Here is a 45,532-nt window from a genome sequence, read left to right as displayed (position 1 = left end):
TGGCCTGGGGTGTGGGAATCCCCGGCGGGAAAAATCGTGGTGGGGCGCTTGTGCAAGCTCTATCATATTTCGTTTTTGATCTTATAGTGGGGTGGGCCGGCCGCCAAGTCTCGGCGGCCGGCCAACAATGGTGCAATTTTGAGGTTACTTGTAGCCCTTGGCTACTGCAGCTTCGGTGTCGGCGACGACGGCTGCGTGAACCGCCGGGGTCAACGGGTTGCGCGGCGGACGGCAAATGCCGCCATTGAGTCCGACGACGTCCATCGAGAGCTTGATTGACTGGACGAACTCGGTCTTGGTGTCCCAGCGCAGCAGCGAGTGCAGGTCGCGGTAGATTTCGCGGGCACGCTCCATGTCGGCAAGGTTGCCGGAGGTGGCCAGGCGGTACAGCTCCACGGTTGCATGCGGGATGGCGTTCGGGTAACCGGCAACCCATCCAACAGCGCCGGCAAGGCCCATTTCCAGCACAGTGTCATCCGTGCCGATGAGGATGTCCATGCCCGGCGCCAATTCCTTGATTTCGTAGGCACGGCGCGGGTCCCCGGTGAATTCCTTGATACCGACGATCAGGCCTTCGTTGTACAGGCGGGCGATCAGCGCCGGAGTCAGGTCGACCTTCGTATCGATCGGGTTGTTGTAGGCAACAACCGGCAGGCCAGCGGAGGCTGCAAGACGGAAGTGCTCCACAACCTCGTCGTCGGAGGCACGGTAGGTGTTCGGCGGCAGGCACATGATGGCGTGCGCGCCGGCATCCTTGGCCTGCTGTGCCCACTTCTGCGTCTGCAGTCCACCATATGCGCCAACGCCGGCCATAACGGTGAATCCCTCGGGGGCTGCGGCCACTGCGGTCTCGATGACCTTGGCACGCTCTTCATCGGAAAGGGTCTGGTACTCACCGAGCGAACCGTTCGGCGCGATGCCGTCGCAGCCACTGCTGGCCAGGAAGCGCACGTGATCGGCAAATGCTTCGTAATCAACCGAGTAGTCTTCCTTGAACTGCAATGCAGATGCAACGAGGACTCCGTGCCAAGGCTTCTTAGTGGTGCTCATTTCGTGTTCCTTTCGTAGGGGGACAATCGTTGTTTTCAAAGTTATAGGTGACACTTTCGACTCCATGTCGTACATCACACTCAAATAGTACCATGTGACATTGTACCGATGGAAGTTCTGAAGAAAACTTCTTATTTTCTGGACCGTTCCGCGGCCAAAATTGCCTGCTTTTCGGCGATTGCCTGGGCTTCCTCGACCCAGAAATCGGCTCCCTTAATACCCAACGCCAGCGGATTGAAGATGGGGTCAAGCCCGTTTTTACGCTGCTTTTCATAGTCGCGGATGACCTTGTAAACCACCGAGGAGAGCGCCAGCAGGCAGAGCATATTGATCCAACCCAAGGTTCCGTATCCGATGTCGCCGATGGCCCACATCGCGTCGGCGCTGATGATGGCGCCGAAGAAGGTGATGACAAGCATCCCAATCTTCAAAGTCCAGTCCATGACCGGGTTGTCATCGCGTCCGCTCAGGTAGACCAGGTTGGTCTTGGCGATGTAGAAGAATGCGACAAGCGTGGTGAAGGCGAAAAAGAAGAGCGCCACGGCGACGAAGCCCGGGCCCACGCCGGGCAAAACCGTACTGATGGCCTGCTGGGTATACGCGGCACCGGCCTTGAGGCCGGGTACGCCCTCAACAAGAACAGCGCCGTCGGGCGCCGTCACGTTGTAGGAACCAGTCATAATGATCATCAGGCCGGTGGCGAAGCAAACAACCACGGTGTCGATGTAAATGGAGAAGGCCTGGACGAGACCCTGCTTCGCGGGGTGGGACACGGATGCCGCAGCGGCGCCATAGGTCCCCTCCCCCACGCCAGCGACGTTGGAAAACACTGCGCGTCGAACACCCCAAGCGACCGCGGCGCCCACGATGCCGCCGAAGACCTGGTGGGTGCCGAAAGCGGAGGACAGGATCATGCTCAGCGTCGGGATGATCTGTTCGTAGTTCACGGCAACGATCGCCAGCGCGGCAATGATGTAGCCCACGGCCATGACGGGGACCATCAGCTGGGCAGCACCGACAATGCGTTTGGTTCCGCCCACAATGACAAACGACATGAGTGCGGTGATGCCAATAGCACTCACCAACGGCGGCACATTGAACGCGGTCTCAACGCTGGAGGCGATGTTGTTTGACTGCACGCCCGGGAACACGAAACCGTAGCCGACCATGGCAATTAGCGAAACCACCACAGCCAGCCACTTGAGCTTCAGCCCATATTCGATGTAGAACGGCATGCCACCGCGGTGCTCGCCGTTGATACGGCGCTTGAACACCTGTGCCAAGGTGGACTCAGCAAAGGAGCTTGCGGAGCCAAGCAGGGCACAAAGCACCATCCAGAACAGAGCGCCGGGGCCGCCGGCAGCGATTGCAGTGGCCACCCCGGCGATGTTTCCCACACCCACGCGGCTGGCGAGCGTCAACAGCAGCGCCTGGATCGGAGAGATGCCGTCCGAGCTGTTCTTCTTGCTCAGGATCTGCCGGATCATATCCGGGAATCGGCGGAACTGGACCCATCCGGTCAGTACCGTGAAAAATAATCCTACAGCCAGGGCGAAATACGCCATGGGGTTCCAGATCGCGTCGTTGATGGCGCCAAGCATGTCCATAAACTTTCCTTACGTCTTTTCGGATATGAAGCCAACGCCCCACGCAGGGAAACAAAATTCCCCTGCGGCGACCTGGTCAGGCATTCCGGCAGTTACCGAGTTCAGCAGAATCGATCGCACCCACATCGCTGCGCCCATCCCTCGTGCACCAATTCAGGAACCTTTCCAGGCGCCCCAACCGGCCTTTGAGCCATCCAGCAGAAGAACCAGCTGTGCTCTACGTCACCAGACTGTACAATGGTACATGTCACATTTTCATTGAGCAACCATTCACTGATATTGATGTAAGCCTCCGTGACGAGACCAATTCCCTGCTCCAATCCCCCTGCCAGAAACGGATTTTGAAGTAAAACCGGGCACTCTGGGAACCACGTAAACACGCAGCGTCCTGTCCGTGGAGGTCTTTCCACACGCCAGACTCCCACCTCCCACCGGGGAGGTCATACTCTCGAAGCAACACGTTGGTTGACAAGAGGAGTTGCTGGCGGGGCATAGGCGATTGTCGTTTTCGGATCGGGCAGATATCTCTGTGGGAATCCGCGCTGGCAAGACGAATCGGTAGATCCTGGCTGAACTCGCCCGGAACCACACGATCATTTGGCGTGAGTGTGGACAGAACTCGCTGAAGGCCCACGGGTATCGACCGGTGAGTGCTGACTGTGCTGCTGAGCGTCGGCGCAGACGTCCACAAACCCGGAAGATGGAGATATATACGATCCTTGCTGCACCGGTGAAGACCGATCTGGCGCGGTCCAGGACACCACGGCAGATCGTAAGATCGTGTGCGTTTGGAAGCGACGGACCCCGGTGTTGAGACCATGACCAAATCACCCGACGCCCAGGGCCGGACCGTACCCACGAGTCCATCTACCGTTGAATCACGCCTTGCGCAACGGCGAGTTGGCGAAGGCCTGGATCCTGCTGCAGTCCAAGCGCACGAAGCGTAAATCGGTGATGAGCGCAACGGCGGCCAGATCCTCGGGATGGTCAGCATCGATGCCCGGCCCCAGGAAACAGCAGATCGACGTGTTCCTGGCGCGTGCAAAGGGGATTTGGTGGTCGGTAAGGGCGGCAAGAGCGCTATCGCGACCCTGGTCGAAAGGAACCGTGGGTTCTTGGAGCACGCTGGGCCTGACAGAAGGCAAGAAAGCTGCCGGACTCGTCGATGTCCTCATCGATCGGGTCAATGACCTGACGGCACTGATGCATGGCTCCCTGACGTGGGATCAGGGCACGGGGAAAGTCCGTAGCCACCCCCAACTGACCGTGGCTACGGACCTGCCTATGTACTTCGCGCACCTTCACTCACCATGGGAAAGAGCATCGAACGAGAACACGAACGGGCTAATCCGTGAGTACCTCCTCAGGGCGTCGAGCTCACCAGTCACCAACTCTATTGAGACTCCATCGCCGAGGAACTCAACGACCGCCCCGCGCCTTCCTGGGATTCCTCACACCAAGAGGAGTATTCACCCAGATACTCAACGACAATGGTGCTAAGGCGGCTTGACACCGCCCTTCTGTATGGGACTTGGAATTACTTCAACAGTGCACTGTCATATTGCATAATATTAATTTATTCCGGTACGGGCGGCGGATTCGGCATCAACCTCACGCAGGGACTTGCCCCGCGTTTCCTTCGTCAAGCTGACTGCCACGATGGAAATCACCGATGCCGCCACCAGGTACAAGGCGATCGGGACGGAGGAGTTGAAGTTCTTCAAGAGAGTCAAAGCGATCAGCGGTGCCAGCGAACCGGCCAGCAGGGGCGCAAATTGGTAGCACAGAGACAAGGCCGTATACCGCACACGTGTGGGGAACATTTCGGCCATGAGTGCCGAATACGGTGCGTAGGTCATGGACTCGATAGCGAGGCCCAGGGCAATGGCTGTCATGATGATCCAGTCATTGCCGGTGTCCATCATGGGGAAGCCCACAAATCCCCAAAACGCCGTCAGTACGGCCCCCACCAGATAGACGGGCTTACGTCCCACAATGTCGGAGAGGTAGCCCATGAGTGGAATCATGAAGAAATGTAGGGCGTGTGCACCGAACATCAGCAGCAGAATGCGGCTGGTGTCGACCTCCACAACCAACTTCAAGTAAGTGATGGAGAACGTGACGACGATGTAATATAGGATATTCTCGGCGAAACGGGCGCCAATGCCCACCAACACCGAACGCCAGTGGTGACGCAATACTTCGATGACACCAAGCTGAGTCTTCTCGTCGCTGGCCTGGGCAGCCTGTGCTTCCTTGAAGATGGGAGCGTCGTCAACTTTGGTGCGAATCCAGTAACCAATCAAGACCACGACGGCGGAGAACCAGAACGCAACACGCCAACCCCACGCGAGGAATTCCGATTCCGGCAACATGTTGGACAGTGCAAGCAACACCAGCGTGGCCACAAGATTTCCTGCAGGCACGCCAGCTTGGGGCCAGCTGGCCCAGAAACCGCGGCGGTTGTCCGGGCTGTGTTCGCTGACCAAAATGATGGCCCCTCCCCACTCCCCGCCAAAGGCAAAGCCCTGGACCAGTCGCAGGAAAACCAGCATCCCCGGCGCCCAGTAGCCAACCTGGTCAAAGGTGGGCAAGCACCCCATCAAGAAGGTGGTGATACCAACGGCCACCAAGCTCAGCTGGAGCAGTTGCTTGCGACCCAGCTTGTCGCCAAAGTGTCCAAATACGAGCCCGCCCAACGGGCGTGCGGCAAATCCAACAGCATACAGCGCGAAGGCGGCAATGATGCCATCCACCGGGTTGCCCGTCTGCTTGAAAAAGAGTGTTCCAAATACCAGGGCTGAGGCCGTTCCATACAAAAAGAACTCGTACCATTCGGCAACGGTGCCAGCCATGGCAGCGGCAACAACACGCTTGAGTCCTGCGGGTGTCCCCCCAGGCGCCGGTGACGACCTGGGGGTGGTTTCATTTTTGAGGGACATGCAATTCAACTCCAATACGAACAACAGAAGGGACAATTTTTTCATCATGTGATGCGTGACACAAATAGTATCATGTGACATTGCACCGCGTCTCTCCCGGTACCGGGTCCGTTCGACCTGGTGTCACTGCGCAATTACTCACAAGTCACAGTGGGTGTTAGTCGCCTGCGTTGGAACCAGGCCTCGTTCTGACACAAATGAAGTCTCGCGTTTTGTGGAGTTTGGCGTTCCCACAAAGGGACACTCCGACACTGTGCAGACGGGTACTGAAATTTGTGGAGCCGAAAATGACATACGCGTGGCCGGTTCTTCATTGCTTTTAATTGTCATAACTCAACTTCGTTATCTACTGGTAGTGTTGCGGTATGGAGAACTGTCAAAACTTTCGGGCCCTCCGTTTTTGGTGGGTGGAAGGAGAACCATGAACTTGGTGGGTTACGCGAGGGTGAGCACGACGGCGCAGTCTCTTGATGTGCAGACGGATGCCCTGGAGAAAGCGGGGGCGATCAAGGTTTTTAGTGACCATGCTTCGGGCGCCACGATGGAACGGCCCGGCTGGGTGGACTGCTTGGAGTACTTGCAGTCTGGGACCGTCTTGTTGGTCAATGACTTGAGCCGGCTTGGTCGTAGCTCAGGGGACCTCGCCGCCATCGTGGCCCTGCTCGCGGAGCAGGGAGTGGGGTTGCGTTCCTTGAACGAGCCGTTCTTGGATACGTCCGCCTCTCACGGGGTGGTGATTTTCCAGATTTTCTCGGCCCTGACTGAGTACGAAAGAAACAGGTTGCGGGAGCGGACCCTGGTGGGGTTGCAAGCGGGGAAGGCGAGGGGCCGTGTGGGTGGCCGGCCAACGAAGATGACCCTTGATAAGGCAGCCACAGCACACGATATGAGAGCCAAGAAGCGCAGCATTAAGGACATCGCCGCGACCATTGGTCTCAGTGAGTCAACGGTGGTGCGCGAGCTTGCCCGCGAACGCAAACCACTGCGTGAGGAAGGCTTAAAGAAGAAGGAATAATACCCAATGCGGGGGCACGCTATTACGGTGGTACGAGAGTATCCAGCGAATAGGGGAACCTAGCGTGGCGAAGAAGTCGAAGTATGTAATGGATGGCCAGATGAGCTTGGACTCGTTGTGGTCGGAGCCGGAGGAGCAGCGCAATGAACACGCACGGGCAACACGCCATGGAAACTATGAAGAACCACGACCCGGAGACATTCAGCCAGATCCCGAATCCCGAGGACTACTTTTCGACCTTGGGCAAACAGATACAGGAACAGATCGAAGAGTTGATGCCTCAGTTGCTTCCTCCCCGGACTTCGGACCAGGACACACTGGAAGTTTTGGGAGGGATCAACATGGCACGGTTCAGGGCACGGGAGATGGTGTATCAAGAGATGATTTACAGCTCGATTCCCCCAGAGCCGGAGATCATGGAGGACAACCCACAGCCGGACCCGGACGAGTACGAGGACTAGAGCCAGAACCGGCACCAGCAGCTGCACAGCAGCCCTCGCAGAGCAGATCGCCACTTGTTCAGGCTCCACAGGAACTAGGGCCGTCATTCCGCCCATCGAGCCAAGATGATCTGGCCCCATCGGGCCAGAAGTCCCGGTTCGCGGCGAACTATGAGGCCATCCGCATTGTCCGCCTGCTTGAAGCAGAGCAACGGCCCGCCACGACGGCAGAGCAGCGCAGCTTGGCGAAGTGGTCAAGCTGGGGAGCTGTGCCACAGCTTTTCGACAAAGCTGACTGGGCCACTGAGCGCGCCAAGCTTCAAGAAGTCCTGACAGAGAAGGAATACAACGCAGCCTCACGCACCACCATCAATGCCCACTACACGGACGCCGCCATCGTCCAGCAAATGTGGCGGGCGATAGAGGACTTGGGCTTCACCAGCGGAGACGTGCTGGAGCCCGGGTCGGGATCAGGAACATTCATCGGCATGGCCCCGGCAGGGGCGTCCATGACCGGTGTGGAACTAGACCCGCTGACGGCCTCCATCTCCCAGGCACTGTATCCACACGCAACGATCCGCAACGAGTCGTTCGCGGACACGCCCATCCAGCGCAACAGCTTCGATCTGGCCGTGGGCAACGTCCCCTTCGGCACGACGTCACTTCACGACCCGTCCTTTAATGCTGGCAAGCACTCGATGCACAACCACTTCATCATCAAGTCCCTTGAAGCGGTCAAGCCCGGAGGCTACGTCGCCGTGCTGTCTTCGAGCTTCACCTTGGATGCGGCGAACCCCTCAGCCCGACGCGAGATGAGCGCCCTGGCTGACCTCGTGGGAGCAGTAAGACTCCCCACGGCAGCCCACCGCCGAGCAGCCGGAACCGACGCCCTCACTGACGTTCTGCTGTTTCGCAAGCGCGAATCAGGGCGGGAACCGGCCAACACGGAATGGGAAACCGTGGGGCCAAAGATCGTTGATGGAACAAACATCAAGATCAACAACTACTACGACACCCACCCGCAAAACGTTCTCGGTACGATCACCGTGGGCACAGGCATGTATGGCCCAGGAACAGTGACCGTCAAAGCCGAGGGCGAACTATCGGAAGTCCCCACACTCTTAGGGACACGGCTGCAAAACATCACCCAAGACGCTCTGGAACAAGACAGGGCATTTGAGCCCATCCAACAAGCCCTGGCTGTCCAGCCTGCCGCGTTGCTCAGCACAGGCAACGCCGTGTGGGATGGCACGATTCGCGCTGAACGTGATGGCACGTTCACCATTGCCGAGAACAACAGCTACGTGCCTTTCGACTTCCCGAAGAAGCACGCTCCGGAACTGCGTCAACTACTGGGACTGCGTGACGGTGCACGTGCTCTGATTGAGATGGAAGCAGCCGATCAGGAAGACACTCCTGCCCTGGCGGAAAAGCGCAAGGCACTAGGAAAAGCCTATGCCGTCTACGTTGACAAGTACGGGCCAGTCAACCGCTACACGCTCAGAGAGAGAAGCAATAAAGACACTGGGGAACCAACCTTTTCCAGATCTACTCCTACAGCGGTGCAGAAACTTCAAGCCAACGATCCATTTGGTGGGCTTCCCGCTGCGTTGGAGCGCTTCCAAGACGAAACACAACAGGCTTCACCCGGTGGGCTCCTGCAGGAACGGCAGGTACTGGTCCGCAAACCCGTCCGTGGCGCGGAGACCATTGATGAAGCCTTGGCCATTTGCCTAGACACCTATGGTGCCCCGGACCTGGACACCATTGCCGATCTTGTCGGCAGCACCCCGGAAGAAGCCCGAACGCAGCTGGGCACACTCGTCTTCGACGATCCCAGCAGCAACACGCTCCTGACAGCGCCTGAGTATCTTTCCGGCAACGTGCGTATCAAGTTGGAGGAAGCACGCGAAGCCGCGAGCAAGGATCCGCGCTGGAACACCAACGTGGAGTCACTGGAAAGGGTGCAACCCACCCCGGTCGGCATGGACGATGTTGAAGCCCGTCTGGGGGCGGTGTGGGTCAGCCCCGACCATCACCAAGCATTCGTGCGGGAAATCCTCAATGACCCCTCCGCCACAGTGACGGGTGTGGGCAGCGGCATCTGGAGAGTCAAGGCCAACAGGGGAACACTGAAGGCGACTAGCGAGTGGGGCACCAGCCGACGGCCGGCCCCTGACTTACTGCAAGCCATTCTGGAACAAAAGACGATCCAGGTCGAAGACAAAGACGACGATGGCAAGCTTGTGGCCAACATGGAGGAAACCGAAGCGGCCGTTGAGGCAGCAAGCCAGCTTCAGGAGCGTTTTGCCGAGTGGGTGTGGGAGGACCCCGCCCGCGCCAACGAGCTTATTGCCGAGTACAACAAACGGTTTAACTCCATTGCTCTGCGCGATTACACCAATGAAGGACAGCGGTTGACCCTGCCGGGGCTGGCCGTCTCCTTCGAACCGCACCAGCACCAGCGCACCGCTGTGGCCCGCATCATCTCCGAACCGGCAGTGGGCCTCTTCCACGAAGTAGGGGCAGGCAAGACCGCCGAAATGGTCATGGGAGCTACGGAACTCAAACGTCTGGGCATGGTGAACAAACCACTCATCGTCGTTCCTGGGCACATGCTCGAACAATTCACCCGTGAATGGCTAGAGCTCTACCCGCAAGCTGTTCTGCTCTCGGCGGCCACTGATGACCTCAGCACCAAGGCGAACAACGTCAACCGCAGGCAACAATTCGTTGCCCGGGCGGCAATGAATGACTGGGATGGCATCATCATGACCCAGACAGCCTTCCAAAGCATCGGTGTCCGCCCGGAAACCATTGAGGCATATCAGGACACGCTCATCAGTGATGTGCGGCAAACGATCACCAATGCCTTGGAAGCCGGCGAGGACCGGACGACAGTGAAGAAGCTGGAAACAAAACTGCAGGCCGAAGAAGAGCGCATGAAGAAGCTGATGGGCGCAGCCCCGGACCCGGGACTGTGCTTTGAGGACATGGGCGTGGACTACCTCTTCGTGGACGAAGCCCACGACTTCAAGAACCTACGCACCGTCACCAATATCAAAGGCGCAGCAATTGATGGTTCTGAACGAGCCACCGATATGCACCTGAAGTTGGAATACTTGCGCTCCACCCATGGTGAACGAGTCGGCACCATGGCCACCGGAACGCCGATTGCCAACTCCCTCACCGAAGCACACGTAGTGCAAAGATTCCTGCGCCCCGATCTGCTCCAAGCAGCCGGGGTGGAGAACTTCGACGTCTGGGGGGCAACTTTCGGTGAAACCGTGACCGCCATCGAAATGGACGCCGGGGGCCGGCTAAAGAACAAGGCACGGTTCGCCAAGTTCAAGAACGTCCCGGAAATGCTGCGCACCTTCCACGTCTTTGCCGATGTGAAACTGGCCGAAGACCTCGACCTCGACACCCCGGCCCTGGCACCACGTGAGGGCGACGGGGCACGACAGCCCGAACTGGTGCTGCTCCCCCGTCCTGCCGAGCTGGGCAAGTACATGGAAGTGTTGGGGGAACGGCTCGACAGCCTCAGCGGCTGGTCCCAAAAAGGTGAAGACAATGCACTGACCATTTACGGTGACGGGCGCAAAGCAGCTCTGGATATGCGCATGGTCGGCATCGAACCGACCTCGACGACCAAGCTTGACCTGGTGACGGACAAGATCCTCAAAGTATGGGAGGCCAACCGGGAAAACCAGTACACAATCAACGACAAGTCCGAGGTCATCTCCGAGCGGCGCGGAGCACTGCAATTGGTGTTCTGCGACGAAGGAACACCCTCGGATAAAAAGGGCCCGGACGGCAAACCCGTCTGGACGCCCTACCAACAAATCAAAGACCAACTCGTTACAGGCGGCATCCAGCCCGAGCAAGTCCAGTTCGTCCACGACTACCCCAATGCCGCCCAAAAAGCGGCACTGTTCGAAAAATGCCGCAACGGTGAAGTAGCCGTCGTGCTTGGATCCACGAAGAAGATGGGCACCGGCACCAACATCCAGCTGCGCGCCAAGGCGCTGCACCACGTCACCTGCCCCTGGCGGCCAGCCGACCTGACCCAGCGCGACGGGCGGATCATCCGTCAAGGCAACGGGAACGCCGAGATCAACATCTACCAGTACGCCACCGTCGGCAGCCAAGACAGTGCCGCATGGGACGGCATTCAGCGCAAAGCCACCATGATCAACCAAGTCCTGCGCGGAAGCCTGGACGTGCGCGAGATTGAAGACGTCGGGGACCAGGCGCTGAACGCGGCACAGATCAAAGCACTCACCAGCGGGAACCCCCTGCTGATCGAGAAGATTGAAGCCGACGCCGCCCGCACCAGATTTGAACGACTCAAACGCAGCCACGAACGAACCCACACCAACGTTCGATGGGCCAAGTCGAACGCTTTGACATCCATTGAGACGGCCCAGCGGAAGCTGCCCGCCGTGATGGCAGCCATCCCTGCCGTAACCCCCACCAGTGGGGACGCCTTCACGATGCGCTTTGACAGCGGCGCCATGGACAAGCGCACCGAGGCCCTGGCAGCGATAGTCCAATGGACGAAAGAGCACACCCCCGACTACGGCAACTATGGCTTCACACCCAAGGACTACGGCACCATGGCCACCCTTGGCGGCCATGAACTCCTCGTGTCCAACGCTTACCACCAATCACGACTGGGTCAATACCAAGACCTACTCATCGAAGTCAAAGGAGTACCTGACACAGGCCTTGTCCTGGCCCGCAGGGAAATCATGGAAGGAGGAGCCGGGATCATCACCCGGTTGGAAAACCGGGTCGCCTCCATCCCCGACATTGCCCAGAAACTCCAAGCCACGATAGCCAACCAGCAACTGGCCCTGATCGAGGCCGAGGAACAACTCACCCGGCCTTTCAAATACGAGAACGAGCTGGCACAAGCCCGAGAAACCAGTAAAGACCTCGACGCGAAACTCAAAGCCTCACTCGAACCAAAGAAAGAGCCCAAAGAGGCCCCGGAGGCCGGCCCTCAACAGCCCCCAACAGACGAGGAACGAATGCTGGCTAAAGCGATGGAAGCAAAAGCCTTCGCCCAGAGTCAATACGGTTCACCACGCCCGCAGCCGGCCACAGCCGGACAGCGAGACCGCACACCACCATCCACCACCAAGACCAACGGCCCGACCAAAGCACCGCAACGTCCAGCACCAGAACGTGGCACTTGGTAACCCTAAACAAGAGGCTAAGGCTCTGGACGCCGAACAGGTGCAAGGCACAGCACGCAACGCCGTAAGCGTAGTGGTGGCCCACTTGGACGCAGCACGGCAAGTGCTGGCACTGCTGGAGACGGGGGACTAACGGCAGAAACAGCAATGGCCGGTGAACCATCCGCGCTTAAGAGGGAGGGTTACCGGCCACGCTGTTAGGGCTACTTGCCGAGGATCAGGGTGGAAGCAACCATCCAACCGAGGATGATCACCTGCACCCAAAAGCCCCACTTGTCCCAACGAATCGTCGGCTCCATAGTGAGCTCCCTTCCATGAGGGAGCCAGCCACAAAACACTGATGAAATAAGTCCGCGAACATGGAAACCCACAGAGGTAAAAATGTGGGAACCCGCGAACATGGAAACCCACAAACCAAAAAATTAGCGTGTGGGAACTTTTTTCAACTAAACTGTTGTCATGACACAACAGGGTTAGTCTCGTGACTAGCTCATATTTGACTGTAAGTAGTGCAGAAGGACCGGCTGGCACCGGTCCTTCTTGCTGTAACAAACAGGTACTACCGACCCTGTTTTCCGAAGCTCAGCACATCGCGGAGCATGTCTTCATACGGGGTCAAAATAGTTACCGCTCCAGTCTACCGAATCTTTATCGGGAACTGCATAAAATAGACGCGAGAGATCCGGCTCAGGTTTGGCTCGAACGTCAGGGTTTATTGCCTATAACTTCCGCCCAAAGAGGCGTCTGAACAGCGGGATGGGCTTAGACCCGTCCCTTGGTGTGACCGGGGAAATCTGGTCGATGACCTCCCCAAGTTCAGGTGTGTTCACTGCTGGCCCAGGTTCAACAATAGCCAGCGGCTGTTTGGGGCGTCCAACATACGCAAAGCTATTTCCTGCACATGGATGATCCGCTCACGCTCAGCCGCAAAACGCGGCCCCTGACTTCTTCGGCAGGGGCCGCGTTTTGTTATCTCGCTAAGCCAGGTTGTTGGCGTTGATGCTGGACCGGTGCGTTGCTGCGTGCCCTGGTGTCAGTTTTGCCTTTGCCCGCTGCTGCGTGGGCTGCCGGGAACTGCTGCTGTGTGGACGCGAAGGATGCTGCTTGCATGGCTTTTTGGAAAGATTTGTCGGTTCCGTACTGTTCTTTCAGCTTCAACGAAGCCACGACCGAATCAAAGTAGTCCTGGTTGGTTCCCTGTTCCAAGGAATTGAGTGGCTGCTCACCGACACCCTCCACCACCACCGCGAAGAGGAGCTCCACACTGTTGAGAAGGTCCTGCGGCAGTGCTGGATCGTAAACAACCTCTGAGAGGTTCCCTGCGTGCTTGATGACTGAGAGCAAGGGAAAGGGTGGGATCTGCTCGTCAAGGCCGTCCCGCACCAAATCAGCGTGGACTGTTTGGGCGTTTTCCAACCTCCGGGCGTTGTCTGCTTTGCTGTGCCCCTCCACACCAAAGTGCATCTCCTTGCCCAGATCTGCTGCTTTCACTGCCCCACGGGCCACTGACGCTGCCCTTTCCTGAGCAAGAGCTTCCGCCTCTATAGAAACCCGTGTATGCACAAAAGAAAGGATTTCAGCCATCGAGACAGTGGGGTGACCTTCCTCGTCGAAGACACCAATATCTTCCCGCTGCACCAACTCCAAAATAGCCTCTCGATAGCGTGGATCCGCAACAGTGGCTTTTAGGTCGCCTTCGTGCTCATAAACGAGTCTGTGGATCTTAATCGTATATTCATCAGGAGACACCCATGGATACGTCTCGCTCCGCTCCTCTAGCTTCTTAAAATCGAGATGTGCCTTCTCTGCCTGAACTGTGCGGAGACGGTTCGCTTCCTTGGTCTGACCCTGAACTTCCGAGTACAGCGCCTCGAGCACGGGACCACAGGCCTGTTCAACCTCCAATTCATGTTGAGTGGCCAGAACAGGGTGACCCTGGGAAGGTTCTTGAGTGTTCATTTCTGACATGTCGAACTCCTTAACTCGTTGCTAGACGATTTGTGTGGTGCGGACGACCGAGAGAGTTTCGCACTGTTGAGGGCTTGGACGTCGGCGGTGACAGTAATCGCACGCCAGTACTGCTTGCTGTTTCGAGGGCTCATTGTGGGGTCCCGATGTTTGGGTCGTCTTTAGCTTCGTCGTGCAGCCTGAGGGCGTCCGGGGCTGCAATGGTCCGGTACTCGTCGAGGTCGTCAGTGTGGCCGGACTTGCATTTGCGAAAGGGCCCGTCTTCGGCCATGATCCGGTCGTAGTGCCGGTCAGCGTGTTCGAGTATCCATGAGGACATGGCCCCGCCACCGGCAGCGAAGGCGTCTTCCCACGCGTACCAGGAGGCGACCAAGCGGGCGACGACGGAGCGGTGGACCCACCACTGGTCACACCAGGAAGTCAGTGGCTTCTCCCGGTTTAGTGCGCTGATGCGGGCATCTGCCAGCTCGTAATAGGGGCTATAGGTTCGTTCAAAGAACTCGTACACATCCCTGTGCTTGGGCTCAGCGGCTTGGACTGCCGCAGCTTCCTCTGCGGCTGGGGTATCAGGTAGGTAAGACTCGATCCACCTGTCCAGGGCGGCCTGCGACCACTTATCAATCCCGCGCCCCTTATCGGCCACAGCCGGCGCGTCGCCGGACATAACCAAACGCCTGAACCGGGCAACACTGAACTTTTCGTTGAGTTCCTCGCCCAAAAGGTCGGCAGCCTCGTATGCGGTGAGGAGAAAATCCTGTTCTGTGAACGCCTGTGCCTCAAGCTTTTCCCCGGTCCCTTCATCGAACGCTTCACTCATGCCGGAACCCCTGCCACGGCATCGGGATCACGACGCATCGCCTCGATGGATTCCTTGGCTTCCCTGATGGTGTCCTCTGCCTGCGGGTCGTACTTGGTCAAGGATGCCCGGATGCCCTCTTGATGCTTGGTCACCATCCACGGAACAGTGCGCAACAGCGCGGCCCGGTTCCCGGAGGACAGCAACACTGCCCGGCCCTTGGGCAGCGCGGAGAGTTCTGCCGGATCAAAGACCCTGTCTTTTTGTTCCTGACGCGGCCCGCGCGGCATCCCTGGGGAGCCGGGAGAGCCGGGGGTGGAGTAGTAGTAATCACCAATGGCGTCAGAGAACAGGGTCAGTAGGTGTCCGGGTTTGTTCCCGCCTGCGTAGGCGACCCAGTTCGCCGCTTCTAGCAGGGCATCCATGCCGGCCTTGCCCCACACGCCCTCACCTTGCGGGTAGGACTGGAGAATCGTGTCGATGAGGATCCCGCGTGAACCGTAGTGCGAGTACAACTTGGGGAGCTTGGGCCACCGGCACACGTTCGCGGCCTCATCCAGAACCACGACCATGGGTGTTTTCAGCCGGCCCCCGGGGAGGGTGGAGGCTTTGAACTCACCGGCATCACACACGGCCACGGTTAGGGCCGTGACCAATGCTTTGGCGGAGCCTGAGCCGTCCTTGGATAGGCTGTAGAGCGTGTTGGAGCCTTCTAGGAATTTCACCGGGTCAAAGAGCATCCGGCCCTTGCCGTTTTCTTCACCTGGAGAAGGATTCACCCACCCGGCAATCTGCCGGTTCGACAGGGACTTGGTCATGACTTGGGCGGTGGAGAACACGCCGGAACGCTCCTGCGGTGCGGCGTTGTAAATACCGATCAGCTCGTTCAGCACTTCCTTGTACATGGTGCCGTCCAGCAGCTCGACGGCGACCGGTGATTCTGCTTCGGGAGCGGCGATCCATTCCTGAACATCACGGAGCCAATACTTCGGCCCCGCCTCCCCTGCCTTATGTGGCAGTGCTTGGCCTTGGCTCACTGCCGCTGCCAGGAACAGGCCGCGCAGCAACGTCGTGGCGCGTTCTTCAAAGAACCCACCATTCGCAGAGGAGGACACCGCCTCCATTTCTGCCTTGGCGAACAGTTCAGCCAGGTCATAGGCCTTGGATTCATCCGTGACCGGAGCCAGCGGGTTGAACCACCAATCCGGTGACTGGCCCACAATTGCCTGCGGGTCAAAGACAAAGACCTTGCCCACACCCTCACGGACTCCCCGGGTGTGGTCATGAAGTCCGCGCTTGTTCTCCGTGACCAGCACCGGCCCGGTCGCGTCCAGGATGTGGGGAATGGCAAAGCAGGAAGACTTGCCGGTACGCGGGCCGGCAAACAGCAGCCCCACATCTTCCAACGAGGTGTACAACATTTTTCCGGTCGGCAACAACGAGCCCAGAGGAAGACCCACGAAACCATCACAGCCGCTGCCCAAACGCTTGGCCGTGGACTGGGCCGACTTGTGCGTCAACGACTTCACTTCTGAGACCGCCGCCATGTGGGGTGCAGCTGAATCCACCCACGCCGACCGGTTCCCCAGCTTCCGCCATCCGAACAACCCGCCCACAACCAGCAGCACCACGGCCAGTGCGGCAACGCCCATACCGATCAGGTACAGCGGCGTCCAGGGAGCCCCGTCCTTGATGAAGGCGCGAATGACGGCAGCCGGGGAAGCCCACACACCAGTGTGGAACCACTGCCCCAACGACAAGCCCGTCACCACTGAAAGAACAACACCGGCGGCGACACCGATCAGCATCGTTGTCGCACGGTCCCGGCGACGTAGGTAGCGTGTACGTGTTGGGGCACCCATTAGGACACCAAGCTTTCGCCGATAGTAGTCACACGGCTGCGAGCATCCGTGACGTGCTTTGCGTTTTCAATCGGGGTCAGGGACATTTGCACGGCAATACCGACCCGGCCCGGAACTTTCAGCAGAATCTTCCCCGCCCCGGGAGGTGCCATCGGGCTGCCATCGGTGGTGGGTTGTTGCGCCCACGAAGGGGGAACGTTGAAACCGGCGACCGTGGATATTTCCTTCGCGTTCAAGGGCTGGACCGCGCTCAGAGCGTCCAAATCATCCAGCGTCAGGGCCATCAGCCCGAGCATCCCGCAGCGTTGGGCGAAACCCTTGGCTGTTTCCCGATCCTTGGCGTTGGGCAGAGACAGGAAGTCTTTGGGGCTGTGGGTAATTTTCAACTCGCTCACCCCTACGCCACGGTTGGTCCGTCCTACCCGGTCGGCGCGGTCAATGATCCCTTCACAGGCCCGCATCGGGTACCAAAACTCGTCCTGAATGGCGAAGTAGGAACCCCACCGCACCTTGGGTTCGTAAAAGTCCCCGGCAGCGGCCGCCTCGAGGGCCTTCAACCGCTCAAACTCGGCCAGTTCCCAGTGGGCATCCATGGCAGAGAAACCAATGTTCCAGGTCCCCAACATTGCCGCTGAGAGCAGCTTCGAGTTGGATTCCGGGATGGAGGAGGTATCGAAGCAGAATCCGCCCGGATTCCCCAAAGGAATCACCACACTCTTGCGCCCACCCAACAAAGCACCCATCCGGCCCCTGACCAGGGCTTGAAGGGACTGGCGCAGCACCCTGAACTCCAACCGGAACGCAACAGCAGTGGCGCAGCCGGAAATTTCCAGCACGTCCTGGGGCAGATGGTCAAAGGCTTCCAACAAATCCGGCAGCCAAGGCTCCTTGACGGTGCGGATCACGACCTTGACCAGCTCTTCCAAAATGGTTTCTTCAATATCGGATAAAGGCATTCCTGAGCCGCGGTTGATCTGGGTAAACAGCACCACCGCGTCCACGGCCTTATCAATGGCCAGGGAATAGAGCTGATCCCCAATGTCGCCGCCAATTTCTGCCGCAGCATCACCGAGGGAGCCCAGATCAAGGGGGTTGATGCGGTCTGGCTGGCCGGGACCAAAACGGAAACGGTTGCCACCCATCGCCTCGATCGCGTCCCCATACTCATTCTTGATCGGGTCAAAAGCGGCCGGGATAATCCCACGCGCGGCCATGGCATACATAAACCTCAACGCCGCCGTGGACTTACCGTTGCCGTTGAGACCAAAAAGCATCATCGACGGAGAGGAAATCAGGCCCGCGTCATACCAGGTCTTCATGTCCCCACACACGGCCGTGTTCACATTCATATCCCTACCCAAGGGGGTGCCCACGTTCGGACGAGACGTGCCAGCGGAGAAAGGATAGATCCCACACAACTGCGTGGAGGAGGAATACCACTGGGGAGGCTGGGGAACTTTGCCCCACCGGCCACCACCGAGGCCTGTCAACCCACGCGAGGTTTTATGATGCTTGAGAATGTTCTTGAACAAACCCATCAGAGGACCCCTTCCATCCACAACGGCTTGGAACTGTACTTCCACGGCAACACACCAAAGGGAAGCGTGGTGTGGAACGCGGCCGAGCCAGCGTGCTCGACAAAGCGGTACGGCATAAGCAACGAATTCATCAACGACTTCACCTGATTCAAAGCCTCCCGATAGGACCTCTCATCAGGGTCAAACGTCACAGTGACCATGATGGAAAACATCGCCAACCGGGCACCATGCGCCAACTCTTCTTCGGTTTTCTGGGCAACAGCCTTCCGAGCCACATCAAAGGACGTTGGCCGGCCCTTGCGGGTACTCATCCGCCAATCAGCGGTTTTCACCAACCGGTCCACAGTCTTGTTTGCCACGCCACCGTCGACGGGGCGGTAGGTGATAGCAACGCGCTTGCGCAGAAACTTGGGGTTCGGTCCGAACAACCGATCAAAAGACTTCGCCGTGATGTGAGCCCCCGGAGGGACAGTCATCATCAACGTCATGGACGCCACACCATCATGGAAGACCACCCGACCGCGGGAATCATCGAAGAATCCCGGCCCAGCATGCGCCCACTTCTTCTCCGACCGACGGCCCGCCAGCGCATCCAACGCCAATTCCTGATCCCGCCCTGGCTGATACGCCAACTGGGCAATATGGGACAGTTCAGCCTCTACCAACGGCTTAGGAGCACCGGCCCCGGCAGCGTCCAAAAGCTGCGTGTGCCCCGGCAGCCGCGACGCTATCTCAGCCACCGGGGAAGAAATATCATCACCCCTGCCACCAAGCGCTTCCACGTCCCACACCATCGTGGAATACACATTCAACACCGAGGTACGAGCAGGCAATGTGCCCACTGCCGCGTCAAGAACCTCTCGGGCGAACGCCGGAGCCGTCGGAGAAACCGCGTCCCGGATAGCCGCGCACGTCCCGGCAGAGGACTCCGAGGCCGAATCAACCACAATCGTTGCCCCACTCAAACCATCCTCAACACTCAAAGAGGACACCCACGCCCCGAAGTGCGCGACCTGGGCATTCACCACCCCTTGTTCCTGCATAGCCGAACCGTCAGGGGAACAACCAAACACAGCCGCAATCTGGTGCACCGACTTGTGGTGCAGCAACGAATAAGGACGGCCCAAACCATCCCGGCCCGAGACGGTATCAACGTTCACCAACGCACCGGGCAACCGCTCCACATCCTCCTGCGGCAACGTGGACAAAGCCCCCGTCACATAAAACGTTTCACCGTTGGCCCGACGCAACACCAAAGACGCCTTATCGCTCACGCGGGAGGCGATCGTGGCACCGAACCACTTCACCAACCCGAACAACACCACCACCGCAGTGATGAGGAGGATGACCAGGGCGGGGAGGAACAGGCTTTTCATCAAGCACAGCAACGTAAAGACCAACCCAATGCCCGCAACAACCAGCGCACCAAGACTCAGCCCAAACATTCCCGGGGAAGCCGGTTCAAGCCAGTTACCAAATTTTTCCTGGCCCACGTTCTCACTCATTCGCCGATCACATCCGTTCCATCAGAATCTTTTCCACCCTCAGCGACAGTGCCGCCAAGTGATTGCACCCCGGCCTGCAGGCCAGCCCCACCGCGGGAAGACCCACCAGCAGAACTCCCGCCAGAGGGAGAGGGGCCACCATTTGCCCCTGCCTGAGCCTGCGAGCCAGACGGGCCCGAGCCGCCGATCATCGCGGCAGCATCATTCCCACGTGATCCTTGGGCCCCGCTATCGCCAGGTGCACCGGGGGCCCCGGATTCACCAGATGCACCAGGGGAAGCAGAAGCCCCGCCAGAGACTCCCGACTCGCCGCCACCTGTCATGGAACCAGCACCGCTGCCACCACCTGTCATGGACGCAGCCCCGCCGCCACCAGCGGTAGCAGCAGTGCCACCGCCACCGGCCATGGCAGCACTGCCACCACCGGCAGATGCGCCGGCACTGGTGCCTGCGGTGGCCACAGCGGCACCGACAGCCACACCTGCGCTGACGACTGCGGCACCGGCGGCCATGGCCATGCCGCCACCAGCGGCCCCACCCAGAGCAGAGGTACCTGGGGAAACAAGCTTCATCAGGGCAGGAAGCGCAGCAACGGCCAACACCAGCAGCAACATGCCACTAATGACACCGCCGACACCGTCTTCGCCGGACTTCATCTTCCAAGCGAAGGCATAAATAATGGCAGCCACCGGCTTGTAGAGCAGGAAAGCGACCAGCCACTTAGTGACCTTAGAAAAGGTTTCCTCCCCGCCTGCAACCATGGAAGCCGCGGCCGAGAGCGGCCAGACAGCCACCAGTAGCGGCAGCACCACGGCACGAACCATCATGATGCCCCACTGGAAAAGTGTTGCAATAACACCGAAAATCCCGGCAATAATTGCCAAGCCTGGACCCACCGCAACAGCGAGCCCGCCTACTTCCTTATAGCCGGCCGCTGAAACACTGGCACTGTCCAGAACCCACTGGGAGAACGAATCCCCGCCAGCGAGCACCACCTGAATAAGAACCGTTCCCAGTGTGGTTACCAGAAACACCCGAAACAGGGACTTACTGACCTGGATAGCCTTATCCCCCCGTGCGTGAACCATCGTCCAGATACAAGCGATCATGACCCCAACGACAGCAAAAAAGACACTGAACGTGTGCAGTTGTTCCGTCAGCCACGGCACCGAACCGGCATCGAGCCTGACCAGCAACCCCACGTCCAGCCACGAAGTAAGAAACGACTTCATCAACGAATCCCACGCCGCCATCATGACCTCACCAAGATTTTCAGCACCGGACTGAACCGCATTCCCCACGGCACCGACAACGACTTCTTTTCCTTTGCAAACAAGGTCAATCGCTCCGCAATCAGCCACGGGAACCACTCCATGCAACAAACTGGCCAGAAACCGGTGCGGTAGGGGTGCCAGCGTAGGGTGAGCCATCGTCGAGAAGCTTGATCTTCCAGTCCCCGTCAACCCAGCGCAAGGTGCAGGGGAATCCCACGTATCCCGTCGAGGTCCCTGCTACAGCCAAGACAAGCGTTATCTGTGCTTCCTCAGGGGTGAATGAATCGGTACTAAACCCGGCAAACCCTACCGGGACGTCGCGACCTGAATCACCCGATGAAGTCTTTGTGGACTCAAGGGCTACTTTTTTCCCTGCCGTGGCCATGGCATAGATTTCCAAGGCCTTCTTCGGGTCCTGCGTATTCGTCCGCCCAGAGAAGGTGGCCATGGCCAGTGCTGCCCCGAGGGGGGAACGGGCGAAGCAGACCCCGTAGCCGTCTTTGTCTTGTGTGGGGCCGTAGGTGTCTGAGACGGGCCAGGTAATGCCTTTCGCGGCTTCCCAGCGAAGGTCCTTTGGCATGGCTGGCTTGGAGGACGTGTCACCCTTCGGGACGTTGCACCCACCCACGGCTTGCGCAGTGGCGCTGGTGGTGGGGTCAGCTACGGGTGCAGGAGTCTTCGTGGCGGGTTTGATGAAAATGATGACGGCCAGGATCACCACCACCACCACGATCCCGAGGGAAATCCACCATCCCTTGTTCAGTGTCTTAGAGGTTTTCATTGATTCGCTCATCGAAGGGTCACTACTTTCTTACATGTAAAGGAAGACGGGGGCGATCACAGCGGCAAGGCCGAAGCCCATGGCTCCGACGAGCCACCAGCCGGCCTTTCCCATGAATTCTTGCCCATGGCCGTGCTTGTGGGCGAAGAACAGACCGATAAAGAGCATCATGAGGCCGATGACAGCGATGGAGCCGCCGATGATCTGCACCCAGTTCCTGATGGTGTCCAGACCGTCAGTTACTGGCTGCGGGAGGGGCTTGGCTTCGGCGCTCAGGTTGCCTGCAAGAACGGTGGCGCGGGTGATGATGCTCATGGTGTTTCTCCTTCAATGGTGACGCCGACCTGTGACAGGGACGCGGTGATCTTGTGCAGTTCTTTGGGCGAAATATCGGTGGGGGTCAGCTGCGCGGCTCGACGCATCAGCAGGCCCGGAGTCCACGGGGTATCTATGACGGTGATGGCCCCGGAAAGGACCTTCACCTCATTAGCAATCAGGCGCGGCATTCTGGTCGGGGATGAGGGCACCAGAAGCACGCAGGCGAACCGGTCATAGCCATGAATGGCAATGGCGGACTTGGCCGCATCAATGCCGTCGAGACTGGCCCTGGCCACCAAGACCAGTTCTGCGCCGGGTGCAGGTGCTTCTTGGTTCAGGCCGGTGACCAGTCCCCCATCGACGCCGCCAAGGATATGCGCCCAGCTGGTGGCTCCTGCCCCGCCGTGAGCGGCCAGGAACACTGGGACCTCACGCGGTGCAACCGGGGCTGGAGCCTGAGGTGCTGGGGCGGGAGTAAGGTTCTGAGCAGCCTTCACCCAAGGGTTGGTGCTCTGCTGGGTCATGTTCATAGTCCACTCGCCACCGCAGCACCGACAGCCAGCCACGCCCTGCGGGTCGCTGGCTTCAAAGCCCCATGGCGGATCTGGCCCGATTTCAAGGCCGGATCGAAAGGAACAACTTTCACAGCCCTCACGTAGGGGCGGAACTTTGCGGCCGTCTCCCGCGAGAGACGCCCTTCTCCGCTTTGTCGTTCCGAGACGACCACGACGGCGTTGGACGCCAACACCGCTGACCGCTCACACCGAAGATCGAGGCCTTGGAGCGTCAATAACGCGGCCTCCACCCGGTCCTCTTCGTTGGTGGTGGGGACCACTAACTGATCGGCGTGATCAATCATGCGGTTCCACTCGGCGCTGCGGTGATTGTTGCCCGAGTCCATCAGCACCAGCCGGTAATACTTCGTCAGGACCCGGTGCAAAACATCCACTTCTTCGGCGCTGACCTCATGCGTACCGGCCACGTCCGCATCCGAGCGCAGCACGTCGTACTTGTCCGTGTTTTGGTGGTGAACGTAGGCGTTAATGTCCGCGGACTGGGCGGTGGGAGAAAGCAGGTCTTCGGCGTGGGCGATCACGTCTAGGGCGCTTCGGCTGTGATCTGACTGTTGTGTCCGCCAGCCCAGTGTTCCGGTGGTGGGGTTGTTGTCCCAGCCAATGACGCTGGCCCCGTTGCGTCCGAACACGGCCGCAAGGTTCGCCACGGTCGGTGTCTTGTTCGACCCGCCCTTTTGGTTCACCACAGCCACTACGCGGGTCCCGGCGAAGTGCTTGGAAACCAACGCCGTGTCCTGACGCTCGCCCAGTTCCGGCGCTGAGGCAGCCAGGGAGAACCCCAACGTGTTCACCAGGCCCCGAAAACCCTTCACCGCCGGTTCACGCGTGGCCGCAGTGGCCAGAAACGAACCGGCCTCACGCAAGGCACGCCGCGACGTCGGCACTTGAGGCGCTGGTGCCGCTGCTGCTGGTGTGCTGGGGTGCTGGAGTTGAACGGTGACCGGGACCGCAGGAGTGTCGGGGAGGTCCTGAGTATCCCGGAGCGGAATCTCTACCGGGTGTGCGTCTTCTGCCGGGGATTCATCTTCCACTTCAACCTCACCGGTCGGGGAACACAGCAGGGTCGAGAGGCCCGCTTCATCCATCGTGCTCACCCGCACCGGACGGCCATGCTTGGCCGCTTCTACAAAGACCCTGCCCATGAGGGACTGGCGCAGCTCACTGGCAGTGGCCCCGGTGTGGGCTTCTTCGGCCGAGTCGATGCTCAACACTCCGGTGTCGTCACTGTTGATAATGGCGCTGATGACCGGGACGGGCTGGATGAGTGATTTATCAATGGCCATGATGATCCTTTTCTTTCGTTGAAGGGGTTTTAGTGGAAGCCGTCAGGCATATTGATGTACTGGATTTTCCACTCACGATTGCCGCCCTGACGCCGCAGCTCGAAGTCGAAAACACCGACAGTCGTTGCGAATTGCGCGTTGGCGGCGAAACCGTTCGCTGGATCAATGACCAGTTTCGGTGGCCCCATGGTTGTGAAGGCCGGGAGGTTCGCAGGGTCAACGCCCTGATACTTAGCGCCGGCGTCGTCAGTCATATATTGGGCCAGATCATAAATCCATCTCTTACCGTCCACGGCGGGGCGGTTGTACAGGACCATGGCCTTCGATGCCACCTCCAGGGCATCGGCCTTGGCCCTCTTATCCCAGCCCGGATCACTGACCCCTGTGTGGTCTGCCTGCGGCAACCCATCACAGGAACCGCACGCGGTCGCGGTCGCTGTGAGGGTCGCTGCCAGGGGTTGCGCTGCCGGGGCCGGTGCGGGCTGGGCGCAACCGACCAGCACGGTGACAGCGACTCCCGCCGTCGTCACGAGTGAGAAGAACCTATTTTTCATCAAAGACTCCTTATTCATCCTCAGAACGCTTTCGCGTACTGATCCTGAGTCGGAATGAGCAAGTAACCAGAAGGTGAGTTCGCGGCGATAGTGCGCGTGTAGTACCCGCCCAAATGATCCGGTCCCATGTTGTAGCCCTCTTCAATCACCGTGCCGTCAGCGGTAATCGCCTTCACCACAGCCACATGGCCGTAGATGGGATCGCCGCCAGGATTGCCCGGGCCATACCAAATGATCGCCCCGACCTTGGGTGTCATGGTCACCGGCCAACCCTCCCGGTGCCACGTCGGCCCCCACGTGATCGCATTGCCCGGGCCCAGCGGGCGGGCGTCCATCTGGGACGCAGAAGTAATGCCGAGTTGTTGCATCATGCGCCACCACGCGAAGTCCGTGCAGTTCTTATACGCAAACCCGGTCACCGGGTTATTGCCGTTGTAGGGGCCGTCCTTGAACCCATAATCGTCGCCCTTGCCCGACTCCCCCGGCGTCCCAGCATCCCCTTCGCAGGACGCTTCCGTGGCGGAGATACCGCCCAGAGCGGCCATAACCTCACTGGCAGGCTGGGCGAACCTTGCGTAGTGATTCGGGTCCGCATTGCCCTGAACCAAATGTGCAGCCTGGGTCGGCGTCATCGACTCCCACCCAGAAACCTTCAAAAGACGTTTGAAGAAGTTCGTCGCGCTGATCGTGGGGTCCATCCGGTCCTCGTAGCTGCCCCATGCCCCGTTATCGCGCTGCTGGAACAGACCACGGGAGTCAGGTCCCGCAACGTCTCCATGGTCCAGCACTTCCAGACTCGATTCACCGATGGCGACCATGATTCCCACGGTCTGACCCCGGGTGGAGAGACTGAGTTTCTGGCCGGCATTGATAATCAACGCCGCATTCTTCAGCTGAACACCCTGAAAACCAGCGACGCCGGTTGTGGGCAACTTGCCCGCGTCAACAGAAACCCCGGGCAAGCACGCCGCCGCTGCCGACGAGCTATTACCCATACCCACAACAATCAACACCACCAGCAACACTGGGACCAGGAACGCCGCAGCGACTAAGGCAATAGCCCCCGATCCCGACTCCTCATTCACAGCCCCACCATGCCCGACGTGCTGCCAGAACCCACGGCCACATCGACCCAGCTAGCCGGAACCTCAACCAACGTACTCACGAAATACCCTCCATAGTGTCACATTCATTTAGACACTTCTTTTTCAGAGTATCGTATTGAGTTAGACAGTGGAAGTCATTCAGGTGCCGATACGACAGAATGAAGGGGTGACCCAATATGTCCGCCCCACGACCGCGATCCCAGAACGCGCAGAAGCCGTGATCGGGATTCTTGGTGTCAACCCACTGAGAGCCGAAATACTCCGTTACCTGTGGCAACATCCCGACGGGGGAACGTCCGGGGACATCGGTCGTAGCATCGGGACCGGCTATAAAACTGTTTTGTGGCATCTCAAGCAACTGGAGTCCACGGGGGCCGTCGACACCAACGCGAGGGAGAACAGGATCGGCCAGCGAGTCATTTACAGCATCAATCAAAATGCCTTCAATGACGCGACGGACGACTTCCTCAAATACGTCAAAGGTCATTAAGAGCCAAGAGGCGCCATCGGCCTCACTCCCCCTTCCGCCTAGTACAGGTGGAAAGCTGGCGACTTAGTCGTCTGTCCTGGGTCAATCGTGACACCAGGCAGGTGGGCGAGTTGGTCAACTTTTCGCAGCCCAGGCTAGAATTTTTGGTTTCATCAAGCCTCCAGCCTCTTACTGAAACAGTTGTTTCAGTAAGAGGCTACCTTAACAAAAGGTCTCACTGAAACATATGTTTCAGTGAGACCTTTTGTTACTTTCAGGGAGTTGATCTGCTTAAGCGTTACTCCGAGGCGTGGCGAAGTTGATTGATCGCTGCCGCTATCTCGTTGAGAGCGTCGGGCGAAAGGTTCCCAACTGTTCGGGCTGTAACGTCATTGGCGCCTATGAGCTTAAGCGATTGGAGGAGGTTTAATTCTGCTTCAACACGAGCGGAAACTTGGCCGTCTCGGTGGAGTAGGTAATTGGCGTCAACATCGAAGTAGTCAGCCAGAGCCCGGAGGAGGTCGGGGGTTGGTCGTCCGTCCGGCGAGCCTTTGCGGATTCTGAACCACTTTGTTCGCGATATTTGAACGCCTCGCTTGCTCAGCTCTCTTTGAATTTCCGAGAAGCTGGCTGGCTCGTGGCCTCGGGCGCGCATAACGTCAATGAGTAGCTCAATTTTCTGCGCGACAACCTCACGGTCAGTCAGGGCAGGATCATAGTGAGCATTTTCAGCCGCCATTGTTCCCCTTGTGCAATCCTGTTTGTGTCCGAGCTGGTGTGGGTCGAGTGAGAGACCGTTCTCCCGCCTTAAGAATTAGCGTCGTGATCGGACCTAGACGAACTCCCTCTCGGGCCTCAATGTCCTTGAGGGCGATTACATTCCTGTAGATAGTACTTCGCGGATCGCTAGACCGCTCATCGTGATGAACATAGGTGCTCTCCAAGCTGGATTGCTTCCGGTTATACCGGGCCACAGTCATTCTTAGCATGGCGGCTACGGTTCGCTGGACCAGTTGAACGTGTTTGATCGCCAGCATTGCCAGGCTGAGAATGATCAGGGCCACTCCCAAATAGATGATGTTGAATGCTTTGAAGGTTATCGCTAGGAATACGGGGTGCTCAAATGAAGTCCAGACCGCTGTTGCATAGATGATTTCATCAAGGCTGGCTATGGCGGCTGTAATGGCTCCAATCCGCATTACGCCAAGCCAGCCTTGACACCTACCTCGGAGTAACCATACACAATCGAGGCACACCAGTCCGACAAAAAGCATATATATCGAAGCGTAGAGGAACACCCCAAGCTGTGTGCCTTCTGCCGTGACGAACGAGCCGCTGCTTGACCCCATTGTGTCTGCCAGCATAAATGGCAGTGTTATAGCGCCCAAGGCCATACACAGGGTGAGCGGGTGATACTTCCAACCACGGTTCTTGTCCGGCCCTGTTCCGGTGGCCTGGATGATAGATGAACGAAGAAACCAGATCGCGGAACTTAGCAGCAGACTTCTCGCCAAGTGGGCCAAGTTCATACCACCTAGCCACTGGTCAACCTCGTAGTAGGGAACAAAAGTGTTCGTGATTAGTAGTCCGAAACCGCCCAGCCCCGTCGCAGCCCAAGAAACCCGAGCCCGAGGGTTGCGAATAGCTGAAGGAGTCCGAAAAATGAAAATGAGGCAGAGCAACGAGGCAAGGACAAGTTTCATAGACCGAAGACTTCATCAATCGAGGAATCGCTGTATGGAGGATGCAGCTTTTCTGCAAGTTTGAAAGCGAGGGTTTCCGCTTCGATTTCCTGAATATTTCTATCGTTTCCTCGGGCCAAAAGCGATGCCACCCCCTTTTTCCTCCCTATGCTTTGGAACAGATTTTTGGCAGATTTCTCATTGAGTACGGTGCAGCCCGTATGCCGAAGAAGGATGTGTCCGAGCTCATGACAGATGCTGTGTTGCTGGTAGATCACCGGATCACAGGTGCGATAGAGAATAAAGCCGACTTCGACGGTATCCACCCATAGCCCGGTTGTCTTGCCCCACCCCTTGCCGCTTACTGGAGTGAGTTGCAGTTTCTTCCCGTAGGCTGCTTCTACCCGCGCTATGAGTGAATGCATATCAATTGCATCTGGTAGCTGTAGCGACAAGATCACGCTGTCAACGTTGGCTAGATCGCTCACAACCCGCTCCTCGATTGGTCGGCGCTGCCCTCGAGGCGGGGCTCCTCAAGACATCCAGAATTCAACCAGTCCTCAACCGTGGATTCCCACAGGGTGGGGTTTGAGTTCCATTCAAGGCCGTGTTGTGCCTGCGGAAAACTAAAAAATGTAACCGGGCCTACAAGTGCTTGGATAGTTTCTCGTGCGTGATCCAAGGGGACCGTTAGGTCTGCGTCGCCGTGGGTTACGAGCATAGGGAGAGGAGCAACAGTGCTGAGGAAGTGGTTCTCTTCCTCCCAAGCGGCCTTAGGAGTCCCCCACCGTGGGATGACGCCATTGAAACGCGCCATAATCAAGCGAACGATGAGGTCAGGAAGGCCAGCCCGACTCATTGCCCTTGGAATGAGTCTGTGCCAGTTCAACGCTGGAGATATGAGCACAAGTCCCTTGACCAGAGGTGAGTGTCTTTCATGGCGAACACGAAGGGCTAGCAGAGCCCCAAAAGACCATCCAACATACACAATCTGGGTGGCGCCCTGGCGTACCGCATAGTCTTCGGCTTCAGCGATGGCTCTCCATTCACGAAAGCCCAGAGTCGACTGCTTTCGACGAGATCTCAGGTCGAGGGAAACGTCATAGGTAGGCACCAAGGAACGGTATCCGTTGCGTGCGAATACGGGCAGCCCGCGCAGAACTTGGTTACGGGCGCCACCCAGTCCGTGAATGTGGATGGCCCACCGCTCAGCGCTTCTACTTGTGACAGCTGAACGAACTTCCCAGGCGGGGAAGGCATTTGGTCCTACGCTCACTTCTTCGTATGTCAGTCCTATGTCTGCCGGGGTTTGACCTATATGGCCGTAGAGAAACCCTTGCTTCCAAGTGTGGAGATCTATTGGCTTCTCTGACAGAAGCCCGCGATGAATCCTGGCCACCCCATCTGGCGCAGATTCAGGCGACCCGAGCAGAACTGAATGCTTCCTTTGTTGGTCCCAAAGAAGGAGTTGCCCAGGATGATTGGAAAGTCTTGACGGACTGATCACAACTGACACGCCGTGCCTGGACTCGACTACGTTGCACAGACGTACAGGGACGCCGCCCAACTTGGCGCCTAGGGCTTTTCTACGAAGTAGCAAGGCGAAAACGTCCACAAGCAAAGCAACTGCCGTCACCGTCACACTGATGCGGACAAACATCGTTCCCAACGACAACAGATCCTCCCTAGACTCGTATCCAACGCCTGGAATTAGTTTCCTATGCAGGATAGCCGTAGGTAGCGGCTTAACTGAAACATATGTTTCACTTATCTCGTGAACAGTTTTCAAATTCGCGACACGCGAACCCCTACTGCCAGACTTAACGGTACTGGTACGAGTAACATCTGTCTTATGACCAGACCCATTCACAGACGCGAACGTGGAACAGGGCTAGGCAACGTCACCCTTAAGGTTGACGTTGATCCTGAGGCCAAAGATCTCGTCAATCGCGTTGCCGATCATATGGGCCTGTCCAAGGGGCAAGCAACTGAAAGACTCCTCCACAGCATTGCACTGGATGAACGCGGGTTGCCGAGATGGTCTGACATCGATGATTCTAAGGACAAGTACCAGGAGGCTTTGCCTATCGCGAAGGCTTCTTAAACGGCAAAAGGCCCGCAGTTTGCGGGCCTTGCCTGACACTCAATCGGTAGCTAAAAACCTGCATCCGCCAAGATTCTCGGTTTGTATCTACTTCGACAACAGCGGCTTTGTCATGCCCGCTCTTGCTTAGGAATGTTTCCATCATACACGCACACAATTTTTTGGACACAAGCAGCTCAGCTGACACGCTTGATGTGTCAGGAACCACATCTGTCCATGCGCAGGCGTGGGCCGCTTTAGCGCCACTGATAGCAGGCTCCCCGGTCATGCGGTTTGCCACCCGTGGGGGTAAGTACCCACGTCCGCGTTCCAACCCTCCCCGCATCACTCGGGCGTTGCCGGGGCGTGCTGTTGCTGTCATGGTCCACGGTGCAGACGGTTCGGTACCGACCTTGTGTCTGGACCTGGATACTTCCAAAGCCTTGCAAGCGGTGGTGGATGCTGATGCTGAGGCGATCACAGCCTTGCTGGCTTCGTGTGGGTTGCGTTTTGTTGCTGATCACTCCCCCAGCGGCGGGCGTCACATCTATATCCCTGTTGCAGGGCGTCTTGGAGCCGAAGAGGCCCGCGAGCTCGTGGAAGCTCTTGCTACGCGCTTTCCCAGCCTTGACCCCGGTCCCCACCAAAACGTCACTGATGGTTGCATCCGCCCCCCCGGGTCTTTGCATAAATCCGGCACCGGCCACCAAGTCCTGGACACCCCCTTGGCCGAGGCCTATGACGTGCTGCGTCGAAGGAACCCTCCTGAAGGTGTTGCGAACCTGCGGAGGTTCTTGGCTGCCTCCATCCGACAAGTTCGTGTCCGCAAGGCCACCAAGTCGCCGTTTGCCCCATACCCTGCTGCGGGTTCACCAGCCATGGCAGACGAGCCCCAGGTTTTGGCAGGGTCGGTGTTGCGCCGGGTTGCCCGGACGGGGATCTATGACACCCACCGGTACAAGAGCGCTTCCGAGGCCCGCATGGCGGTGCTGAACCATCTGTGCGCCTGGCAGGTGAGCCTGGTCGAGATCCAAGCCCGCCTGGACACCGACTTCGCCGGCCTGGCCGCCCTCTACGGCAGTGCCGAGCGCCAGGAGCGACTGCTGCCGGCGGAGTGGGCGAACGCCACCACCTGGATTGGAGAAAAACAACACACCAGCGCCGAGGGTTTGAAGCATGCAAACAAAAGCGACACAGAGCCTGCCTTAACCCACAGCGGGGCGGCTGAGGTCCCTCGCTCGAGGGTTGCGGTGATGGCCGAGATCAACGATCTCGAAAACGTTTTGTACTCCGTGCTTGATCAGCGCCTTGCCCGTACTGGGCGTGAAGGGATCATGCTGAGGTTCTTGATTCGTGCCGTGCTGGGGTTCGCCCGGGCCAAAGGCACTCTGCTGGTGGATGTCGGATGCAGGGCCTTTGCCTTGGCTATGGGCAAACACCACGGCACGATCGCTCGTTTGCTGCCCCGGTTGGCGAAACTCAGTGGCGGGATGCTGAGCAAAATTGAAGACGGGCGCGGTAAACGGGCCGATAGCTACTTGCTGGGATGCCCGCAGCAATGGAAGGACGTGGCTGCGGCGACCGCTTGGCGCAAGGGCAAGATCTACGGAATCCGGCCCGTGTTCCGTGCCTTGGGCGCACCGGCAGCCTTGGTCTACGAGGCGGTGGAGCGTGGGCGCCAGTCCCCCACCACAGCAGAGATCGTTCGTGCCACCGGGATGAGCCGGCCCACCGTGACCAAAGAACTGGCCACCTTGGCCGAACTGGCCATGATTGAACGCCACCATGGCACTTGGCGGATGGTTCACACCACCAACCTGGCCACCCTCGCCGAATGGCTCGGTGTTCAGGAGGACTACGAGGCCCAGCTACGCCTTATTAAGGCTCAACGCCGCCAGTGGCATGCCCACCTCGAACGCCACCTGCACCAAGAAATCCGCGAAGAAGACCTCTACGACCAAGAACGCGACGAATACGACCCCTGGGACCCCTGGCTCACGGTAGGTCCTCCTCTGCCCTCTTCCGAAATGCCAGCAGCGTCATAGCCGCCCTCACAGATGCATGGGCGGATACCCACTGGTGGTTCCACGTTTCTAAATAACAGGGCTTAAATGACTCGTGAGAGCTCGTGAAAGCTGCCTCAGAAACTTGGCGGTGGTTACATGGAAAAATCATGCTTGCAAGTGGCCGGTTCGCGGCGACACGATCTGAAAGACAGTAAAGACAGTAAAGAAAGTAAAACAAGTAATAATTGTATTACATGCATTAATATTAATGGTAGTGTCGCATGTAAAGCAGGTATTGGGTGCAATGCAAGCAAAGACTGCATTGCACCCAATACCTGTAAAGCTACTAATGACAGTAGATTGGAACCATGACACTAACAACAACTTTTGACAGGACAGGAATGGACCGAATCTGCGGATTCGTCAACGGTAAGGGAGGGGTATTGAAGACCACCCTGACTGCCAATGTGGGGGCGCTGCTGGCAGTTTCAGGTTGGAAGGTCCTGCTCATAGATATGGATCCACAAGGAAATCTAGGTCTTGACCTCGGCTATAGGCACGGTGACCTTGATGATGATGGTAGTGCTCTTGCTCAAAGCCTTATGTTTGGAAGTTTGCTCATACCTCTAAAGGACATCCGCCCCAATCTCGACGTCATCCCTGGGGGATCACACCTCGATTCGGCTGCGGCGGGTCTCGTTTCTATGGGAAGCAAAGATGGCAGGAAGGCAAAGCTGGCGCTTGCGCGGTCACTTTCCCCGTTGGCTGGCAATTACGACATCATCTTCATCGATTGCCCCCCAGGCAATGAGCCACTGCAAGTAGCTGCTCTCGGTGCTGCTTCATACGTCGTTGTGCCGACCAAGACAGACAAAGCTGGTCGCGAAGGCCTTGTCGGCGTGGCCAAGCGGTTGGACACTGTGCTCGATGTAAACCCTGACCTTGATCTGCTCGGAGTGATCATCACAGCCACATCCGCAACGGCCACTAACGTTCATCGAGTTACACGTGAAGCCATCACCGAAACCTTCGGAAACGCGGATGTGCTCTTCAAAGGGATGGTCAGGCACGCCGAAGCGCCGGCCCAAGCTGCTCGCGATAGGGGAGTGCTGGTCCATGAGTTGGAAGAACAAGTCAAGGCCGCGCCGAAATGGTACGAAGTACTTAACGGTACCGCCGAGGCCGGGCAGAGCCAGCCTAGGTCTGCAGTCAATGTCGCTGAAGACCTTTACCAAATTACCTATGAGCTCGTTGCCCGTCTGGAAGCAGCCGAGGAAAGGAACGCGTCATGACTGAAAGTAATCGCCGACCCATTGAAGTTCCGCCGCGACGCCAAGCGGAAGCACCTTCGGTGCAAAATCTTCTGAAGGCCAATAGAAGTGCTCCTGTGACGGAGAGGGCTTTGTCGGCGCCCACCCTTTCCTCTGGCACTGAACCGAGGCTGGCCTCAGCACTGAAGCAGGTCAGCTATTACATGCCTACGGATGATGTAACAAGGGCAAAGGCTGCTTACACGGCGACGAATGGACAGGAGAAAGACCATAGCTGGTCAGACTTCATTACAAGAGCAGTCCTTACGGAGGTAAAGCGTCGAGAAGACCTTTACAACGAAGGCGATCGGTTCCAAGGAAACGGCAGAAATCTGGCTCCGGGCAGGAAAATCCAATTTTGACGGCATTACTGTCAAAAACAGTAATGCCTGTATATGCCAGGCTTAGTTGGGGTCTGACCTGCAGGGGAACAGTGGTTGGCGCTAAGGATTTTGTCCCGGTGGCATGGTTCGGGGGTTGCTGTTGGGGAGGTGGCGGTAGATGGATGCGCGGGAGATGCCCAGGGCTTTGGCGATCTGGGTGGGACTTTCTCCGTTGGCTCGTCTGGCCTGGGCGGCTGCGAGGATATCGGGGCTCATGACGGTGGGCCGGCCTCCGGTGCGTCCCTGGGCGCGGGCCGCGGCGAGGCCGGCCATGGTGCGTTCACGGATCATGTCGCGTTCGAGTTCGGCGAACGCGGCCATCATGATGAAGAAGAACTTCCCCTCTCCGGTTGGGTTGTAGGTTCCTGTCAGGGTTCCAGTGAGGATGCGCAGGCCGACGCCTTGGTCATGGAGGCTATCGGCGATGGTGAGTACTTCCTTCACTGACCGGCCGAGACGGTCCAGTTTCCATACGCACAGGGTGTCTGTCGGGCGGAGACGGTCGAACGCTTCGGCGAGCCCTGGGCGGGTGGTGGCGCGGCTGGATATTTTGTCTTCGAAGATCCTGCCGCAGCCAGCTGTTGTGAGGGCATCGCGTTGGAGTTGGGCGTCTTGTCCGTTGGTGGAGACGCGGGTGTAACCGATGAGATTGAAATGCTGGGCTGCCATTCATCTAGTGTCGCATAACCGTCTCACAACATCGGTGTTTGCTTGGCATGTTGTGAGACGGTTTGTGGACGGTTTTTGGTCGGCGCGCCGCCGGCTCTTGGGACCGTCTCAGAATCGGCCGTTAATGGACAGCCTGCTATTCGTCGTTGATGGGTGTCGTCGGATCACACAGTGACCTGCACCTCGGGGTCTGATACTGGACCATCGGTATAGCGGGTGGCGCGAAGCGTGTGATTCTGGGTTCCAAGGCGGAACTCTCATTTACCCTGCAGGTGGACGGGTTGGGTGTTGTCTTGTGCTGGAGGAGCTTGTATTGGGGTTGTTTGGGTGGGGTTGGCCACTCTTTCATTTCATGATCTTGGTCTGTGGGCAGGTGAGGGATGGTTTCCCGTGGTTCACGAGGCAGCGTTGTCGTGCCGCCAGGTGCTGTGGTGGCGACCTGTTTTGGCTAGTGAAGACAGAGGGTGGGGGAGTACCGGTCCATTAACTGCCGTCGAATAACTCGGAACTACGGTGGCAGCACGACATGGCTTCGGGACTGATCCGCTACTCGTGTGGGCCCCCTGGTTCAGGGGAGTGGGCCATGACAGATCAGCGTACCGGTCCGAGACGATGGTGGCTGCTGGGTTGGTCCGGGTGGTGCTGGCTTGTTGTCCTGCTTTGTCGGTCCGTCCGGGTAGTCTCTGATTGATTGCAAGACTCATGCTTGGGAGGGTGCCAATGGTCCCCGAAGCGGCTACTGAGGGAGCCAGATGAAAATGCGTGATAGTCGGTGGACGCCCTTGGACGTCACAATACCGGTGGCGACCGAGACGAAGCCCGGGTGTGTCCTGTCGTCAGTGTCTTGGATACTGACCAGTCGAGGGCCGATGACGGTTCGCGATGCGCTCATTAACGCCCATGATGTTGAGGGCTTGGATCCATTGTTGAATGGAATTCAGACTGGTGCGCTGCTGCGGTTCCTGACGGCTGTAGCATCGTTGGTGCTTCGTGGGCAAGGCAATGCTGCCGGGGCTTTTGACGCGGCAGCGGTGGATGCTGCACTTTCCGGGTTGTATGCGCATAGTGACCTTTTCGATCGAGATCGTCCGTTCCTTCAGGTCCCGGCAGGGGCTGAGCCTCCGGAAAAGGGGGTCAGGAATCCGGTGAAGAAGCTTCTGCCCTGGATGCCTGCGGACAGGGCGGAGGATTTCTGGTCGGAGAACTTACAGGCCACGGAACTGGACATGGCCGGTGCGGCACTGGCTCTGGCCGTACATCATCACTATTCGTTCGGGGGCAACAACAGGCTCGACGGTCGGGCCTGCGTCAACGGTTCTCCCGGCATCCGCTATCCCGGTGTCGGCTATACGGCGACGGAAGTGTTGTGGCATGGCCGGAATCTTTTTGAAACCTTGCTCATGAACACTCCGAAGGTTTGGGTTGACGGGACGGGGCTCCCGGCGTGGGCCGACCCTGACTGTGTGCTCTCCCAGCAGGGGGCCGGACGGCCGGAGCATCCGCTGTGGCGTGCCACGTGGGGGTCGAATACGGCCAAGTGCCGGTGGGAAGGTGACCGCTTGACTGCGGTTTCCACGGGTGGTTCCCCCTACCGACCCCCCACGATGGGTGCGGGGAAACTGGCTGCCAAAGCGTGGTGGGATTTGCGCAACACGGAGGATGACTTTTATCTCTATGTCGACGTCGAGACGAAGGTCGGGGGGATTGTTACCGGCAGTGCACGCAAGGCCCAGCGGCTGGATCTTGGACACAACGAGACGGATTTGGCTGTGGAATGGAACGCTAAGAATCTCTCCACAGCCATGCGCCGACGCTCCAGGGGAACGGTAAAACCGCCGGCTCGATCGGCCCGGGTCATGTTTCTGCGGCATCTGGTCGAGGGGAGTGCCTCATCCCCTGTTGTTCGGCGCACTGAAGTGCTTATTTCTTCGCCGAAGAAGTGGATGGTCGACGTTGACCGTGCCGACGCCGTCTCGGACGCCTCTTTGCTCATGCAGGCTGTTTGTGCGGAATTGTGTAAACCGTTCACCCCCAACGGGCGTCTGAGCGCCTTGCAGGACCGCCGTGTAGATGTTGAGAGTTCCTTCTGGCAGTTGGTGTCCAAGCCGTTTGAAGACTTCATCATCAACGGCACGGGCGATTTCATTGATCCATCCGTCTGGGCTGTGGTGCGCGCGTCCTCGCTGGCAGCCTTTGACCAGGTGACAGAATCGGCGCCCATGGCCAAACTGGCACCGTTCATCATGGCGGCTCGCAGCGGTGTCTCACAGAACACCTCGAAAGTTTTGAAGGCGGCCCTCTCTGGTGCCTCCAGGGCGTACCAGAGCATCGGCGGTGGGTAGGTTTTCCGCGTTCGCGGGCCATCAGTTTCGCTGCATCTACATCTAAGGAGGCTCCGGTATGGCCGAAGCTGAAGACAATTTGAAAGAACTTATCGGTGAGGTCCTGGCACGACGGGCCAACGACACCAGGTTTCGGTCTGCTGTGGCCCGCGGATTGGAGCCGACCACCGAGCAGTACGCGTATCCATGGGTCCTTCGCTGGGTGGATAGGGAAAGGGACAAAACCGCGTTCCTGCGGGCTGCGGGGCTTGCCGCCACCTATCCCGACATTCCGCAGGCAAGCCTTTCCTTGGGCTCTTCGCTGCGTAGCGTCAGCTTGAAACGGTCCGGGAAGAACTCTCTTGACCCGGCCAAACCGGATGTGATCGCCTCCCGGCTGGCTACTTTGCAAGAGCAGGATCTCGAAGAGGCTGTCACAACAATCCGCCGGTTCCTGAGCCTGGCACGAAGCACCTCCGGTACACCCGTGGGGTTCGACTTCTACCGTATTGGCCGGCTCTTGACCCATTGGGGGAACGGCTTCACCGAAGTCTCCCAGTCTCTCCGACGCAGGACCATCGGGGAATATTACGGGGCTTGGACCTTCGATACAGCAAGCATCCCCAGCAGCGGCATCACCGACACCAAGATCCAGGAGCAGTAAATTGAAAAACCTCACCCTCCACATCATCAATACCGTCCCGTGGAGCAATCTCAACCGCGACGATACCGGCACACCCAAGCGTGCAGTCATTGGAGGGGTGCTTCGCGGCATGCTCTCCAGCCAGGCCATCAAGCGAGCAGCCCGCACTGACTATGAGATCCGGTCACTGGACCGGAGCGTCCGTTCAACCCGTCTCGCCGGTATCGTCGCTGAACGAGCCCGAGAAATCAACCCCGGGCGTGAGGCAAAGACCACCGAGGCCGAGGCGAAGAAACTGATCTCTGCCCTGGTCAAGAATGCAGGCGGGGACGATGTTGCCGGCAAGGAGAGCGGGACATCATCATGGTTGAGTATGGAGGAGATTGAGACCGCCGCAGCCGCCGTGGCCTCCGGCATCACAACCGTGAGCAAGGGAGAAAGCAAGGGGGAAAAGGAAGTACCCATTGTCTTCGTGGAGAACGGGGTGACAGGCTCCTTGTCCATTGCTGCTTTCGGGCGCATGTTCGCGGCCGCACCCCATGCCAACACCGTCGCCGCTATAGCGGTCAGCCCCGCAATATCGGTCCATAAGGCCGTCATTGAGACAGACTACTTTTCCACGGTTGACGATGACCCCAAGGCCGTCCATGCCGGGGCTTCCTTCCTCGGTGTCGCCTCGTACACCTCCGGAGTCTTCTACCGCTCGGTGACGATAGACCGCGACCAGCTCAAGCGCAACTGGACCGGCATCAGCGCTGACAACGCCCGAGAACAACTGGCCCTGATGATTGAATCGCTCATCTACAAACTTCCCTCTGGGAAGAAGAATGCGACTGCGCCCTATGTGGCACCGCTGGCAGTCCTTGCCGAGGAACAATCCCACCGCCTCGCCTACGACTTCGAAACCCCCGTCTTACCGGGACCGGACGGCGGTTACGGCGACCAGGCCGTGAAGCGTCTGGCAGAGCAGCGGGCCGCGGCGCTGGCCTTCGATGGAGGCAACTTCGGGATGTCCCTGGTGGCGGGAACTGCTTCCGGTCTGGGATCCCTTCACGCCGCGAGCACCAGCGTGGAGGGCCTCGGTTCCCAGATTGTCGATTGGATCCTGGCGTGAGCAGCCTGTATCTGCGCTTCGCGGCGCCATACCAGTCGTGGGCCGGCCCCCGGGTAACGGGAAACCATGTGAATACGGCACTGATCCCCAGCCGCAGTGGCGTCACCGGTCTCGCCGCGGCCGCGTTGGGGGCGCGGAAGGGTGAATGGCCGCGGTGGCTGGAAGAGCTCTCCATCGACGTGCGGGCCGACAACCCCGGTGTCCTCGGCAAGGATTTCCAGACCATTAATCCGCGTCCCGAGGTTCAGACGTTCATCGAACGGATCTGGACTGCCTCCGGACAGAAAGGCAAAGCCCCGGCATCTTTCACCCCTGACGCACAAAAAGGCACGGCCATCGTCAAACGCACCTACCTGGCCGGGGCTGAGTTCATCGTCCGTCTCGGGCATCCGGAAAGAACCCATGAACTGGTCCAGGCCTTCGCGACCCCCGGATTCAGCCCCTACCTGGGACGGAAGTCCTTCGCCCCGTCGTTCCCCTTTCTTCTGGGTGCAGGCGAAGAAACCCTGTTGGAGAGGGCCCCGTCCGGACACTCAGGGGCCCTGGGTGTCCATGTGCTCGATGGCCGGGACAATACCTACCCGGACCGGACCGTCACCGTCCCGCAGCGGCCGCTAACGGAGCGCACGGATTGGTGGGCTTCCCACGCAACGATCCCTCTGCGCGGATAACAATCACCGCCCCTTCACCGTGGCGGCGCTGCCTGGCGGGGATCGAATGCCTGCAGACAGTGCAGGAAAACCCCGCCAGAGTTTATGACGCAGCATATAACGCACTCCCGAAAATGAGGCCCCGAATGACCCGCCCCCCCACTTTTCTGTCCCTGATCGCGCTGCACACCCTGTTCAGCGGACGCAACGGGATGCCTGGTCCGAAAAGCATTAATGACCCTCTGGCACTGCACGGCAGCGTCATGCGTCTTTTCGGGCCCCTTGGCGGCCCGAGCCCACGCGCCGCCGCCGGCATCCTTTTCCGGCTCGAGCCGGCAGTTCCGGGCAGGGCCCCTGCCTTGCTCATCCGTTCCGCCCTTGTGCCGCAGACCACCTTGCCCGGTCTGCTCACCCGTGAGGAGCCCGCGGCACCGGCCGCCGGGACTCCGGTTGCTTTCCGGCTCAGTGCCAATGCGGTCCGTCGCCACGGCACCAGCGTCATCGTCGATGGTCGCAAGAGAACCCGCTCAACCATGTCAGGCAGTGTCCCGCGTGACGATGACCCTACCAACACCGGTCCGGCCATGACCGAATGGGTGGCGGATAAAGTCACCGATGCCATTGGAGCGGTGGAACTGCTCAACCATGACCGCCACGTCATCGGGAACAAAGCCGGGCGCACCGTGCAGACAGATTTGGTGGACGGCTTCGGCGTCATTGAGGACCCGGAGAAACTCGCTGTTCTGCTGGCCGCCGGCATCGGCCGGGCCAAGAACTACGGGTGCGGTCTGCTGACCGTCAAGCCGGTCTACTAACCATGGCTTTGTGGAGCAAGCGGCACGGACTCGGGGAAGCATACCCGCTCATCAGCCACCTTCTGGACACCGCAGCTTCGGCAACAGTGTTGTGGGACCACTGGCTCAGGGCGGGGTTGCGGGCACATATCGAAGATTCCCTCGGTCCCGGCGCCCGCGCGCAGGTCGCCGCCGCCGCCGGACTTCATGACATTGGAAAAGCGAACCCGGTGTTCGCCGGGCAACTGCTCGCCAGAACGCAGGAGCCATGGCACGGTGTAACCCGCAAGGCGCTGGTGGCCGAGGGGTACAGCCTCGATGTTCCGGCAGAACGCCTGGGACAGTTACGCCGACACGAGAAGGTTTCCGCACTGTCCCTGGCCTTAGGGGACCTGGACTTCGGGGACTGTGCCAGCGCTGAATGGCTGGCAGTATCGGCGTTGGGCCACCATGGCAGGTTTGAGTGTCCGACAAGTTCCGAGGCCCGTGCGTTCACCAAGTCAGCTGGCGGTGCGTGGAAACTGTCCCGTGACAAGCTCCGCAGCGACGTTCTTGCCGCGTGCGGATTGGACCCTGAGGGAGTGTTCCCGCAGGCCCCGCCGGATGTGGCCATCCTCATCGCCGGCCTCGTGGTTCTTGCGGACCGGACCGCCTCCGAGCTTCAGGCCGTTCAACAGGCACAAAAAGACATGGACCAAGGCCTGCTGGACATCAACGACCCTGAAAAGTGGATGGCAGTGCGCAGAGAGTTCTTCGCCACCCGCCTGCCTGACACTCTTGGCCTTTACAAGGACTTCAAGAACGCCCGCACCTCCATTGCCGGGAACTATGAGCTGCGCCCCCTCCAGGAAGCGGCACTATTCTCCGGGGGCGGGCTGTGGATCGCGATGGCGCCGACAGGCAACGGCAAAACCGAGGCGGCCTTGCTCCGACATGCACAGGAAAATGAACGCCTCATCTTTGCCCTGCCCACCCAGGCCACGACCAACGCCATGATGAAGCGCATCCAGAAGGCTTACCAAGGCACGGGAAACGTCGCCGAACTCGCACATCGCCTGGCCACCGTCGAGGACTTCTACGCAGAAACATCCGAACATGACACGGCCGGGTGCGGGGGCTCCTGCACGGAGCATGAGGACCACAAAGGCAGCCCCTGCGAGGGTGGCCTGATCCCTTCTGAATTCCTCCGTAACGGCACGGCACGACTGCTCGCACCGGTGTCGGTGGCAACCATCGACCAGGTCCTGGCCGGTTCCCTGCGCACCAAGTGGGCACATCTTCGGCTACTGACCCTCGCCAATGCCCACATCGTCATCGACGAAGCGCACCTGATGGACCAGTATCAGAGCGCACTGGCGGAACAACTCATGAAATGGTGGGGAGCTACCGGGACCCGGGTCACCCTCCTCTCCGCGACACTTCCCCAATGGCAACGCGACAGGTTCGCCCAGGCTTACAGCGCCGACTGGCAACCCGAACCGATCAGCTTCCCCTCCCACGAACACGTCCCCGGCAGGCCGGAGACCATGGGCCAGCCCAGTTACAGCATCTCCGTGAAAACTATCGAGGCCAAGAACCCCGTCCACGCGCACCTCACCTGGGCTGCAGCAATGAAGGCCGCTGCCCCGAATGCCCGGCTCGGTCTCGTGGTGAACACCGTCCGGCGGGCCCAAGAAACCGCACGGGGCCTGCAGGGACTGGGACTGCACCCAATTGTTCTGCATTCCCGCATGACCGCCGGGCACCGCCGGGACGCAGCCGACCGGCTGCTCACCGAAATCGGCAGGGGCGGCACCGGTGCGGGAACGGTCGTGGTGGGAACCCAGGCCATCGAGGCATCCCTGGACATCGACCTTGACGCCATGTCCACCGACCTGGCGCCGGCTCCCTCGATCATCCAACGTGCCGGACGTGTCTGGCGCCATGAGGACCCGCACCGGCCGGCCCGGTTGCCAGGAATCTGCGAACTGCCCCTGCAAATTGTCCGCGGTACAGGAAAATACGGTGCCCTACCGTATTTCGTCTCCGAATTGGACCGGGTTGAAAAGTACCTCACCAGTCGGGAAAGGCTGCACATGCCCGAGGACAGCCAAGCATTTGTTGAAGCGTCGGCCCTGCGCCTTGATGAAGTGGACTGGACCGAACAGGAAGAAATTTCTGAGTATGCCCGCCGCTTCGCCAAAGCCGACGGGGTGGTCATCAACGCCTCCGAAATCATCAATCCCGACACCGACCTGGAATTCTTCATGCGCCTGACCGGCCATGATGTGGATGAACAGACAGCGACGAGGCTCATCGAACCCCCCAGCGTCACGGTCCTCATCATTGACCCGGCCGCGGGACACGGTGCACCCGGAGCCTGGACAGGAAGCATCCGGGACCTTGAAACAATCACTCCCCGGGACCGGGACCAACTCCGGAAAGCCATGGAAGCCAGCGTTCCCTTGAACGGAGCGCTTGCACGCCGGGTTCTGGAACTGGGCATCTTCTGGGCACCGCAGACACGGAGCCTGCAAAATATGATTCCCGTCGTGCTCGGACAGGCAGGCATCGGTTACGACGCCCTGCTCGGCGTCGTCGATATGGATGCCCGCTGATGACATATTCCCAACAAGCACTGGCCTTCGCAACGCTTCCGGCAGGACATCAGGTCCGCCTTGAAGACCGGGTCTCCTTTGCCTACATAGACATGGCTGTCATCTATCAAGGACGCACCGGTGTCTGGGCCATGCAAAACGACGAAGGCGAAAAATCAAAGAAGCGCATCCAGCTCCCCGCCGGTGGACTCGCCGTTTTGGCACTTGGTCCGGGCACGTCCATCAGCCACCCAGCCATGACGTCCCTGACACGCTCAGGAACAACAGTGGTCTTCACCGGCACCGGAGGATCCAACGCCTACGCAGCGGCAACACCGCTGACTTCCTCGGCACGGTGGGCCATCGCACAAGCCCACCTCGTTTCCGATACGGAAGCAGTCAAGACGGCAGCAGTGAAACTCTACAAGCGGCAACTGGGGATAGAAATGCTTCCCGGCGGCACCGTAAATTCCATGCGCGGTATCGAAGGCCGAACTATCCGCGACCTATACCAAAAGCTCGCCCGCCAACACAAAATCATGGGTTTCAAACGTGACGTTCTCTCCGGGGATCCGGTCAATACTGGACTCAATTTGGGCAATTCAATCCTCTACGGGTGCGCGGCAGCAGCATGCACAGCCATAGGCGCCAACCCTGCCCTTGGCATTATCCATCGCGGAAACCAGCGGTCCATGCTCTTTGACCTTGCCGACCTCTACAAGCCCTCCGTTACGATACCGCTGGCATTTTCCTCAGCCGCCGAGGACGATCCAATGGCCGCTGTACGAATAGGCGTGCGACAAGCCATCCACCGAAAGAAGATCCTCCCCGAAATGGTTGACGCGCTGATGACCGTACTTTCACCCCACCTCCCGGATCGCGATGATGATCGGCTCGTAGGCGAAACGACTGAATCATCTGGACACACCAACTACGGAGACGGCCAATGATCGCAGTAATCATAGCCAGGGCAGTCCCAGACCACCTCCGGGGATACCTGGGCAGGTTCCTTTCGGAAGTTGTACCCGGAGTCTTCGTCGGACGGACCAGCCCAACAGTTGCAGAACGCATGTGGGAACGGACAAGCAAAGACCTGAAAACAGGATCCATGGCCATGGTGATAACTGACCAAAACATGGAACAAGGATATTCGTTCCGCACCGCAGGAACGGACCCGCCGGAAGTCATTAACTTAGACGGACTGCAGCTCATCGCCACCCGATATACTCAGCATATGGACGACCCGGCCGCTCAACCGAGCGAAACCCCTGACACGAATCCATGAATCCGCAGGTCAGTTAGGGTCTTCCCCGCGTGCGCGGGGGTATTTCCACAAGGGTATAACCGGATTCACAAGGGCATTGGTCTTCCCCGCGTGCGCGGGGGTATTTCCTTACAGCGACCCAACACCTAAGCAAGCCTTCCGTCTTCCCCGCGTGCGCGGGGGTATTTCCGGGCAAGGCGCGTGGGCAGGATGTCCCTATCCGTCTTCCCCGCGTGCGCGGGGGTATTTCCGAGCCGACCGGGCGCGCACTGGCTGACTACTTGTCTTCCCCGCGTGCGCGGGGGTATTTCCGCATGGGAAGCGTTGGAGGACTGGGAGCGTGAGTCTTCCCCGCGTGCGCGGGGGTATTTCCCATTCCCCACAGCCATGGTTTCGACGCTCCTTGTCTTCCCCGCGTGCGCGGGGGTATTTCCGGGCTAGGAGACGCCGCAGCAGGCGTATACCGGTCTTCCCCGCGTGCGCGGGGGTATTTCCCACATACTCCCAACCATCGGCGGCGTCCCAGTGTCTTCCCCGCGTGCGCGGGGGTATTTCCTACTGCAACCAACCAATCGCTGCCACAGTCAAGTCTTCCCCGCGTGCGCGGGGGTATTTCATGGACGGCACGTAGGGTTGCCCGGTGCGGTCGGTCTTCCCCGCGTGCGCGGGGGTATTTCCCGAATCGCGGATCTTATCCACCAGGGCAAGAGGTCTTCCCCGCGTGCGCGGGGGTATTTCCGTCTCAGCATCGACGCGGATAGACGCGGCAGAGTCTTCCCCGCGTGCGCGGGGGTATTTCCGGTTGGTGTGTACGGATAGTGTGCCGGTGCCGGTCTTCCCCGCGTGCGCGGGGGTATTTCCGCAACGGAGAGCAGGAGGACCGCAACAAAAGTGTCTTCCCCGCGTGCGCGGGGGTATTTCCAAAATCAATCTTCGGCGTGTCATCGGCCATGGGTCTTCCCCGCGTGCGCGGGGGTATTTCCATGGGCGAGGACGATCACGGCTGGTGGGTCAAGTCTTCCCCGCGTGCGCGGGGGTATTTCCTATGACTGCCCAAACACCGGGGTATTGCGTGAGTCTTCCCCGCATGCGCGGGGGTATTTCCTATTCGTGAAAGTCTGGAAGCCCATCAAGAAAGTCTTCCCCGCGTGCGCGGGGGTATTTCCAACACCAACGGCACATATGGCCGTGTCAACCCGTCTTCCCCGCGTGCGCGGGGGTATTTCCGGTCCGTACAGGGCGGCTGCCAGAGGGGTGGTGTCTTCCCCGCGTGCGCGGGGGTATTTCCCACTACACCGGTGACGACATTGCTGTGACCGAGTCTTCCCCGCGTGCGCGGGGGTATTTCCGGGTTGGAACTGGTTGGTTTCACGCGGGTAGGGTCTTCCCCGCGTGCGCGGGGGTATTTCCTGTCAATGGCGCGGCCTACGCGCTGCCGACGTGTCTTCCCCGCGTGCGCGGGGGTATTTCCGACGACTGTGGCACAAATGAAAGCCATGGTTGGTTTTCCCCGCGTGCGCGGGTATTTCCGGCTTGGTATCCGTTCTGTTTGAATGCGGCCCGTCTTCCCCGCGTGCGCGGGGGTATTTCCATGACCAAAGAGGCCAACGGTATGGGAAAGATGTCTTCCCCGCGTGCGCGGGGTATTTCCGGCAACGCACGACCCGGCACCTGGACAACAAGGTCTTCCCCGCCTGCGCGGGGGTATTTCCGTGTTCACTGATGGTGAGACTGGCACCCCGGTGTCTTC

General features: G+C 59.1%; 35 protein-coding genes and 1 CRISPR repeat array. Of the genes, 16 read left to right on the top strand and 19 right to left on the bottom strand.

Annotated elements, in window-relative coordinates; translation table 11 throughout:
* Positions 1–144 precede the first annotated feature (144 nt).
* The 4 genes from Q4P21_RS05335 to abaF all read right to left on the bottom strand — a co-directional run bounded on the left by Q4P21_RS05335 (position 145) and on the right by abaF (position 5,599).
* Positions 145–1,050, bottom strand: coding sequence for a dihydrodipicolinate synthase family protein (locus tag Q4P21_RS05335; RefSeq protein WP_303387778.1), 906 nt, complete (start codon positions 1,048–1,050; stop codon positions 145–147).
* Between the two features lie 131 nt (positions 1,051–1,181).
* Positions 1,182–2,657, bottom strand: coding sequence for a sodium:alanine symporter family protein (locus Q4P21_RS05330; RefSeq protein WP_303387777.1), 1,476 nt, complete (start codon positions 2,655–2,657; stop codon positions 1,182–1,184).
* A gap of 878 nt (positions 2,658–3,535) precedes the next feature.
* A complete protein-coding gene (locus tag Q4P21_RS05325; RefSeq protein ID WP_303387776.1) occupies positions 3,536–3,781 on the bottom strand; it encodes a hypothetical protein in 246 nt (81 codons plus the stop codon).
* 447 nt (positions 3,782–4,228) lie between these two features.
* On the bottom strand, positions 4,229–5,599 hold the full coding sequence (gene abaF / locus Q4P21_RS05320) for a fosfomycin efflux MFS transporter AbaF (RefSeq protein WP_303387775.1): 1,371 nt from the start codon (positions 5,597–5,599) through the stop codon (positions 4,229–4,231).
* Positions 5,600–6,020: 421 nt separating this feature from the next.
* Here abaF and Q4P21_RS05315 point away from each other — a divergent pair, with 421 nt between their 5' ends.
* From Q4P21_RS05315 to Q4P21_RS05300, 4 genes are all read left to right on the top strand, one after another.
* Complete coding sequence (locus Q4P21_RS05315) at positions 6,021–6,614, top strand: recombinase family protein (protein ID WP_303387774.1); 594 nt, start codon at positions 6,021–6,023, stop codon at positions 6,612–6,614.
* A gap of 143 nt (positions 6,615–6,757) precedes the next feature.
* Positions 6,758–7,075, top strand: a complete 318-nt coding sequence (locus Q4P21_RS05310; protein ID WP_303387773.1) for a hypothetical protein — start codon at positions 6,758–6,760, stop codon at positions 7,073–7,075.
* A gap of 248 nt (positions 7,076–7,323) precedes the next feature.
* Positions 7,324–12,261, top strand: a complete 4,938-nt coding sequence (locus Q4P21_RS05305; protein WP_303387772.1) for a helicase-related protein — start codon at positions 7,324–7,326, stop codon at positions 12,259–12,261.
* Positions 12,248–12,391, top strand: coding sequence for a hypothetical protein (locus Q4P21_RS05300; protein WP_303387771.1), 144 nt, complete (start codon positions 12,248–12,250; stop codon positions 12,389–12,391). Before Q4P21_RS05305 ends, Q4P21_RS05300 begins: the two co-directional genes overlap by 14 nt.
* Before the next feature lie 836 nt (positions 12,392–13,227).
* On the opposite strand, the gene Q4P21_RS05295 is transcribed toward Q4P21_RS05300, so the two are convergent.
* From Q4P21_RS05295 to Q4P21_RS05240, 12 genes are all read right to left on the bottom strand, one after another.
* Positions 13,228–14,136, bottom strand: coding sequence for a hypothetical protein (locus tag Q4P21_RS05295; protein ID WP_303387770.1), 909 nt, complete (start codon positions 14,134–14,136; stop codon positions 13,228–13,230).
* Between the two features lie 220 nt (positions 14,137–14,356).
* Positions 14,357–15,043 (bottom strand): DUF4913 domain-containing protein, encoded by a 687-nt coding sequence (locus tag Q4P21_RS05290; protein ID WP_303387769.1) that lies wholly within the window; start codon positions 15,041–15,043, stop codon positions 14,357–14,359.
* Positions 15,040–16,884 carry a type IV secretory system conjugative DNA transfer family protein gene (locus Q4P21_RS05285; RefSeq protein ID WP_303387768.1) on the bottom strand — a complete coding sequence of 615 codons (1,845 nt, stop codon included), beginning with the start codon at positions 16,882–16,884 and terminating at the stop codon, positions 15,040–15,042. The genes Q4P21_RS05290 and Q4P21_RS05285 overlap by 4 nt, the downstream gene beginning before the upstream one ends.
* Positions 16,884–18,233 carry an ATP-binding protein gene (locus Q4P21_RS05280; RefSeq protein WP_303387767.1) on the bottom strand — a complete coding sequence of 450 codons (1,350 nt, stop codon included), beginning with the start codon at positions 18,231–18,233 and terminating at the stop codon, positions 16,884–16,886. Before Q4P21_RS05280 ends, Q4P21_RS05285 begins: the two co-directional genes overlap by 1 nt.
* 188 nt (positions 18,234–18,421) lie before the next feature.
* On the bottom strand, positions 18,422–19,927 hold the full coding sequence (locus Q4P21_RS05275; protein ID WP_303387766.1) for an SCO6880 family protein: 1,506 nt from the start codon (positions 19,925–19,927) through the stop codon (positions 18,422–18,424).
* On the bottom strand, positions 19,924–21,288 hold the full coding sequence (locus Q4P21_RS05270; RefSeq protein WP_303387765.1) for a collagen-like protein: 1,365 nt from the start codon (positions 21,286–21,288) through the stop codon (positions 19,924–19,926). Before Q4P21_RS05270 ends, Q4P21_RS05275 begins: the two co-directional genes overlap by 4 nt.
* Entirely contained in the window at positions 21,281–21,982 is a 702-nt protein-coding gene (locus Q4P21_RS05265) for a hypothetical protein (protein WP_303387764.1), read from the bottom strand. Before Q4P21_RS05265 ends, Q4P21_RS05270 begins: the two co-directional genes overlap by 8 nt.
* A gap of 30 nt (positions 21,983–22,012) precedes the next feature.
* Complete coding sequence (locus tag Q4P21_RS05260; protein WP_303387763.1) at positions 22,013–22,297, bottom strand: TrbC/VirB2 family protein; 285 nt, start codon at positions 22,295–22,297, stop codon at positions 22,013–22,015.
* Complete coding sequence (locus Q4P21_RS05255; RefSeq protein WP_303387762.1) at positions 22,294–22,824, bottom strand: hypothetical protein; 531 nt, start codon at positions 22,822–22,824, stop codon at positions 22,294–22,296. Before Q4P21_RS05255 ends, Q4P21_RS05260 begins: the two co-directional genes overlap by 4 nt.
* Before the next feature lie 2 nt (positions 22,825–22,826).
* Positions 22,827–24,158, bottom strand: coding sequence for an AAA family ATPase (locus Q4P21_RS05250; protein ID WP_303387761.1), 1,332 nt, complete (start codon positions 24,156–24,158; stop codon positions 22,827–22,829).
* A gap of 29 nt (positions 24,159–24,187) precedes the next feature.
* A complete protein-coding gene (locus tag Q4P21_RS05245) occupies positions 24,188–24,712 on the bottom strand; it encodes a hypothetical protein (protein ID WP_303387760.1) in 525 nt (174 codons plus the stop codon).
* A gap of 20 nt (positions 24,713–24,732) precedes the next feature.
* Positions 24,733–25,737 (bottom strand): CHAP domain-containing protein, encoded by a 1,005-nt coding sequence (locus Q4P21_RS05240; protein ID WP_303387759.1) that lies wholly within the window; start codon positions 25,735–25,737, stop codon positions 24,733–24,735.
* Between the two features lie 208 nt (positions 25,738–25,945).
* Here Q4P21_RS05240 and Q4P21_RS05235 point away from each other — a divergent pair, with 208 nt between their 5' ends.
* Positions 25,946–26,308, top strand: coding sequence for a winged helix-turn-helix domain-containing protein (locus tag Q4P21_RS05235; RefSeq protein WP_303387758.1), 363 nt, complete (start codon positions 25,946–25,948; stop codon positions 26,306–26,308).
* 1,678 nt (positions 26,309–27,986) lie between these two features.
* Here the strand turns inward: Q4P21_RS05235 and Q4P21_RS05230 are convergent.
* Positions 27,987–28,457, bottom strand: coding sequence for a hypothetical protein (locus Q4P21_RS05230; protein ID WP_303387757.1), 471 nt, complete (start codon positions 28,455–28,457; stop codon positions 27,987–27,989).
* Positions 28,454–29,629: an alpha/beta hydrolase family protein gene (locus Q4P21_RS16320; protein WP_369598863.1), complete on the bottom strand. Its 1,176-nt coding sequence runs from the start codon at positions 29,627–29,629 to the stop codon at positions 28,454–28,456. The genes Q4P21_RS05230 and Q4P21_RS16320 overlap by 4 nt, the downstream gene beginning before the upstream one ends.
* A 710-nt stretch (positions 29,630–30,339) precedes the next feature.
* Between Q4P21_RS16320 and Q4P21_RS05225 the strand changes: the two genes are divergently transcribed.
* From Q4P21_RS05225 to Q4P21_RS05215, 3 genes are all read left to right on the top strand, one after another.
* Positions 30,340–32,097, top strand: coding sequence for a hypothetical protein (locus Q4P21_RS05225; protein WP_303387756.1), 1,758 nt, complete (start codon positions 30,340–30,342; stop codon positions 32,095–32,097).
* Positions 32,098–32,426: 329 nt separating this feature from the next.
* Complete coding sequence (locus Q4P21_RS05220) at positions 32,427–33,350, top strand: ParA family protein (RefSeq protein ID WP_303387755.1); 924 nt, start codon at positions 32,427–32,429, stop codon at positions 33,348–33,350.
* Positions 33,347–33,730 (top strand): hypothetical protein, encoded by a 384-nt coding sequence (locus Q4P21_RS05215; protein WP_303387754.1) that lies wholly within the window; start codon positions 33,347–33,349, stop codon positions 33,728–33,730. The genes Q4P21_RS05220 and Q4P21_RS05215 overlap by 4 nt, the downstream gene beginning before the upstream one ends.
* An 81-nt stretch (positions 33,731–33,811) precedes the next feature.
* Here Q4P21_RS05215 and Q4P21_RS05210 read toward each other — a convergent pair whose 3' ends face one another.
* Positions 33,812–34,420 (bottom strand): recombinase family protein, encoded by a 609-nt coding sequence (locus tag Q4P21_RS05210; protein ID WP_303387753.1) that lies wholly within the window; start codon positions 34,418–34,420, stop codon positions 33,812–33,814.
* A gap of 869 nt (positions 34,421–35,289) precedes the next feature.
* Between Q4P21_RS05210 and Q4P21_RS05205 the strand changes: the two genes are divergently transcribed.
* The 8 genes from Q4P21_RS05205 to cas2e all read left to right on the top strand — a co-directional run bounded on the left by Q4P21_RS05205 (position 35,290) and on the right by cas2e (position 43,803).
* A complete protein-coding gene (locus tag Q4P21_RS05205; protein WP_369598862.1) occupies positions 35,290–36,762 on the top strand; it encodes a type I-E CRISPR-associated protein Cse1/CasA in 1,473 nt (490 codons plus the stop codon).
* A 58-nt stretch (positions 36,763–36,820) separates the two neighbouring features.
* The gene (gene casB / locus Q4P21_RS05200) at positions 36,821–37,405 is read left to right on the top strand and encodes a type I-E CRISPR-associated protein Cse2/CasB (protein ID WP_303387751.1); all 585 of its coding nucleotides are present in this window, start codon (positions 36,821–36,823) and stop codon (positions 37,403–37,405) included.
* Between the two features lies 1 nt (position 37,406).
* Positions 37,407–38,498: a type I-E CRISPR-associated protein Cas7/Cse4/CasC gene (gene cas7e, locus Q4P21_RS05195; RefSeq protein ID WP_303387750.1), complete on the top strand. Its 1,092-nt coding sequence runs from the start codon at positions 37,407–37,409 to the stop codon at positions 38,496–38,498.
* Positions 38,495–39,169 (top strand): type I-E CRISPR-associated protein Cas5/CasD, encoded by a 675-nt coding sequence (gene cas5e, locus Q4P21_RS05190; protein ID WP_303387749.1) that lies wholly within the window; start codon positions 38,495–38,497, stop codon positions 39,167–39,169. Before cas7e ends, cas5e begins: the two co-directional genes overlap by 4 nt.
* Before the next feature lie 125 nt (positions 39,170–39,294).
* A complete protein-coding gene (locus Q4P21_RS05185; protein WP_303387748.1) occupies positions 39,295–39,963 on the top strand; it encodes a type I-E CRISPR-associated protein Cas6/Cse3/CasE in 669 nt (222 codons plus the stop codon).
* 2 nt (positions 39,964–39,965) lie between these two features.
* Positions 39,966–42,539 carry a CRISPR-associated helicase Cas3' gene (gene cas3 / locus Q4P21_RS05180; RefSeq protein ID WP_303387747.1) on the top strand — a complete coding sequence of 858 codons (2,574 nt, stop codon included), beginning with the start codon at positions 39,966–39,968 and terminating at the stop codon, positions 42,537–42,539.
* The gene (gene cas1e, locus Q4P21_RS05175) at positions 42,539–43,468 is read left to right on the top strand and encodes a type I-E CRISPR-associated endonuclease Cas1e (protein ID WP_303387746.1); all 930 of its coding nucleotides are present in this window, start codon (positions 42,539–42,541) and stop codon (positions 43,466–43,468) included. The genes cas3 and cas1e overlap by 1 nt, the downstream gene beginning before the upstream one ends.
* Positions 43,465–43,803: a type I-E CRISPR-associated endoribonuclease Cas2e gene (gene cas2e / locus Q4P21_RS16315; RefSeq protein ID WP_369598861.1), complete on the top strand. Its 339-nt coding sequence runs from the start codon at positions 43,465–43,467 to the stop codon at positions 43,801–43,803. Before cas1e ends, cas2e begins: the two co-directional genes overlap by 4 nt.
* Positions 43,804–43,821: 18 nt before the next feature.
* A CRISPR array of direct repeats spans positions 43,822–45,494; the repeat unit is 28 nt; unit sequence GTCTTCCCCGCGTGCGCGGGGGTATTTC.
* Positions 45,495–45,532 lie beyond the last annotated feature (38 nt).

The organism is Arthrobacter sp. (assembly GCF_030540645.1).
GTDB lineage: Bacteria > Actinomycetota > Actinomycetes > Actinomycetales > Micrococcaceae > Specibacter.
The sequence above is the reverse complement of the archived record's forward strand: the minus strand, read 5'-3'. Positions and strand labels throughout refer to the sequence as shown.

What these genes read in the sequence shown, in the direction of transcription:
- Q4P21_RS05335 (WP_303387778.1), bottom strand. Translation starts at nt 1,050, where the DNA reads ATGAGCACCACTAAGAAGCCTTGGCACGGAGTCCTCGTTGCATCTGCA.
- Q4P21_RS05330 (WP_303387777.1), bottom strand. Translation starts at nt 2,657, where the DNA reads ATGGACATGCTTGGCGCCATCAACGACGCGATCTGGAACCCCATGGCG.
- abaF (WP_303387775.1), bottom strand. Translation starts at nt 5,599, where the DNA reads ATGTCCCTCAAAAATGAAACCACCCCCAGGTCGTCACCGGCGCCTGGG.
- Q4P21_RS05315 (WP_303387774.1), top strand. Translation starts at nt 6,021, where the DNA reads ATGAACTTGGTGGGTTACGCGAGGGTGAGCACGACGGCGCAGTCTCTT.
- Q4P21_RS05310 (WP_303387773.1), top strand. Translation starts at nt 6,758, where the DNA reads ATGAACACGCACGGGCAACACGCCATGGAAACTATGAAGAACCACGAC.
- Q4P21_RS05290 (WP_303387769.1), bottom strand. Translation starts at nt 15,043, where the DNA reads ATGAGTGAAGCGTTCGATGAAGGGACCGGGGAAAAGCTTGAGGCACAG.
- Q4P21_RS05285 (WP_303387768.1), bottom strand. Translation starts at nt 16,884, where the DNA reads ATGGGTGCCCCAACACGTACACGCTACCTACGTCGCCGGGACCGTGCG.
- Q4P21_RS05280 (WP_303387767.1), bottom strand. Translation starts at nt 18,233, where the DNA reads ATGAATGTGAACACGGCCGTGTGTGGGGACATGAAGACCTGGTATGAC.
- Q4P21_RS05275 (WP_303387766.1), bottom strand. Translation starts at nt 19,927, where the DNA reads ATGAGTGAGAACGTGGGCCAGGAAAAATTTGGTAACTGGCTTGAACCG.
- Q4P21_RS05265 (WP_303387764.1), bottom strand. Translation starts at nt 21,982, where the DNA reads ATGAAAACCTCTAAGACACTGAACAAGGGATGGTGGATTTCCCTCGGG.
- Q4P21_RS05260 (WP_303387763.1), bottom strand. Translation starts at nt 22,297, where the DNA reads ATGAGCATCATCACCCGCGCCACCGTTCTTGCAGGCAACCTGAGCGCC.
- Q4P21_RS05255 (WP_303387762.1), bottom strand. Translation starts at nt 22,824, where the DNA reads ATGACCCAGCAGAGCACCAACCCTTGGGTGAAGGCTGCTCAGAACCTT.
- Q4P21_RS05250 (WP_303387761.1), bottom strand. Translation starts at nt 24,158, where the DNA reads ATGGCCATTGATAAATCACTCATCCAGCCCGTCCCGGTCATCAGCGCC.
- Q4P21_RS05245 (WP_303387760.1), bottom strand. Translation starts at nt 24,712, where the DNA reads ATGAAAAATAGGTTCTTCTCACTCGTGACGACGGCGGGAGTCGCTGTC.
- Q4P21_RS16320 (WP_369598863.1), bottom strand. Translation starts at nt 29,629, where the DNA reads ATGTTTGTCCGCATCAGTGTGACGGTGACGGCAGTTGCTTTGCTTGTG.
- Q4P21_RS05225 (WP_303387756.1), top strand. Translation starts at nt 30,340, where the DNA reads ATGCGGTTTGCCACCCGTGGGGGTAAGTACCCACGTCCGCGTTCCAAC.
- Q4P21_RS05220 (WP_303387755.1), top strand. Translation starts at nt 32,427, where the DNA reads ATGACACTAACAACAACTTTTGACAGGACAGGAATGGACCGAATCTGC.
- Q4P21_RS05215 (WP_303387754.1), top strand. Translation starts at nt 33,347, where the DNA reads ATGACTGAAAGTAATCGCCGACCCATTGAAGTTCCGCCGCGACGCCAA.
- Q4P21_RS05210 (WP_303387753.1), bottom strand. Translation starts at nt 34,420, where the DNA reads ATGGCAGCCCAGCATTTCAATCTCATCGGTTACACCCGCGTCTCCACC.
- Q4P21_RS05205 (WP_369598862.1), top strand. Translation starts at nt 35,290, where the DNA reads ATGACGGTTCGCGATGCGCTCATTAACGCCCATGATGTTGAGGGCTTG.
- casB (WP_303387751.1), top strand. Translation starts at nt 36,821, where the DNA reads ATGGCCGAAGCTGAAGACAATTTGAAAGAACTTATCGGTGAGGTCCTG.
- Q4P21_RS05185 (WP_303387748.1), top strand. Translation starts at nt 39,295, where the DNA reads ATGACCCGCCCCCCCACTTTTCTGTCCCTGATCGCGCTGCACACCCTG.
- cas3 (WP_303387747.1), top strand. Translation starts at nt 39,966, where the DNA reads ATGGCTTTGTGGAGCAAGCGGCACGGACTCGGGGAAGCATACCCGCTC.
- cas1e (WP_303387746.1), top strand. Translation starts at nt 42,539, where the DNA reads ATGACATATTCCCAACAAGCACTGGCCTTCGCAACGCTTCCGGCAGGA.
- cas2e (WP_369598861.1), top strand. Translation starts at nt 43,465, where the DNA reads ATGATCGCAGTAATCATAGCCAGGGCAGTCCCAGACCACCTCCGGGGA.